The organism is Streptomyces sp. NPDC050423, assembly GCF_040655445.1.
Taxonomy (GTDB): domain Bacteria; phylum Actinomycetota; class Actinomycetes; order Streptomycetales; family Streptomycetaceae; genus Streptomyces.
In genome coordinates, this window is sequence record NZ_JBFAJY010000013.1 from 114,396 (window position 1) to 162,366 (window position 47,971).

Genomic DNA, 47,971 nt, shown 5'->3' on the forward strand with positions numbered 1-47,971 from the left:
CGAGGCCCTGGCACTCGGCTCGGACCCGGAGACCGGCGCCACACCGACGTGACCCTTGACCGGCTGTGCGTGCGGGGCAAGGACGAGATCTCCACCTTCTTCGCACCCGGCCCTTCCGAACGTGCGGGTCAAGGAGGACCAGAACAGCGGCACCCGCCACGCCATGCCCGAGTTCCCCGGCTGCGGCGGCCCCGCCAACCCCGCCCTTCCCCTCATCGAGGTCAAGGCGGTCACGCAACCGGTACTGCCGATGAACAGCGATCAGTTACGCCGGCCGCTGCTGCATAGTCAACGGTGTCCAGGCTTCGGGAGACCCGAAGCAGCGAATCTGTTCGTTCTCGGCTGTTCTCCTCCCGCTACGAGCGGTGCCGGTCCAGCCGTGTGTATCCCGTCGGGGTCGACGTTGCCCAGGCGCGCTGTCACGCCGCCGACGCTCGTCCTCGGAGCGGTGCCCGCGGAGCGTTCCGCAGCGGTCAACATGCCGAACCCGGCCGGCTCCGGCCGCGCCCGCCCGGTGAGTGTGAGCCGGCGTAGGCCGTCGCCGCTGGGGTGCCTCACTCCCGGTCGGGGTCTGCCTCTGGATCGCCTGGGTTGATGTCGGCGGTGAGGGCGATGATGATCTCGTTGATGCGTACCGTGCTACGCACGGCGGGGTCTGCGGTGGTGGGGTCGTCGGTCGGAAGGATGGCTGTCGGATCATGGGTGTCGACGGGTGGCTGGCCGGTGATGGCTTGGGTGAGGGCGTGCAGGTTGGCGTCGGTGAGCTCGGCCAGTTTGTCCAGGGGCGCCGCGGTAGGTGGCGAGGTGCGGGGCTTGGCGAGGTGTCGGGTGTAGTACGCGAGTGCGGACGCGACGGTGAGTTGGCGTTCGATGCCGTCGCGGTGCAGAGCGCCAGCGGCGCGGCGGAGTGGTGCGGCGGTCCGGTAGAGGCGGCGCAGGTTCCGGTCCATGTCGTCTGTTTGGCGGCGGAGGGCGTGCTGGTCGGGTTTTTCGGTGAGCGCGGTCTGGCTGATGTCGCCGATGTTGTGCAGCAGGGCAAGCAGGTCGCTGGTGAGTTTTTCCCGGGTTCGGGTGGGTAGCAGGAATGTCGCCGCTGCCAGCCCGATGGCGGCTCCCAGGATGGTTTCGATGACTCGCAGTTCGATTGCCTGGGTGTTGAGTGTGCCGAGGAATTCGTACAGCAGCGCGATGAGCATGGTCATCCAGAAGACCATCTGGGTGTAGGAGATGGGCGAGGTGTATATGGCGGCGAACACGCACACTGCGATCAGAGGCAGTACCACGGCCGGGGCCGCGCCGGTGAGCAGGGCGACGGAGAACCCGACGATCGCGCCGAGCAGGGTTCCGGCGATGCGTTGCAGGCCCTTGACGATGGCGTGCCCGGAGGTATCGGTGCCGCCGAAGACGACGAACGCGGCGATGGCTGCCCAGTATTGGCGGGCGGGGGAGACGGCCGTGCCGGCCAGCAGGGCCAGGCCGGTGGCCACAGCAGCCTGGATGGCCTGTCGCGTGGTGAAACTCAACCGGGGGTGACGGACCGCGGTGGAGGGCGGCGGCTCGGGATCGGTGGGGGCGGAGTCGGTGGTGACCTCCTCACGGGTCGCGGTGCGGTCGGCCAGCACGGTGGTCTGCAGGTCCCTGGCTCGGGTGACGGCCGCGAGCAGTTCCTCGACGGCGTCGTGCAGGCGGCGGTCGCTGTCCGTCGGCAGGCCCGGTCGGGCGGGTGCTGGTGTGGCAGCGGCGTCGGGGGTACGGGCTCCGGACGCGGGCGGGGTCACACGTTGGTGGTGTGCGGTCTTGTGCAGGTGGTGTTGTGCTTCGGTGAGTAGGCCGGCCATCCGGGCCCGGATCACGATGGGCACCACGGTGCCGGTCCGGGCGATGCGGCTGGTTTGCTGGGCGAGGTGTCCGGCGGCGAGTTCGATGTCGAACAGCCGCAGCCGCAGGGCGCCGGGCTGCTGCGCGGCGTCGACGGTCTCGGCGACGCGCAGCTGGCCCTCCAGGAATCTCCCGCACTGGTGCAGCCGGCGAAGGCTGGTGCGCACTTGGCGGGTGATGTCGGGGTCCCAACGGGCGGCCGACACCGCGTCGATGAGCGGGTCGAACACATCGAGCAGCCGGATCGAGAAGGCGACCAGCCCGTGGTCCAGCACCCGTGCGGGACGTTCGGGGATCAGTACGAATCGGGCGAGGTAGGCCCAGATCGTGCCGACCGTGGCCGACACGGCCAGCCACGGCATCAGCGACAGGGACAGTCCCAGCAGCAGCGCGAAGTAGCACGCCATGAACCCCAGCTGCCCGAGCGCGGAGTATCGGTTACCGAACCGGCGGACCCACACCCCGCAGAACACGACGCCGACCAGCGCAACAGCCGCAGCGGCGGGCACGGGATCCGTGGCCGCGCCGATCGCGACGCCTGCCACCGCAGGCAGGATCATCAGGCCGGTGGTCAAGCGGCGGCCGTCGACGGTGGCGTCCCGCGCCATGGTCGCGGCTTGCATCGCGACCATCCCGCCGAACATCGCGACCGGGAGCGCGTTGGCGCCGAGTCCGATGCCGGCAAACAGGCCGTACAGGGAGGCGATGGCGGTGACCACGGCGAGCAGGGTACGGACGCCGCCGGCCAGCCGGCTCAGTCCGGGATCGGGCACCGCCAACCGCAGATACGTGGCTGTGCGCAGCCGGTGCCGGATCGGCTGGGCCGCGTCGGTGCGGCCGGTCGGCAGCGGTGGTTCGTCGCGCCGGGCCGGCAGAAAGGGCTGGTAGTCCAGGTCGTAGCCAACCGCTGCGGCCGTCTGCTGTGCTCGGAACGCGAACGGCAGCCACTGCTGGTAGCGCTGGTAGGCGCGGTGCGCGTCCTCGGCACCGTCCAGGGCGGCAAGTTCGGCCATGGCACGGTCGACCCGCAGGAAGCGGCTCACCCAGCGGTCCGTCGGCTTGCCGTGGGGGTAGGCGGCCGCGAATACGTCGAATGCCACGACCTCGGGCACATCTGTGCTCTGCCAGCGCAGCTGCTGGTGCAGGTAGTCCGCGAATCGGGTGAAGTGCAGGGTCAGCGGGGTGAGAATCGGTTGCTGCGCGGCCGGATGGTCGGCGGGCAGTCCCCAGCGCAGTGCGGCGATGATCCCGCCGAGTCTGTCCAGCGCGTAGGGCAGCGAGAAGTGGTCGCGTCCGCTCTGGAAGTAGTAGACGACGTGATGCAGGCGCAGCCCATCGGTGTAGGAGGCGAAGCTCTCGTGGAGGCTCTGCAGGTAGGTGTCGAGTCCGGTGACCTGACCTTGCGGAAAGTACGGGGCGAGGTTCTCGGCCCCGTCTTCTGCGCCGGCCACGTTGAACAGCTTCGACGACAAGGCCGACAGGTCACGCACCACCTGGTAGACGCCCAGCAGGAAGGTCAGTGCCAGGGTGACCAGGATCAGCCCGCTCAGCGTCTCCAGGATGGTCAGCATGCGCAGCGCGTCGGTCTCCGGCGTGATTTGGGAGGTACCCACGGTGGCCAGCTGTGCGGCGGAGAGGTAGAGGGCGCTGAACATGCCCGCTCCCAGCCCCTGCCCGTCGTAACTGAAGCCGTTGCCCGGAGTCAGGCCGTAGTAGATGAACCCGAACCCGAGCACGACGCACACCAGCCAGGTCAGCAGGCTCATCGCGATCTGCAGCCCGATGGCCTGCCGCAGCGCGGCGGGCCGCCACCGGCGCGGCATCCGGCGGGTGGCCCGGCGCATTACCCGCCACTGCAAGGCGCACAGCGGGGTCGCCAGAAACCCGGCCTCGTCGTAGTTCAACGACGTCAGGAACAGGTCGACCAGCCCCACCCCGAGCGCTACGATGCCCAGCGCGATCCAGAACACGGCCATTGCGCGACTTCCTTCGGGTCAGTCTCGGCAGGCTGAGGCCAGGCGACATGCCGGGCGTTGGCTGACAGCGCGCGCACGGTGCAGCCGGCTCGGACAGAGCACGCACGTGCTTCCCTCTCGTGCGGTCATCGTGTTCCGGCGTTGCGAGGGGTCAGGCTTTCCCAGCGGCGCGAGATCGACCGCAGGTTGATCTCAGGGGTCGTGGCGTCTTCCGGATGCACCGCGTGCAGCCGCGTGAACGAGCTGGCGGCGAACAGGCACAGCCAGGTGGTGACGACGAAGGGTGCCGTGAGCACGGGCAGCCCCACCGGGGCCAGCACGGTGCCGAACATGCTGTCGACGACCACGCTCAGCGCGGCGGCCACCGCGGCGAACAACGCCGAGCGGTAACTGAGCAGGTAGTACAAGCCCGCGAGGGCGATCGCCGTCAGCACCGCGTTGTAGCCGGCCAGGCCGCCGCGCAGCGTCGTCTCCGACGCGCCGAACCCCCAGGCCACGCCGAACCCGATCAGGCTGCCGGCTGCGGCCGCGGTGGCGGAGACCCGCGAATTGACCAGGATCCCGACCAGCAGCGCCACCCCGGTCCAGACGCTGGTCTGCAGCATCACCTCGGAGAATCCCCGGAAGAACCCGAACAGCAGATCGCTCGGCGTCAGTGCCTGCCCACCGGAAAGCGACTCACTGGGCAGGCGCGGGGCGGGCAGCGCTGCGGCGCCGCTCAAGCCGCTGAACTGGCGCAGTCCCGCGAGGAACACCCAGGTGGTCGCCACGAAGGCGGCGGTCAACGTCGGGACGTGCTCGGAATTGACCAGGTTGTAGATGGCCGCAGCGACAATCGTGACGGCCACGCAGGCGAACACCACATAGCCCACCAGGATGGGCCCTTGGGTGACGTAGGTGGCCAGACCGATCGCGGTCAGGGTGCCGTTGAACCCGTACAGCCCTTGTTTCACCGATCCCCCCGGCACTCCCACCAGCAGTGCCGTGCCGGTGGCCACCACCGTTCCCAGCAGCGCGTACAGCCCGACCGTCCAGCTGCCCAAGAAGATTCCGACCAGGAAGATCGCCCCGGACAGCGGATTGTTCTGCAACAACACCTGCCCGACACCACGCAGCACTGTGTCGACGAAGCCCCCGCCCGGAGAATTCCAAAGCGCCGTCACCGACCGCATAGTCACGCCCTAACCGATTGGCCCCGCACACCATGGCACGAGGCAACCGGTGAATCCACTGACCCGGCCGACCGGGCAAACCGGTAAAGATGGGAATTCGAAAGTTCGCCGAAACCTGCGACTGGCTGACCATCTGCTACCTGCCGCCCTACGCACCCGACCTCAGCCCCGTCGAAGGCATCTGGTCACTCCTACGGCGCGGATCGCTCTCGAACGTCGCCTTCAGCACCCCCGAACACCTCGTCCAGACCGTCCAGACCGTCCGACGCGGCCTGCGGCACATTCAGTAACGCAGTCACCTCATAGACGGCTGACACCGATACCGGCCTGACCACCCGACCCGCCTGATCAGCAGCACGGCATCCCGAGTTCAACCTCAATAGCACCAGAATCCGGCCGGAGCAAAACGGAAGGATGCCGAATCTTGGTCAGTCAAACGAGCGGTGTAAATGGGATTGAGGACCTTCGCGATCTCGTCCCGGTCCTGGCGGGCGGCATAGCGGTAGGAATTCCGCGGGTGGACCACGCAAGTCTGCACAATCGTCTGGGGCCAGACGGTCTCGACCGCGTCGGACAAGGACACCTCGGCGGCCATAGAACTCGGACAGGTGCGCCTGGACCTCACAGGTCGTCAGGCCCTTCGCAGCAAGCGAGATGACCATCTCGTCCACGCCGGAAAGGCGCTTCTACCGCTTCTTGACGATCTTCAAGCTCGAAGAAACCTTCGCGGTCGCGGGGCACGGCTGTCTCGACCGGGCCGACATCGGTGAGCAGCGTCTTGCCACGGGTTCCGTTACGGCTGTTGCCACCGTTCTTCCCGGCGGGATCGTGCTTGTCATAGCCGAGGTGGCCGGTGATCTCCCCCTCGGCGCGGACTCCAGGAGCCGCCCGGTCAACTGCTGGAGCAGCCCGCCCTCACCGGTCGGCTAAAGGCAGGTGGTCGTCCACAGACTTCGACGGCACGGCCCGGGACGGCTCGACGGTCTCAACCTCGGTCACTTTGTCGCTGATCGTCGATGCATCTTCCATGATCGGGAGTTACACCGAACGTTTTACAGTCCCGCTCGTCACGAGCAGGCATTAGAGTGCGATGCGAGGTATGTGCGCGTCTATCCCATGCCGCGCACCGGAAGGGAACGAAGCCGTGCATGGAGAATACAAGGTGCCCGGCGGCAAGCTTGTCGTCGTGGACCTGGACGTCGACGAAGGCGTGCTGCGCAACGTGCGCGTCGCCGGGGACTTCTTCCTGGAGCCCGACGAGGCAATCCTCTCGATGGACAGGGCCCTGGAGGGTGCCCTGTCCTCAACAGACGCCGCAGGCCTCGCGGCCCGGATCACGGCGGGGCTGCCGGAGTCGACCGTCATGCTCGGGCTGACCGCGGAGGGCGTCGGCATCGCTGTTCGGCGAGCGCTGGCCCATGCAACCGAGTGGAGCGACTACGACTGGCAGTTGGTGCACACGGAAGCGCAGGCCCCGGCCCTGCACATGGCACTGGACGAGGTCCTCACCACCGAGGTGGCCGCCGGGCGGCGCGCTCCCACGCTGCGGGTCTGGGAATGGGCCTCGCCTGCTGTGGTCATCGGCAGCTTCCAGTCACTGCGCAATGAGGTGGACCTCGATGGGGCGGCCAAGCACGGAATGACCGTGGTACGCCGCATTTCTGGTGGTGGGGCCATGTTCGTCGAGCCCATGAGTACCATCACGTACTCCCTGTCCGTGCCGGAGTCGCTGGTCTCCGGCCTCTCCTTCGCCGACAGCTACGCCTACCTCGACGACTGGGTGCTGGGCGCCCTCGGCGACATGGGCATCAAGGCCTGGTACCAGCCGCTCAACGACATCGCGACCGATGCCGGAAAGATCGCCGGCGCCGCTCAGAAGCGGATCGTCGGCTCTGATGGTGGCCCTGGAGCCGTCCTGCATCACGTGACGATGTCGTACGACATCGACGCGGACAAGATGCTGGAGGTACTACGGATCGGCAAGGAGAAGCTCTCCGACAAGGGCACCAAGAGCGCCAAGAAGCGCGTCGACCCGCTCCGCCGCCAGACCGGCCTCGCCCGGGAACAGGTGATCGAGAACATGATCGCCTCCTTCCGTAACCGCTACGGACTGACTACCGGCGACGTCACAGCGGAAGAGATGGCCCAGGCAGAGGAGCTGGTGCGGACGAAGTTCGCCACCGAGGAGTGGACCGCCCGGGTGCCGTAAGCACGCTGCCGGATACCGTGTGCATCCGACGCGATCAAGCACCTACCCATGATCACGCAGGCTCGTAGCGTCTTGGCCGTCCGACCTTCGTGGAGCCGGGCAACACCATCACGTACTCCCTCTCCGTCCCCGACTCCTCGTCTCCGGGCTCGCCTTCGCCGACAGCTACGCCTGCCTGGACGACCGGGTGCTCGAAGCCCTCGGCGACATGGGCATCAAGACCTGGCACCAGCCGCCCAACGACATCGCCACCGATGCCGGGAAGATCGCCGGGGCGGCGCAGAAGCGCGTCGCGGGCCACGACGGCGGACCGGTGCCGCGCTTGCGGGCGAGGTGAACGGCGACTCCCGCCTGGAGCTTGACGATCGAGATGGAGTGGGTGAGCGAGTCGCGCAGTTCGCGGGCGACCCGCAGCCGCTCCTCCCCGCCCGGCGCAGCGCGGTCTCGTCCCTGCTCCGTTCGGCGTCCAGCGCCCGCTGCTCGGTCTGGCGCAGATAGGCCTGCCAGTTCTTGTCGATGAGCCCGGTGACCCCGGCGCAGAGGAACCGGCCGAGCAGCAGCAGGGTGCGTTCGACGGTGTCCTCGGCGGCGGGTGCGGCGGCCATCATGACGGCGAAGTACCCGGTGAGGAAGAGGGCGCCCGCCGCGACGCCCCAGAGTCGGTGTCCGTTGCGGGCTGCGGCGTGCACCGCGGCCGGCACGGGGAACGCCGCCCAACTGCCCGGCTGCGCATGGAGCACGTATCCAAACATGGCGAGCGTGGTGAGGACGAGCACCGCAGGTCGAGGGCGTCAGGCGACGACCGCGGGGTCACCCCCGCTTCCGCCGCATGGATCGGTGCTGCCTGACCGGACGGAGCGGCCGGCCGGCCGACGCGCAGACCTGCCCGTTCGAGCCCGGCGGCTACGACGTGGCGATCAGCCGGGGCGGGGTGATGTTCTTCGCCGACGCCATCGCCGCGTTCACGAACATCGCCGCCGCGCTGCGGCCGGGTGGCCGGCTTCGGGGACATCGAGGTGAGCAGCGTCCGCGCGGACTCCTTCTGGGGGGGAAGGACGCGGCGGACGCGGTGGACTTCTTCGTCTCGCGCGCCCCCGGCCGCAGCGTCTCCGGCGCGACGCGCGCGGCGACGGCCCGCGCGCTGCTGCCGCACGAGACCCCGCGCGGGGTGCTGCTGCGCGCGGGGGTGTGGGTGGTCGGCGCCCGCCGCCCGGAGTGAGGGGTACGGTGCGGCCGGCCCGACAGCCTCGGACGTTACGGCACGGCCGGCGGGCGGTGTTCGTACCAGCGCAGGGCGGCCTCCAGCTGGGCGGCCAGCGAGATCAGCCGTTCCTCGCTGCGGGAGGGGCCGAGCAGCTGGGCGCCCACGGGGAGGCCGTCGGAGGTGAACCCGGCGGGGACGTTGATCCCCGGCCAGCCCAGTACGTTCCAGGGCCAGGCGTACGGGCAGGCCTCGGCGATCGCCACGTCGGTGCGCCAGGCGCTCAGCCCGTCGAAGCTGCCGATCCGGGGCGGCGGAAGGGCCGTGGTCGGGGTGAGCAGCACATCGAATCCCGAGCCGGCCCGGCCGCGGGAGGGGTGGAACAGCGCGCCGATCCGGCGGTGCTGGCGCACCTCGCGTTCCCTGGCCACCCGCACCACCCGGCCGCCGAGCCGGGTGCCGGTGCGCAGGGCGCTGCGGGTGCGCGCGTCCAGGAGCGCGGGCTGGGGGTGCAGCGCGGCGAGTTCGGCGATGCCCGCGGTGGCGCGGGGCACGAAGCCGAGGCCGATCAGTCCGTAGCGGGGCCGGGCCTCCTCGACGTGGTGGCCCAGTGCGGCCAGGGCCTCCGCGAGCGCGGTGACGGCGCGTCGTACCTCCGGGTGGGGCGCGGTCCGCGTGAGGGTGAGCGGGGGCCGCCAGGCGACGGCGATGCGCAGCCGGCCCGGCTCGCGGCGGGCGGCGGCGCGGGCCTCGACCGGCGGCGGGCGGTGCGGGTCGTCGGGGTGCGCGCCCGCGACGGCGTCCAGGAGCAGGGCGGCGTCGCCGACGGTCCTGGCCAGCGGTCCGTTGACGGTGAGGCCCTGGAAGGCGTCGCTGTGGGGGTGGACGGAGATCCGGCCGCGCTGCGGTTTGATACCGACGAGGTGCGTCCAGGCCGCCGGGATGCGGACGGACCCGGCGCCGTCGGAGCCGAGCGCGGCGGGCACCAGCCCGGCGGCGACGGCGGCCGCCGAACCGCCGGACGACCCGCCGGGCGTGTGGTCGGTGTTCCATGGATTGCGGGTGGCACCGAAGGCCGGGCCCTCGGTGAACGGCCACTGGCCCAGTTCGCAGGAGTTAGTCTTCCCGACGATCACGGCGCCGGCGGCACGCAGTCTGCGTACGGCCTCGCTGTCCGCGGTGGCGGCGGGCAGCTCCCCCGCGCAGCCGAAGTAGGTGGGCATCCCCGTGACATCGGTGTCGTCCTTGACCGCGACGGGCACCCCCAGCAGCGGCAGCCGCTCCCCCGCGGCCAGCCGGCGATCGGCCTCGGCCGCCTCCGTGAGTGCGGCCTCGGCCCGCAGGTGCCGGAAGGCGTTGAGGGTGCCCTGACTCGCCTCGATCCGGGCGAGGGCGGCGGAGACCAGCTGGGTGGCGGTGCTGCGGCCGTCCGCCAGGGCCCGTGCGCTGTCGGCCAGTCCGGCCGGATCCGCCACGTCCGTTCCGATGGATTCCGCTGAGGACATGTGCTGCCCGCCTCCCTCGTACCGTCAGGTGCACGCACCTGTCCGCCCGAACGAACTTACTGGAGGGTAACGAGTTGGGGTGCTCCGCTCAACCGTCCGGCGGGGAGTGTCGGGTACCGCTCGCGGGAACGCGCGGGAGCGCTCGCGCACCTCCCGCGGCCCCACTGCTCCACAAGCCCGGGGAGCCCTTCGGGCTCTACGGCTGGACCGTGATCTCGCCGATTCCGGTGCCGAGGCCCGCGCAGTGCGCGGTCGACTGGCCGGACTGGCCCGGGTTGAGCGTGACGTGCTCACCGTCGACGTCCGGGGACCAGCCGCAGACCAGGTGCACCCAGAAGGTCTGCGTCGCACCACCGTTGTTCCGGCACAGTGCGTAGCCGGTGTGGTCGTCGACGGCGTGCTTGCCCGTGTCGCAGGACAGGCCCGGCGGCGTCGCCGTCGGGGCGGCGGCCGAGGCGGCCGTGGCCAGGCCGGCGCAGACCGCGAAAGCCGCGGTCAGGCCCGCGACAGCGGCGCCTCGCAGCGCGGTCACGGACAGACTCCGCGTGGTGTTCCTCATGTTTCCCTCTCGGCCGTGACGAACCGGGTGCCGTGGCAACCGGCCCTCGGCCCCTCTTGACCGAGAACACCACGGAACGTCACGCTGTGCGCCCGTCCGGTGGCCGTCCTCCCGCCGGGCGGGCGCCCCTGCCCCGGCGTACGCTCGAAAGATCGGAGACCCGGACAGCCCCGCCATGACCCTTCGAGGAGGCGACGTGACCGGTCCACACCTCGGTACACGCCCGGCCGCATGGACCGCGGCGATCGTGCTCTCCGTCACCGGCAGCGGCCTCGTCGGCGGCGGCGTGGCGCAGGCGGACGACATCGGCGATCTCACCGCACAGCAGATCGCCGACCGCGCCCGCGACGCCCTGCTCGACGCGCACTCCCTGCACCTCAGCACACGCGGGGACCTCGGCAGGGACAGTACGCCGATGTCCCTGGACCTCACCCTGGACCGCAGCGGCAACTGCGACGGATCGGTGGACCTCGGCAACAGCCAGGGCTCGGTGCAGCTCGTCAAGCGCGGCAACGACGTCTGGGTCAAACCGGACGCGGACTTCTGGAAGAACCAGGTCCCCGACGGCGGCCAGGCCTTCGCCGCGATCCTGAACGGCCGCTACATGAGGGCCTCGGCCACCGATCCCCGGCTGCTCACGCTGACGAAGGCCTGCGATCTCGACACCTTCCAGAAGCTGGTCAGCGACAACGCGGACAACGACGCCGGCACGCTCAACAAGGCCGCGCCGACCACCCTCGGCACGGCCTCCGTCATACCGCTGACCAGGATGCGGGAGAACATGACGCTGGTCCTGTACGTGGCGGCCACCGGCAAGCCGTACCCCCTGCGGCTCACCCTTCAGGGCGACGGGGCGGACGCGACCGTGGACTTCTCCGCGTTCGACAAGCCGGTGCCCACGTCCACGCCGCCGCCGGACGAGTCGTTCGACATCAACGCCCTGCTGGGCCGTTCGACGGGGACGGCGTGACGTCCGGCCGGCCGGTGAGCACCACGTACAGCACCAGCGACGAGGCCAGCCCCACCGCCCAGCCGTAGTCGGCGAGGGGTTTCAGGAACGGGATCAGCCCACCGGCCGGGAACGGTCCCTTCCCGGGCTCGGAGTGCGAGCCGCCGATCGCCAGGACGCCGCCGACGGCGAAGGCGGTGACGGCCCGCCAGTTCCAGCCGTTGGTGTACCAGTAGCGGCCGCCCGGCCGGTAGAGGTCGGCGAGGTCGAGCACGGTGCGCCGGACGATCCAGTAGTCGGCGATCAGGATGCCGGCGACCGTACCCAGCAGCCCGCCGACGAGACCGAGCCAGGTGAAGATGTACAGCTCGGGCGTCTCGGTGAGCTTCCACGGCATGATCAGCACGCCGACGATGCCCGTGACGAGCGCGCCGGTACGGAAGTTGATGAACTTCGGCGCGAGGTTCGCCAGGTCGTACGCGGGTGACACCACGTTCGCCGCGATGTTCACGGAGATGGTCGCGATGAGCACGGTCACCAGGGCGTAGAGCAGTCCGAAGACGTTGTCGGTGCGGGCGACCAGCTGGACCGGGTCCCAGATCGCCTCGCCGTACACGGCCTGCGAGCCGGAAGTCACCAGCACCGAGAGCAGCGCGAAGAGCGTCATCGTGGTGGGCAGACCGAACGACTGGCCCCGGATCTGGGCGCGTTGGCCCGCGCCGAAGCGGGTGAAGTCGGGGATGTTCAGCGAGAGCGTCGCCCAGAAGGCGATCATGCCCATCAGGGAGGGGAAGAAGACCGGCCAGAAGTCCTTGCCCCAGCCGAGCTTCGAGGGCTGGTCCAGCAGGGGGCCGAAGCCGCCCGCCTTGACGGCGACCCAGACCAGCAGCACCACCGCGCCGACGATGACGAAGGGCGCCGCCCAGTTCTCGAACCGGCGCAGGGCGTCCATCCCCCGGTAGATGATGGCGAGTTCGACGGCCCAGAACACCGCGAAACAGAGCCAGAGCGTCCACGGCTGCCCGCCGATCTCGGACGCCTTCGCCCAGCCGCCGAAGATCTTCCCGAGCAGGGTGAAGATGCCGACGCCGCCGATCCAGGTCTGGATGCCGAACCAGGCGCACGCCACCGCGGCCCGGATCAGGGCCGGCAGATTGGCGCCGCGCAGCCCGAACGAGGCACGGGCCAGCACCGGGAACGGGATGCCGTACTTGGGTCCGGCGTGCCCGGTGAGCAGCATCGGGCCGAGCACGATCAGGTTGGCGAGCGCGATGGTGAAGACGGCCTGTTTCCAGTCCATGCCGAGGGCGACGAGACCGGAGGCGAGCAGCCAGGACGGGATGTTGTGGGCCATGCCGACCCAGAGAGCGGCGAAGTTGTACGTCGTCCAGTCGCGCCGCTCCAACGGGACGGGCAGCAGGTCGTCGTTGACGAACCGGTTGTCGGTGGGGACGGCGCCCGGGGCGAGTCCGATGCGGCCCGGGGCCTGGGATATCCGGTCCTGCGGTGGTGGCGGTGGGACGGTCGATGTCATGACGGCTGGACCCTTCGCTCGGAATCGGTGCCGTGCGGGGCGGGGCGCGGGACGGGTACGACCTGGGGGAGGCGGTCAGTCGGAGAGGGCGGGGATGATCTCGGCGCCATAGGCGTCGATGGTGGCCTCGCGGGCGTCGTGCATGTTGTAGACGGCGAACTGGTCGACGCCCAGGTCGCGCAGGGCCCGGAGCTTCTCGATGTGCGCGGCCGGCGGTCCCAGCAGGCAGAACCGGTCGACGATCTCGTCCGGTACGAAGGTCGTGTCGGGGTTCCCGGCCCGGCCGTGGTGGCTGTAGTCGTAGCCCGAGCGTCCGGCGATGTACGCGGTCAGCGCCTCGGGGACGAGACCGGAGTGCTCGCCGTACCGGGTGACCAGGTCGGCCACGTGGTTGCCGACCATGCCGCCGAACCAACGGCACTGCTCGCGGGCGTGGTCGAGGTCGTCGCCGACGTAGGCGGGGGCCGCGACGCAGATGGTGACGGAGTCCGGGTCGCGGCCCGCATCGGCCGCCGCGTCCCGTACCGCTTTGATCATCCATTCGGTGAGGAAGGGGTCGGCGAGCTGGAGGATGAAGCCGTCGGCCTTCTGCCCTGCGAGTGCCAGGGCCTTGGGACCGTAGGCGCCCATCCAGACGGGCAGCCTGCCGTCCTTGATCCAGGGGATCTGCACCGGCTGTCCGTCGATGACCGCCTCGCGCCCCTCCGCGAGGTCGCGGATGGCGTCCATCGCCTCACCGAGCCTGGCCAGGGTGTTGGGGCGGCGGCCGGCCACCCGCATCGCCGAGTCGCCGCGTCCGATGCCGCAGACCGTCCGGTTGCCGTACATGTCGTTGAGGGTGGCGAACGTGGAGGCGGTGACCTCCCAGGTACGGGTGGACGGGTTGGTGACCATGGGCCCGACCACGAGGCGTTCGGTGTGTTCGAGGATGCGGCTGTAGATGACGAAGGGCTCCTGCCAGAGCACCGCCGAGTCAAAGGTCCAGCCGTAGCGGAAGCCGTTGCGCTCGGCGCGGCGCATCAGGCCGACGACGGCCGAGGCGGGCGGGTCGGTCTGCAGAACGAGTCCGAAGTCCATGCCAGGTACTCCTAGTCCAGGTACTGACAGGTGGCGCGCGGGGTGTACGTGCCGTGACCGGCGCGGCCGGTAGGACCGGTGTGCCGGCGTAGTCGCCCGGTGCGCGTGCCGCCCTCTCCCGAACACCGGTCCTCAGGTACTCAAGCGCACGCCGTCAACGGCTCCGGGGCGCTGCCCCTGAGTGGCGTGCTGCGGCAGATCCTTCCACATGAGTGCGCGGCGGGCCTTGTACAACGCGGCCCCGAAAGCGAGCCGCGGGGGACGATTCTGGACTGCTTTTCGGGCTTTGGGAAGAGGTCCTCTACGCGCGTCCACTGATCATCCGTGAGCGCCGGTGGCACCAGGTGCCACCGGCTCCTCATACCAGCTCTCGAAGCCCGCGATCACCTTCCCGCGGCCGACGCCGGGACCACGGGAGAGAAACGGCCGAAAGTGATCGAAATCCAACAGCACAAGTTACCGACCAGTACTCATTGACTCGGCCATCTGGCGGTTCCTATTGTTCCGTTCAATCGAACGGCGTACCTGTGAACGGAACGGTCCCGGTCGCCACCCCCCGTTCGGGAGGGAGTAATAGTGACAAGATCTGACGTCAGTACCCTTCTGTCCCCCTTCGAGCTCGGTCAAGTCCACTTGCGCAACCGGGTGTTCGTTCCCGGGCACACGACGAATTTCGGCCACGACAATCACCCCACCGAGCGTCTTGCCGCGTACCACGGCGAACGGGCTCGCGGGGGTGTCGGGCTCATCATCACCGAGGGCATCCGGGTCCACCCGACCAGCGCCGGCCGCCACATCAGCCTCGGCAGCTTCGACGACTCCTCCATTCCGCACTACGTGGGCATCGCCGAGTCCGTACAGGTCCACGGCACGCGGCTGTTCGCCCAGCTGCTCCACACGGGCCGCCAGGCCGCCGGGGACGCCACCCGCACCGCCGCCTGGTCGCCGGGGACCACCCCCTGGACGGCCGGGAGCCATATACCGCACGCCATGGGCCGCGACGACATCTCCACCGTCGTGAACGCCTTCGGCGCCGCCGCCCGGCGGATGTGGCAGGCCGGGTACGACGGCGTCGAGATCCACCTCGGGCACGGCCATCTGATCGAACAGTTCCTCTCCCCCTTCACCAACACCCGCACCGACGGTTACGGAGGCGGCCCGGACGGGCGGCTCCGGTTCACCCGCGAGGTGCTCACCGAGGTGCTCGCCTCCGCGCCGGGCCTGCCGATGGGCATCCGCATCAGCGCGGACGAGTTCCTCCCCGGCGGGCTCACACCCCCCGACATGGTCGAGATCGTCGGCCGGCTGCGGCAGGAGTTCCCGCTGCTGTACGTCCACGTGAGCCACGCCGCCTATCACGGCAGCTACTCGCTGGGCACGCAAATGGCGGACATGAGCTTCCGGCACGCTCAGTTCCGCCACCACGCGGCGCTGTTCAAGGCGGAGTTCCCCGATCTCCCGGTGCTGGCGGTCTGCCGTCTGGACAGCCTTCCGGAGGCGGCCGATCTCGTCGCGGCGGGAGAGGCGGACCTCGTCGGGCTGGCCCGCCCGCACATCGCCGACCCGAATCTGGTCCGCCGGGCCGAGGAGGGCCGTCCGGACGACGTCCGCTCCTGCGTCGCCTGCAACCAGGGCTGCGTCGGCCGACTGGAGGCGAGCCTGCCGATCGCCTGCGTCGTCAATCCGGAGGTCGGCGCCGAACGCGAGTGGGCGCGGGTACGGACGGCCCTGCCCGCACCGCCCGGCCACGCGCCCGCCCGGCGCGTGCTGGTCGTCGGCGGGGGGCCGGCCGGGATGGAGGCCGCTCTGGCCGCGGACCGCGCCGGGTACGAGGTCACCCTCGCGGAGGCCGGCCCTGCGCTGGGCGGCCGCGTCTCCGTCGCGGCCACGGTGCCCGGACGGGAGCGGCTCGGCCTGATGGTCACCGACCTCGTCCGTGAACTCACCGCTTCCGCCGTCGATGTACGACTGACCGAGCGGGTGACCGTTGACGACCTGCTGCCCGGCGGGCGGCTGGACGGCTTCGACGACGTCGTGGTGGCGGCCGGCGCCCGTCCCGGGAAGCGTGAACTGCCTGACGGACCGCCCGTGTTCGACATCCTGGAGGCGGTCTCCGGACTCGGGGACCCGGACTCACCGCTGCGCGGTACGGTCCTCGTCCGCGACGACCAGGGCACCTGGGCGGCGGCCTCCGTCGCCGAGAGCCTCGCCCGCGAGGGGGCCCGGGTGCACATGATGTCGCCCACCGCGTCCTTCGCCTCGAAGATCACCACGTACTCCCGGCTGGCCCTGACCAGCCGGATGGGCGAACTGGGAATCCGGTCGCACCTCATGCGGGACGTGGTGGCGGCACACACCGGCACGGTCGTCCTGCGTGACACGCTCTGCGGCCACACCGAAGAACTCACCGGCGTCACGGCCGTCGTGGACGTGGGACTGCCGGTGGCCGACGACGGGCTGTACCGGGCGCTCGACGCCCGGGACGGCGCACCACGAGTCCACGTCGTCGGCGACGCCAACGCCCCGCGCACCGCGCTGGAGGCCGTGTACGAAGGCCGGCTCGCCGGAACCTTCCTGACCGACGCCGTCACTGGCGCCGGACTCCTCGCCCAGACCCACTGACCCGAAGAGACCCAAAGAGAAACGTTTCTTCACGCCACACCGCACCACACCGCACCCCCGTCCCCCGTTCCGCCATCACCACGGACACCGCACCCCCGTCCCCCGTTCCGCCATCACCACGGACACCCCGTCCCCGGCCGGCCTCCGCGCAGGCCACCCTCTCCACACCGCGATCCTCGGCATACCCCGTCGTATCAGGACCGCTTCCGCCGCCCGGCACGCCCGCACACCACGCGGGCGCGGACCGCGAGTCCCCGGCCGGCCCCTCCCGGTCGCACCCGTATCGCCGTCACGTTCCCGGACGGCCACCGTGCATCCCCGCCGCCGCGGCTCCCCTCGCCGCTGCCCGGACCGCACGGCCCGCCGTCCCCGCCCGAACAGGAGAGATACATGATCGACATCGAGGATCAGCTCACCCTCGACGAACGCTCGTCCATCGACTTCATCCTGACGCTGCGCAAGCGCTGGTCCGACACGGTCTATCCGGCCCTCGCCGAGGAGTACGCGGCGACCGGTCCGGCCGCCGGCACCGTGGAAGCCGCCACCGGGCGGCTGCGCGAGCTCAGCCTGTACCCCTGGTACAGCCACCTCGAGCGCGTCCAGCAGAAGATGCTGTGGAAGACCGTCGGCGAGGCCGTCGTCAACCGGGCCGAGGAGCTGCGCGGGCAGCTGGACGACATCCAGGGCGCCCCCAGGGGCCGCCTCGAACTCGACCCCGGCGTCGAACTGCCCGGCTGGTACACGGACTACGACATCCACATCCAGCCCGGCGGCTTCGACTCCGACGACCTCAGCGCCTACGTCTACGAGCTCGGCGCGCGGATCGTGATGCTGCGCGACAACGACGGATACAAGTTCCACCGGCTGTTCACCGAGACGGCGCTGCCCGAGGTGCCCGGCGCCACCCGCGTCCTGGACATCGGCTGCGGCTTCGGCAAGAGCACCCGCCCGCTGACCGCCCGGTACCCCGGTGCCGAGGTGATCGGCATCGACTTCGCCGCCCCCGGCCTGCGCCTCGCGCACGCCGAGGCGGAGGCCGACGGAGCCGCCATCACCTACCGCCAGGGCGACGGCCGGGCCACCGGTGTCGAGGACGCCTCCTGCGACATCGTCACCGGCACCATGGTGCTGCACGAGATGCCCGCGGAGGCGGTCCGGGAGACCGTCGTCGAGGCGGCCAGGCTCCTCAAGCCCGGCGGCACCATGAGCTTCCTGGAGTTCAACCCCACCGGCGACCCGTTCCGCGACGCGACGATCCACGAGCACGCCGAGCGCAACAACGAGCCGTTCTTCCGGGACCTGTTCGCCACCGACCTCGTCGGCATCTGCGCGCGGGCCGGCCTCACGGGGGCCCACTGGACGCCGTTCGACGAACGCCGTGCCGGCAGGAGCCCCGAGGGCTGGGGGGAGCGCCGTGAGTGGCACTTCCCCTGGGCCGTCCTGACCGCGACCAAACCGGAGAACTGAGGCCGCCATGACCGAGGAATTCGAGTACTTCCGCGACCGCAACACCGGAAAGCTGTTCGACCTGGTGCTCCAGCTCGGCACCGAGCTGCACGTCACCGACCAGCGTCTGCACGCCATGGAGGCCCTGCTGGTCAGGCACGGGGTGCTCGGCGCCGGCGAACTCGACGCGCTGCGGCCCGCCGAGGACGAGCAACGCCTGCTCGACACCCGGCGCGAGGCGGCCGTCGCACGGCTGATGCGGATCATCACCGAGTCCGGTCCCGCCGAGCACCCGCTGCGCGACCAGTGGGAAGCGGCCCTGGAGAGGCGGGCGGGCTCATGACCACCGGCGCGCTCGCCCCCGCACAGACCATCGACCGCTATCTCCAGTTCTGCGAGGACCGTGAACTGGAGGCGGCGGGAAGGCTGCTCACCCAGGAACCGCGCCTGGTCTTCCCCGGAGGCGCGGTGTACGGATCCCTGCCGGAGATGGTCGCCGACCAGCGCGGCCGCTACCGGTGGGTGCGCAAGCACCGCGGCCCGTACTTCGAGGGAAGGACCCCGGACGGTCTGGTGACCGTCACCTCGCTCGGCACGCTCTACGGCGAGGACATGGACGGCAAGCCCTTCGAGGGCGTGCGGTACACCGACGTGTTCGTCCTGCGCGACGGGCTGATCGCCGAACAGCACGTCTACAACGACCTCAGCGAGACCGGGACCAGCACCCCGGTACACGGCTGACAGCCCCCTTCTCCCCGAACAGAAGTGGTAACGACCATGAAGCACTCCCAGAGGATCGGCGCGGCCGCCGTGACGCTCTCCGCCATGACCGTCCTCGCCGCCTGCGGCGGCGCAACCTCCTCGGACTCTTCCGCCGGCTCCGGCTCGGGGAAGAAGACCTCGACCATCCAGCTCGCCATCGCCTCCGCCGTCATCGGGCCGAAGGAGGAGGTCGCCACCTACTCGGTCGCCGAGAAGCAGGGCTTCCTGGCCGAGGAGAACCTCAACGTCAAGACGATCAACACGGACGGCTCGGTGGCCGCTGTCCAGGCGGTCGCCTCCGGCAGCGCCGACATCACACCCGCCGACGCGAGCGCCATCCTGGCCGCCCGGGAGAAGGGTGTCCCCGTCGTCGCGATCGGCGGACTCGTACAGAACTGGCCGTGGCGCATCGCGACCCTCCCGGACAGCAAGATCAAGAGCGCGCAGGACCTCAAGGGCAAGAAGATCGGCGTCATCAGCCTTGCGTCCGGCTCAGCGCCGTACGCCCGTGCCTTCGCCGAGGACGCCGGCCTGAACGCCGAGAAGGACGTCGACCTGCTCCCCGTCGGTGTCGGGAGCCAGGCGCTCTCCGCACTGGAGAGCGGCAAGGTGGACGCGCTGGCCCTGTACACGCAGGCGTACACCACGCTGGAACTGAGCGGCAAGCAGTTCAACTACCTGGAGAACGGCGAACGGTTCGACGGAATCCGCTCGCTGACCTACGCGGTGCGCGAGGACACCCTGAAGAACAAGAAGGACGAACTCACCCGCTTCCTGCGGGCCTCGTACAAGGGGATGCTCTTCTCCGCCGCCAACCCCGAGGCCGCGATGCGGGACGGCTACAGCGTCTTCCCCGCGATCCTCTCGGGAAAGAAGGCCGACGACCGGATCGGGAACGACACCCGGATCCTCGAAGCCTGGGTGAAGACCGCCGTGCCGGCCGAGGGGCAGCCGGAGTCCTTCAAGAACTGGGGCGCGATCAGCGACGAGGCCTGGACCAAGACGGCCGACTACATGAAGGCCTCCGGGACCATCACCAAGGACCCCGACATCAAGGCCCTGTGGGACAGCAGCCTCCTCAAGGGCGCCAATGACTTCGACGGCGCAGCCGTGATCAGCAAGGCCAAGAGCGCCACCAAGTAGCCGGCGGCGACGCCAGGAGCAGGAAAGCAAGGAGGCCACCATGGCCGTGAAGACCCTCGGGCGCCGCCGGAACCCGGCAGCCGTCGCGGAAGCGGACGAGAGCAGCTGGATCGAACTGGGCGGTCTGAACAAGATCTACCGCCCCCGCAAGTCCGAACCCACCCACGCACTGTCCGACATCGACCTCAAGGTCAGGCGCGGTGAGTTCATCTCCGTGGTCGGCCCCTCGGGCTGCGGCAAGACGACCCTGCTGAAGATCCTCGCCGGGCTCATCCCCAGGACCGGGGGCACCGTCCGGGTGGCCGGACGCGATGTCGACGGACCGCTGCCCGAGGTCGGCATGGTCTTCCAGGCGGCCACCCTCCTGCCCTGGCGCACCATCCTGCAGAACGTGATGGTCCCGGTCGAGATCCAGCGTCTCGACCGGGCCGCCTACCGCGAACGGGCCGGACAACTGCTGGAGATGGTCGGGCTCAGCGGATTCGAGGACAAGTACCCGGACGAACTCAGCGGCGGCATGCAGCAGCGGGCCGGCATCTGCCGCGCCCTGGTCCACGATCCGGCGGTCCTGCTGATGGACGAGCCGTTCGGCGCGCTCGACGCCATGACCCGCGAGTACATGAACGTCGAACTCCTGCGGATCTGGCGGGAGAGCGGCAAGACGGTCGTGCTCGTCACCCACTCCATTCCCGAGGCGGTGTTCCTCTCCGACCGGGTGGTGGTCCTCAGCCCCCGGCCCGGCCGGATCGCGGAGGTCATCGACATCGACATCGAACGCCCGCGCGACCTCGGCGTCATGGCCTCCGACCGGGCCGGCGTCTACGTCGAGCGGATCCGCCACTACTTCAACGCCCAAGGCGTGATCGACTGATGAGGCCGCTCATGACGAAGACCCAGGAAGGCCCGGACAACGGCGACGCCGGGACGGAACCCGCCGGCCAGAACGGCCCGGCGGCCGTCCCCGAGACGCCCGGCAAACCCCGGCGTCGGCGCGACCTGCGGGACCATCCCGAGTGGATCCTGGTCCCCGGAGTCTTCGTGGCCGTCGTGCTCCTGTGGGAGTACCTGATCCCGGCTCTCGGGGTCGACGAGTACGTGCTGCCCCGGCCCAGCCAGATCGCCGAGGCACTGGTCACCCAGTTGTCCGACGCGATGTTCTGGACGCATGTGAAGGTCACCATGATGGAGTCGCTGTTCGGCTTCGTGCTGGGAGTCTGTGCCGCGCTCGTGCTCGGCACGGCCATCTCCCAGGTCAGGCTGGTCGAGAAGACCCTGATGCCGTACATCGTGGCCTTCCAGACCGTGCCGAAGGTGGCCCTCGCGCCGCTGTTCGTGGTCTGGTTCGGCTTCGACATGACCAGCAAGGTCGTGATGGCCGCGGTCATCTCGTTCTTCCCCGTGCTGGTCAACGTGGTCGAGGGGCTGCGCTCGGCGGACGCCGACCGGGTGCAGATGATGACCGTCTTCGGGGCGAGCAAGTTCGACGTGTTCCGGAAGGTCCGGCTGCCCAGCGCCCTGCCGTTCATCTTCGCCGGCCTCGACATCGGCATCGTGTTCGCGATCCTCGGGGCGGTCGTCGGAGAGTTCATCGGAGCCAAGGAGGGCCTGGGGTACCTGCTGCTCCAGACCAACTACAACTTCGACATCGCCGGGATGTTCGCGGTCCTGGTCGTCCTGTCGGTGCTCGGTCTGATCGCGCACTTCATCATCCGGCTCGCCCAGAAGAGGTTCGCGTTCTGGGCCGAGGACAACACGGTGATCGGCGCATGAGCGCCCCGGAGAACGACCCCGTGCGCTTCGACGGCAGGGTGGCCCTGGTGACCGGGGCCGCCCGCGGGATCGGCGCCGCCATCGCCGCCCGCCTGGCCGCGCTCGGCGCCACGGTCGCGGCCGCCGACATCGTCCCCCCCGAGGAGTGGGAGGAGGCCCTGCCCGCCGGTGACGGGCACACCCGCCATCATCTCGACATCACCTCCGTGCGGTCCTGCCGGAACACGGTCGAGGAGGCCGTCGCGGCCCACGGCCGTCTGGACCATCTCGTCAACAACGCCGGGATCGTCAGCAGGGGACCGGCCGCCACCATGCGGGAAGAGGATTTCGTCCGGGTCATCGACGTCAACCTCACCGGCACCTTCCGGATGTCACAGGCCGCCTACCCCGCACTGCGCGCCGCCGGTGCGGCCAGCATCGTCAACATCGGCTCCACCAACGGCCACATCGCGGTGCTCGACACCCTCGGATACTGCGTCAGCAAGGCCGGCGTCATGCACATGGCCCGGGTCCTGGCCCTGGAGTGGGCCCGCGACAACATCCGGGTGAACGCCGTCGGCCCCACCATCGTCCCGACCGCCATGACCCAGGACGTACGGGCGAACGGCGACTACATGGCGGAAAAGCTGGCGAGTATCCCGCTCGGCCGGATGGCCGGACCGCTCGACGTCGCCCTCACCGTCACCCATCTCCTCAGTCCCGCAGCCGCCATGACAACCGGTCAGACGATCTTCGTGGACGGCGGAGTCGTCATGCGCTGACCCAACGGTCCGCACCCCGCCGACCCGCAATCCCCGGCAGCCCCGCGTCCCCGCCGGCCGCCCGCATCCCCGGAATTGGAGCATCGCCCATGCCCGAGATCGACCTCGACGCCGCCCTCAGAGCCGTCGACGAGCACTTCGACACCTTCGTCACCGAACTCCAAGAGCTCAGCCGTCTGCGCAGCAGGCGCCAGGAGCCCGAACAGATGGCCGCCACGGCGGAGTTCCTCAAGGAATCCGTGGAACGCTGGGGAGGCACCGCCGAGGTCGTCCCGTGGGAGAAGTCGCATCCCTACGTCATCGCCGAGATCGGCGGGGGCGAGCAGCGCCTCCTCCACTTCAACCACTACGACGTCGAGGTGGAGCCCACCGGCGACGAATCCGAGTGGATCAGTCCGCCGTACGCGGCCGAGATTCACGACGGCCGGCTCTACGCCCGGGGTGTCGCCGACGACAAGGGCGCCCTCATGTCACGGGTGCACGCCGCGGCCGCCTGGCGGCTCTCCGGCCAGGAGCCCCCGGTCACCAGCCGGTACATCATGGAGGGGAAGCAGTGGCTGCACAGTCCCGGCCTCGGCTCCTTCGTCGGGGCGTACGCGGACCGGCTCGCCGCCGACGCCGCGCTGTGGGAGAACTCCTGGTGCGACGGTGAGGGCAGGCCGCTGCTGAAGCTCGGCGAGAAGGGCGTCCTCTACCTGCGGCTCACCTCCACCACCCTCAGCCGTGAGCTGACCAGCCAGAACACCGCGCTGCTGCCGTCCGCCACCGCTCGGCTCGTCGGCGCGCTGGCCGCACTCGTCAACCCCGACGGCACCCCCGCCGTCAAGGGCTTCGCGGACGGTGCCCGAGTGCCCACCGACGCCGAGCTCGCCCTGCTGGGGACGATGCCGTTCGACGGCGCGTTCCTGAAGGGCCGGGCCGGGGTCGACGCCTTCCGGGGCGGCCTGAGCGACTCCGAGGCCGCCGTCGCCATCCGTACCGTCCCGACGTTCACCATCGCCGGCATCGAGGGCGGCAACAACGCCGACGACGTCACACTCGGCATTCCCGCCACCGCCACCGCCAAGGTCGAGATCCGGCTCGTCCCCGGCCAGGACCCCGAGCGGGTCCTGGAAGCCGTCCGCGCCCACCTCACCGCGGCGGGTTTCGAGGACGTGGTCCTCGATGTGATGGCCTCCAGCTCCCCGCACCGCACCGACCACACCGATCCGTTCGTGGGCCTCGTCGCCGAGACCGCCCGCGCCGTCTACGACGCCGAGCCCCTGATCGAGCCGTACACCCAGTGGATCGGCAACCAGGGCGTCCTGGCCCACCTGCCCATCGTCGGCGTGGGCGTCTCCAGGGCCGACGCCGGTATCGACGGCCCCAACGAGCACATCCGCCTGGAGGACTACCGCATGGGCATCAAGCACGTGGTCGCGATCATGGCCGCGATGGCGGTGACGGAATGAGCGCCCACGCCACCCATCTGAGGGGCACCGCCCACCGGGGATACCTCGAACTGCCGTGGGGTCAGGTCCACTACCGCCGCTCCGGCGACACCACCGGACCCGCCCTGGTCGTCGTCCACCAGTCACCGCTCTCCTCGGCCACCTACGAACCGGCCATGGCCGCGCTCGGCGCGCACGGCCTCAACACCGTCGCCATCGACATCCCCGGCTTCGGGATGTCGGACGCCGCACCGGCCCCGTGGTCCATTCCCGAGTACGCCGCGGCCCTGTGGCAGATCACCGACGCCCTCGGGCTCGACAGGATCCACCTCCTCGGCCAGCACACCGGCGCGATCATCTGCGCCGAGGCCACGCGCCTGCGGCGCGACCGGGTACTGAGCCTGGTCTTCCAGGGCATCCCGCTCTACAGCGACGAGGAGCGGGCCGAGAAGGCCGCCGGCTACGCGCCCGGCTACCTCCCCGCCCTCGACGGCAGCCACCTCCAGGTCGCCTGGAACCGGGTCCGGTGGCTCTATCCGACCATCTCCGCCGAGTCGTGCAGCCGCCAGATCGCCGAATACCTCAGCGTCGGCCCGGACTACGGCGTCGCCTACCGCGCCGTCTTCGCCCACCGGACCGACACCGACGCCCTCAAGGGCGTGCCGACCCTGCTGCTGCACGGAAGCGAGGATGTCCTCGACCGGATGAACGACGTCGTCACGGCGGCGTTCCCGGACGCCCCGCTGGTCCGTGTCGAGGGCGGCACCGACTTCGTCGCCGAGGAACGGCCGCAGGAGTTCGCGGACGCCGTGGCCGCCCACGTACTGGCCCACGCGGCCACCGCCGAGCCGTCGTTCAAGCCGGTCTTCACCGCCGTCGTGGACGTGTCCGGGGGCCGCGCGGGACGCGCACGCTCCCGTACCGGTTCGCTGGACCTGGCCCTGACCCGGCCTGCCGAGCGCGCCGGGGGCGACACCGGCACCGACCCGGAGGAACTGTTCGCCGCGGGGTACGCGGCCTGCTTCGGCGGCGCGTTGGGCGTGGCCGAGCGCCGTCGGCGCGTCACCGCAGGACCGGTCACCGTCACCGCGTCCGTCACCCTCGGCACCGTCCCGGGCGGGGCGTACGCGATCGCGGTCCGGCTGACCGTCACGGCGCCCGAATGCCCGCAGGAGACGTTGGAGGAGCTGGTGGCCCTGACCCACACCATCTGCCCCTACTCCAACGCCGTTAGAGGCAATATCGAGGTCATCACGGAGGTCGCCGGCGGTTCCTGACACCGCCGGGCTCTCCACCCGCCGTGACCACCCACGCCGGCCCCGCGGACGGGGCGGCCGACCGACCGAGGATCCCATGACCGTCATCGATGACACCGAAGAGCACACCAGCCGCAGCCGTTCCGGGATCGCCCGAGCGCTCGCGGTGATCGACGCCGTGGCACGTGCCCCGCACGCGCAGGGTGTCTCGGTGATCGCACGGGAGACAGAGCTGCCGAAGGCAGTGGCCCACCGCATCCTGCGCGAACTCGTGGCCGGGAACTTCCTCGCCTTCGAGGAGGACACCAAGGCCTACCGGATGGGCCCCGGCGCCCTCACCATCGGGCTCGCCGCGATGCGCGAACTCGACATCCCCACCATCGCCCACCGCCATCTGATCGCCCTGTCCGAGCGCACCGGCCAGACCACGACCCTCTCGCTGCGCCAGGGCTGGTCCCGGGTGTACGTCGACCAGATCCTCTCCCGCCAGGAGATCCGGATGTCGGTGGCGCTCGGCACCAGCCACCCGCTGCACGCCGGTTCCTCCTCGAAGGCCATCCTCGCCGCGCTCCCCGACTCCGAGGTGGAGGACTACATCGACCACCACCGTCTGGACGGTGTCACCGTCGCCACCATCACCTCCGCCGCGACGCTGCGCGAGGAGATCGCCGTCATCCGCGCCACCGGCTACGCGGTCAGCGTGGGGGAACGGCAGGTGGAGGCCGCCAGCGTCGCCGCCGCCCTGCACGGGCCGATCGGCCAGGTCGTGGGGTCGGTCTCGGTGTGCGGGACGAAGGCCATGTTCAGCGAGGCCAGCAGCCGTCAGCTCGGCGAATGGGTCACCTCGGCCGCCGACAACATCTCCGCCGACCTCGGCTCCGTACGGGAGACCGCCGAGGAACGAAAGGACGCACCATGACGACTTCGGCACAGGCCGGCCCGGCGCGGGAGGCCCCGGACTCCGGACAGGGCCCCCTGCGGGGCATCCGCGTCATCGACGCCTCCACCATCCTGGCCGGGCCGCTGTGCGCCCAGCTGCTCGGCGACTTCGGCGCCGACGTGATCAAGATCGAGCACCCGGTCGCCGGGGACGGGATGCGCGGCCACGGCGAGTCCAAGGACGGCATACCGCTGTGGTGGAAGGAGATATCGCGCAACAAGCGCACCGTCGGCCTCAGCCTCTCCGATCCGGACGGGGCCGCCCTCTTCCGCCGCCTGGTGGCGGACGCCGATGTCGTCGTGGAGAACTTCCGCCCCGGCACCCTGGAGCGATGGGGCCTCGGCCCCGAGGTCCTGCACGGGATCAACCCGGGCCTGGTGCTCGTCCGCGTCACGGGCTTCGGACAGACCGGCCCCTACGCCTCCCGAGCCGGATTCGGCACCCTCGCCGAGGCGATGAGCGGCTTCGCCCATCTGACCGGCGAACCCGACGGCCCGCCCACGCTCCCGGCGTTCGGCCTCGCCGACACCATCTGCGGGATCGCCGCCTCGTCCGCCGTCACCATGGCCCTCTACCACCGGGAACGGGACCCGGACCACCGCGGCCAGGTCATCGACATGAACCTGATCGAACCCATCATGGCCGCCGTCGGGCCGTCCCCGACGGTCTACGACCAGCTCGGCGCCGTGGCGCAACGGCACGGCAACCGCTCCACCAACAACTCCCCGCGCAACACCTACCGCACCCACGACGGCCACTGGGTGGCCGTCTCCACCAGCGCCCAGCGGATCGCCGAACGCGTCCTGGAACTCGTCGGCCATCCAGAGGTCGTCCAGGAGGAGTGGTTCGCCACCGGGGGCGGCCGGGCCGCCCACGCCGATCTGCTCGACGGCCTCGTCGGCGGCTGGATCGCCGAACGCACCCGCGAGAAGGTCATCGCCGAGTTCACCGAGGCCGGCGCCGCTGTGGCACCCGTCTACGACGCGCGGGACCTCGTCGAGGACCCCCACATCCGGGCCACCGAGATGCTCACCACCGTGGAGGACGAGGACTTCGGCCCGCTCCTCATGCACAACGTCATGTGGCGGATGTCCGGCACACCGGGAGCGATCCGCTTCACCGGACGCGCGCTCGGCGCCGACACCGAACACGTACTCACCGGCGAACTGGGCGTCGGCCCCGAGGAACTGGCGGCCCTGCGGGAGCGCAAGGTCGTCTCCTGACCGAGGCGGTGGCCACGGCCCCGCCGCGCCGGCAGCAGCACACAGCACCACAGAGACAGAGACGGGACGCACCATGAACAAGACTGCATCGATCATCCAGCCGGCGCCCACCGGAAGGCGGGATCCGCTCCTGGCAGCGGTACGCGAGGGAGTACGCGTCCTCGACCTCGGCCGCCGGCTCCACATCGGTATGCCCCAGTCACCCAACCACCCCGCCTACTGGCACACCCTGCCGCGCCGCCACGGCGACCGGGTACGCGCGGACGGCGGTTCGGCCGCCAACGACATGCTCGTCATGGGCACCCATGTCGGCACCCACATCGACGCCCTCGCCCATGTCTCCCACAACGGGAAGCTGTACGGCGGAGCCGACGCCCGGACCGCCGGGATCGGCGGCGTCTACCCCGACCACGGGGTGCACACCATCGCCCCGATGGTGCGCCGGGGTGTCCTGCTCGATGTGCCCGCAGCGCTCGGCACCGAGGTCTGCGAGCCGGGCCAGGAGATCACGGTCGCCGATCTGGAGGCCGCCGAACGCCTTCAGGGCACCCCCGTGGAGCGCGGTGACGTCGTGCTCGTCCGCAGCGGCTGGGGGCGCCGGTTCGACGGCCCGGACCGCGAGGACTTCATCGGCAACGACTCCGGCGTCCCCGGCGTCGGCGAGGCCGGGGCACAGTGGCTCGCCGCACGCGGGGTGCACGCGGCGGGCGCCGACTCCATCGCCTTCGAACGGCTGGCGCCGGGAGCCGGTCACGCCAGCCTGCCCGCGCACCGCGTCCTCCTGGTGGAGTCCGGCATCTACATCATCGAGACCCTCGACCTGGAGGAGATCGCGGCCCGGCAGGTCCACGAGTTCACCTTCGTGCTGTCGCCGCTGCCGCTGTTCGGTGCCACCGGGTCCCCCGTGCGCCCGCTGGCCGTGGTGAGCGACCCGTCGGCGGGTGACGGCCGTGGCTGAGCCCACCCTCGCCCGGCACCTCGCCGAGTTCGCCGCCGAGACCTCGTACGAGGCCCTTCCGCGCGAGGTCGACGACAGCGTCCGCAAACGGGTCGTCGACGTCCTCGGTCTCTGTGTGGCCGCCCACCGGCTGCCCACCTCCGCCGCGATCGTCGAGCACGTCCTCGAACAGGGCGGACGGCCGACGGCGACGGTCGTGGGCGGCGGCGGCACACGGGTGCCGGCCCCGCTCGCCGCTCTCGCCAACGGCGTGCTCGCGCATTCCCTCGACTACGACGACACCCATCTGCCGTCCGTCCTGCACCCCAGCGCCTCCGTCGTCCCCGCCGCGCTCGCCGCCGCCGAGGCCACCGGCGCGGACGGCCGCCACACCATCCGGGCCATCGCGGTGGGCCTGGAGGTGTGCGTACGGCTCGGCATGGCCGGCTACGACCGCGACTCCGGGAACTCCACCTTCTTCGAGCACGGGCAGCACGCCACCTCGATCTGCGGTGCGCTCGGCGGCGCCGTCGCCGCCGGGCTGCTCCTCGGCCTCACCACGGACGGCCTCGTGGACGTCCTCGGCATCACGGCCTCCATGGCGGGCGGCATCATCGAGGCGAACCGCACCGGTGGCACCGTGAAGCGGCTGCACTGCGGTCTGGCCGCGCAGTCCGCCGTCACCGCCGCCCAGCTGGTGCGCCGCGGCTTCACCGGACCGCCCACCGTCCTGGAGGGGCGCTTCGGGTTCTTCGAGGCGTTCCTGCACGGCGTCTACGACCCCACGGCCATCACCGACGGCCTCGGCACCGAGTGGGCCGTGCCCGGCATCTTCTTCAAGCCGTACCCGGCCAACCACTTCACCCACACTGCGGCCGACGCCGCCATGGCGCTGCGCGAGCAGGGCCTGGACCCGGCTCGCGTGGAGCGTCTCGTGCTCGGCGTGCCGGCGCCGGTGGTCCGCACGATCGGCCAGCCGATCGACCGCAAGCGCGCCCCCGAGACGGGCTATCAGGCCCAGTTCTCCGGCCCCTACATGGTGGCCGCCGGGCTTCTCGGCGGGGGGCGCGGACTCGGCCTCGGGCTGGACGACTTCTCCGACGAACTCGCCCGCGACCCCGCCCGCCGGGAACTGATGGCCAAGGTCGAGGTCGTCGCCGACGACTTGGCCACCGGTATCTTCCCCGAGCAGTTCCCCGCGGTGCTCACCGCCCATGACACCGACGGCCGCGTCTGGCGGCAGGAGGTGCTCAGCAACCGGGGCGGCCCCGACCGCCCGCTTTCGGACGCCGAACTCGCCCTGAAGTTCCGCGACAACACCGCCGGCCGGCTGTCCGGCTCCGCCATCACTCTCGTGATGGACCGGGGCCTGAACCTCGCCGGACTCGACCGTATCCAAGATCTGCTCAGCCCCCTGGCCGAGCTGAAGACAGTGGCAGGAGGCCAATCATGACCGAGTACGACCTCGTAGTGAGGAACGTCCGGGTCGTCACCGACGAACAGGACGAGCCGCGGGTGGCGGACATCGCCGTCCTGAACGGGAAGATCGTCGAAGTCGCCCCCGGAATCGACGTCACCGGCGCCGCCGAGGTGGTCGACGGCGGGGGGAAGCTGGCCTTCCCCGGTGTCGTCGACGCCCACCAGCACTGGGGCATCTACAACCCGCTCGACCAGGACGCCGCGAGCGAGAGCCGCGCCTGTGCGCAGGGCGGTGTCACCTCGGCGCTGAGCTACATGCGCACCGGGCAGTACTACCTCAACAAGGGCGGCACATACGCCGACTTCTTCCCCGAGGTGCTGGAACTGTCCGAGGGCCGCGCCCATGTGGACTACGCCTACCACCTCGCCCCGATGTCCAAGGGCCACATCGCCGAGATCCCGGCCCTGGTCCGTGACCACGGTGTCACCTCGTTCAAGGTGTTCATGTTCTACGGCAGCCACGGACTGCACGGCCGCTCGGCCGACCAGAGCTCCTTCCTCATGACACCCGAGGGCGAGCGTTACGACTACGCCCACTTCGAGTTCGTGATGCGCGGTATCCAGGCCGCCCGTGAGCAGTTCCCCGACATCGCCGACCAGATCTCGCTGTCCCTGCACTGCGAGACCGCCGAGATCATGACGGCGTACACCAAGCTGGTGGAGGAGGCCGGCGAGCTGACCGGTCTGGCCGCCTACAGCGCCTCCCGCCCGCAGCACTCCGAGGGGCTGGCCGTCTCCATCGCGTCCTACCTCGCCCACGAGACCGGCCTGCCCACCATCAACCTGCTGCACCTGTCCTCCCGCAAGGCGGTCGACGCGGCGGTACGCATGGGCAGGGCGTTCCCCCACATCGACTTCCGCCGCGAGGTCACCGTCGGCCACCTGCTGGCCGACATCGACACCGCACACGGCCTCGGCGGCAAGGTGAACCCGCCGCTGCGTCCCCGCGAGGACGTCGAGGCCCTGTGGGAGTACGTCCTGGACGGCACGGTGGACTGGGTCGTCTCCGACCACGCCTGCTGCCGCGAGGAGCTGAAGTTCGGCGAGCCCGCGGACGACATCTTCCTTGCCAAGTCCGGCTTCGGCGGCGCCGAGTACCTACTGCCCGGCATGATCACCGAGGGCACCCGGCGCGGCCTGCCACTGGGCCGGATCGCCGCTCTCACGGCATGGAACCCGGCCCAGCGCTACGGCCTTCCCACCAAGGGCCGGATCGCCGTCGGCCTCGACGCCGATATCGCGCTGGTCGACCCGGACGGCAGCTGGACCGTCCGTGCGGCCGACTCGGAATCCACCCAGGAGTACACCCCCTTCGAGGGCTTCGAGCTGACGGCCCGGGTCACCGACACCTTCCTGCGCGGAAACCGGATCATGGCCGACGGCAAGGTCGGTGACAAGGCGGTCGGCTCCTATCTGCACCGGCCGACCGGCAGCTGAGCGACGCGGCACGGCAGCCAGCGCATCGCGGTGGGGGTGGGGGCGGGCCCCCACCCCCACCCCCACCGCGTGCCACTCCGGTCGGGCTCAGCGGCCGGTTCCATTCGAGCGGGACAGAGAGGCAGACGGCGCATGAGATCCGCCCTGTACGTACCGGGCGACCGCCCGGACATGCTGGCGAAGGCCCTCGACAGGGGGGCCGACGCGGTGATCGTGGACCTGGAGGACGGCGTCGCCCCCGGCTCCAAGGAGTACGCGCGGGCCACGGCCTCGGCATGGCTGGAGGGCATCGCACCGGCCGTCCGGCGCGCGGGCCCGGAGATCTGGGTGCGGGTCAACCCCGGCCGGGAGGCGGTCGCCGACGCCCGCGGGGTGGCCCTGCCGGCCGTCAACGGTCTGATGGTGGCCAAGACCGAACGGGTCGGTGATCTCGTCGCCGTGGCCGACGCGCTGTCCGCGGCCCCGTGGATCGCGCTGTGCCCGCTCCTGGAGAGCGCGGCCGCCCTGCTGTCCGCCCCGCTGATCGCGCACGGGCCGCGGGTGACCCGCATGCAGCTGGGCGAGGCCGATCTGTGCGCCGACACCGGGATCGAACCCGGGCCGGACCAGAGGGAGTTGCTGTGGCCCAGGACACAGCTCGTGCTGGCCTGCGCGGCCGCCCGGCTGGCCCCGCCGCTCGGCCCGGTCAGCACCGACTTCCGCGACCTCGACGCCCTGCGCCGGTCCACCACCGCGCTCAAACGCCTGGGATTCGGCGGCCGCAGCTGCATCCATCCCGGTCAGGTCCCGGTCGTCAACGACGTCTTCACCCCGGCCGCCGCCGAACTGGAGCGGGCCCACGCGCTGATCGAACGGTTCGAGGGGGCGGGCTCGGGGGTGGCCGTGGACGACTCGGGCCGCATGATCGACGAGGCGGTGGTACGCGGCGCCCGCCGCGTCCTGGCCGCGGGCCCGGACGGCAGGTAACCGTCGGCCCCGGACCCAACGTGCGCCGACCCCTATCACTTCTTCACTTGCGCAATCTATAGAGTATTGGAGACCGAAGCGAGAAGCCGACGGCGCACAGGGCACCGGGGCGGTGAGGGTCGAGGAGTGGCACCGTGTTCTCTGATGTGGGCCCGCTGGAAGTCGTCACACTGGCCGTCCTCGCGGTACTCCTCTTCGGACCGGACAAGCTGCCGGGGCTCATTCAGAACGTGTCGGCGTTCATCCGGAAGTACCGGGAGTTCTCCGAGAACGCGCAACAGGAGATCCGGTCCGAACTCGGCCCGGAGTTCAAGGACTTCGACTTCGAGGACCTGAATCCCAGGACGTTCGTGCGCAAACACGTCCTGGACGGCGACGGCCTGGGGCTCGACGAGATCCGCGATGCCCTCGACCCGAGGCAGGAGCTGACGGAGGTCGCGAACGCGGTACGCGGCGCGGCCGACGACGCGGCGGAGCCCGCCGCACACCGGACGGCGAGCCCCGTTTCCCTCGGGAAGGACGCCCCGGCGTCTGCGGAGCGGCCCTCGTTCGATCACGACGCCACCTGATCTTGGCGTTTGACTCCGCGGGTCACTCGGCCTGCTGGTCTTCCGCCGTTGTGTATGCCCGAGTCAGTACAGCCAGGGAGACCGGTGAGCCGAGGATCCGTTCGGCCGCGCGGTGCCCTGACTGCAGCGCCCCGTCGACGCAGGCCGGGGCGGCTCCCCAGGTTGCTTCTCCCGCGAAGTGGACAACGCCGTCAACCGGGCCCGCCAGCGCTTCGTGATCCTCGTGGGAGGAGCCGACGGCGATGTAGGAGTACGAGCCGAGGGCGAGCGGGTCCATGCCCCAGCGCGTGATCCAGTGGGCGGCGGGCTCGGGAACGCGGTCGCCGTAGATGTTGCGCAGGGGCCTGAGCACCGACGCGACCACCTCTTCGTCGGTCATCTGCTCGATTTCCCGGCCCCAAGCACCGCCGGCGAAGGTGAGCAGCATCGGCTTGCCGCTCACCGCGGAGATGTCGTACCAGGAGTGCCAGGGGACGCCGGCCTGGCCGTGCTGCCGGATCACGGAGACGCCGTCTTGCCAGAACCGGTCCGGAAACTGCAGGAAGACCTTGTTGAACACGCCCATTCCCAGCCGGTCGATCGGTCCCGCGACGGCCTCGGGCAGGGCGGGCGTGAACCGGATCGCCCCGGCTTTGAGCACGCCCAACGGCACCGTGACAATCACCTGGGCGGCCTGGAAGGACTCCTCGCGCGTGTCGACCCGCACTCCCGCAGCCGACCTGGTGATGGCGGTCACGGCGGTTCCGAGGCGCACGTCGAGCCCTTCGCTCAGCCTCCGGGGGATCTCGTCGTAGCCACCGGGGAAGACCACTTCGTCACCGTCGATGGTGTCCTCGTCGAGTCCGTGAGCGGCGACCTGCTCGACCTCCGCACCGCACTGCTCCTCGGTGCGATGGCGATAGAACGCGCGGACCCGCTCGACTCGCCCGGGTTCCCAGCCGGTCGTGGCAAGGGCCCGCTCGGCCGCGGCGGCGTAACTCTCGTCGTGGCCCATCGACGCGGCAGCCAGTTGCACAAGGCCGTCCGCCGCGTCGACGTCGACGGTCCACTCTCGGGCCTCGTCATCGCCCAGCAGGCACGAAGACTCGTCATAGTTGGCGATCGGCCGACCACCGGCCTGAAAACTCCCCACCGTGAACTCGTAGGTGTCGATCCCGAGCGCGGAAACGAGTTCGGCGAGCGGGTTGTTGGTGACACCGTGAATCCACGAGGCGCCACGATCGACGCAGAACCCCGCCGTCCGGTCCGTCCACATCCGCCCACCAACGCGGTCTCGCGCCTCGATCACGACGACACGCTGCCCTGCAGCGCGAAGCAGGCGTGCCGCGGTGAGGCCGGCGATTCCCGCGCCGACGACGATCGTGTCCATCATCTTCGCTGTTCTCCATGGTATTGACGGCGTGTGCAGCGGATTCTCCGCAATCGTCATGATCCAACCGGCTGGACACCATTAGGTCAATGCTGTTGGCATAAGCAGTGGATCGACAGCGGAGTCGGGATCACGTCAGCGAGTTGGTCGGTGCGTGTTCATCGAACCGGGCGGGCATCCTGGCCCAGGCCTGTACGGTCTCGGTGCGGGTGCCGGGCAGGCTGCTGTCACGCGGATGTTGCGAAGCCCCCGGCGGACGCGGGCGGGGGTGAGGCGCCGGGGTTCGGCCACCTGTCGTTCCCAGGGACGGCGCAGGTCCTCGGCGAGAGGCCGGGCGAGGCTGAGCTGGGTGTGGGCGGCGATGACGAGCCAGGTCCACAGGTAGGCGGCGTCGGCACGGCGAACCTTGGGGGCCGTCCAGCCGAGGGTCTGCTTCATCAGCCTGAAAGTGTGCTCGAGATCGAATCTGCGGAGGAACGACTGCCACCAGCGGTCCACGTCCGCGGGTGTGGCGTCCGTAGACGTGGCAGAACAGCCGGTCCTCACTGGTGGGGGCATCGGGGCGGAGCCAGTTGCTCACGTCCACGGCCAAGACGATCCGTCCATCTGCCGCCCTGGGCAGCGGCAGTGAGGCCAGTGCGCGGCGCCACCGTGTCGGCTCCAGCCAGACCCGGTCCAGCGCCGAGTGCAGGGCACCGTGCCCGCGCCGGTGCTCGACCGCCAGTGACAGCTCGACCAGGGTCTTCACCGGCCCGTCCGAGCACAGCACCGCGTCCGTGAGCTCGAAGAGCGCATCCGGGCGAGTGTAGAGACTTTCGCAGAGCTGGACCCGAAAGCGGGACAACACGTCCAACGCCGCGCCTGCAGACGCGGCGACCGGGAGACTCATGGGCGGCGGCCGTTCCCTCGTACTTCGTGACTCGACATCTCGAAGCATGGAGAACGGCCGCCTCCGCTGTCCCGGGAAGAACCGCAGATCAGCAGGTCGAGCGACCTGCGCACTCAAACGCCGAGCTGAGTCCACGGCCGCGGCAGGTGCCGCCGCGTCCCCCCGGGTGCCGGCGGGCTACTCGGCCCCGGAGGAGCCGGGTCCGGCGAAGTCCGGGCTGCTGAAGTCCGGGCTCGCGTAGCCGGGGGCGGTGAAGCCCCGGTCCGACGAGCTGGGCGGGCGGTCACGCGCGGTGTCGGCCGCCCCGGGCAACGCGGGGCGTGCGGGCGGTCGACTGCCTTCCCCTGCCAGCGATTCGCGTACCCCGCGGTGCAGAAACGGCACCATCCCCCGCTCCAGCAGGGCTCGTTGCCATCGCTCGCGCTCCCGCTCCACCTCGGGGCGCTCGTCACCGGAGTGGGCGTCGTAGGAGGTGGAACGGTTGCGCGAAGCCGCCACGATCATCGCGATGATGCCGGCCAGCGCGGCCGCCGCCGCCACGAGCGCGGCCGTCCACCCGGCGGTCACCAGCCCGTCCGCGAGATGGGGCTGCGCGCCGCTCAGGCGCAGGCCGTACCCGAGCAGCAGGAAGAGGGCGGAGGCCACGGCCACCACGCTGGGCATGAGCACCACCAGCGCGGTCATCAGCCCGCCCCGGAAATCCGACGAGCTCCCGGGGCTCGGCCGGACGCCGCCGGAGGTGTCCGTCCGGCCGAGCCCCCGCAAGAGGCCGCGGTACTCGGCGTCCGCGACGGCTGCGATCTCGGCGCTCGCCGCCAGCGCGCGGGTACGCAGCTGTTCGGCGTTCACGGCCCCGTCCGCGCGGCTCAGCGCCTCTCGGACCGACGGGGAGTTCAGTGCCTGATCCAGCACGCGCTCGAAGTGGATCCGGTCGCTCGGCCGCACCTGGCCAGGCCCGTTCATGCGTGTCCCCCGGTGAGATCGATACCCAGGACTGTCGTCAGCCTTGCCGCGCAAGGGAGTCAGCCGATGTTCACGCCGTAGTCGGTGGCGATCCCGGCCAGGCCCGACGCGTACCCCTGGCCGATGGCACGGAACTTCCACTCACCGCCCCTTCGGTAGAGGGCGCCGAAGACCATGGCGGTCTCCCCGGCAGCGTCGTAGGAGAGTTCGTAGCGGCACATCTCGCGGCCGGTCAGGTTGTCCACGACCCGGATGAACGCCTCGCTGACCTGGCCGAAGTTCTGGCCGCGCGTCTCCGCGTCGTGAATGGACACGGCGAAGACGATCTGCACGGTCTTCTCGTCGAGGCCGTCGAGGTCGACGAGGATCTGCTCGTCGTCGCCGTCCCCGTCGCCGGTGAGGTTGTCCCCCGTGTGCCGCACCGCGCCGTCGGGGCTGGTGAGGTTGTTGTAGAAGACGAAGTGCTCGTCGGAGACGACCTTCAGGTCCGGCCCGCAGACGATCGCCGACGCGTCGAGGTCGAAGTCCGTGCCACCGACCGGCCGGGCGTCCCAGCCCAGGCCGATGGAGACATCCGCGAGCGGGGTGCCGTCCTGGTTGAGGACGACGTTCTGACCCTTGGCGAGGCTGACGCCCATGTGTGCTGCTTCTCCTGGGTGAGGTGAGGTGGGCCGGGCCTGCCGTGGGCCGCTCCGGCGTGACGCGCTCATTGTAGTTCAGAGCTTGCGCAACTATTGAAGCGTTGTCATGGACTCGCATGGCGCGACGGACCCCGCGCCCGCGGCGCCCCGCACACCGGCCACCGTATCCGCCGGGTACAGGGCGAGCGCCACCGGAGGCCCCCGCACCGGCCTCCGGACGGAGACTCAGCGGGGAGCCGCGTCGCCCTCCGGGACCGGGCGTGCCGAGGCGGCGTCACCGGGGGCGGCCCGGATCGTCCGCGCCTGCGCCTCTTCGGCCGGGGCGGACTCCGGGGCGGCCGCCGGCGGCGGGGAGTCCTCCTTCATCGCCTTCGCCTCGCTCTTGAGGATGCGCATCGACTTCCCCAGCCCGCGGGCGGCGTCCGGCAGCTTCTTCGACCCGAACAGCACGATGAGCACGATCGCCGCGATCAGCAGATGCCAGGGTTCCAGTCCGTTGCGGAGCATGCGTCAACTCACCCATTCCCTCGCTCGTTCCGGTGCGCGCCTCGGTGACCGCACCCGTCTCTAAGATTGCTAGATTGCGCAACTGTACAACCTTGGGGCGGGGTCAGTCGTCTCCTCTGGATGAACCGGATGAATGAGAGCGCACACATGACAGGCAGCCACAAGACGGCACCGGTGCGCCGCGACGGCGCTCGGGCGGCCGCCCGCGGCCGACGGCGCAAGCGCGGCCGGGTACGGCTCGTGCTCGGGATATCCCTGTCGCTGCTCGTGCTCGTGACCGCGGGGGCCGGCTGGGCCTATTTCAAGCTCAGCGGCAACATCGACACCTTCGGTGCCGACGGGATCTCCGACGACCGGCCCGCGGCCACCTCGAAGGGCCAGAACGTCCTGGTCATCGGTTCGGACGCGCGGACCGACGGCAACAGCGAACTGGGCGGCGGGGACAAGGGCGACATCGGCCGCTCCGACACGGCGTTCGTGCTGCACGTGTACGCAGACGGCAAGCACGCCGTCGGCGTGTCCATTCCCCGCGACACCCTCGTCGACATCCCCCGCTGCAAACTGCCCGACGGCAGTTGGAGCCGGCCCGAGTCCCATGTCATGTTCAACTCGGCCTACTCCGTCGGCCAGACCGCCAAGGGCAATCCCGCCTGCACCCAGAACACCGTGGAGGCGCTCACCGGTCTGCGCGTCGACCACACCGTCGTCGTCGACTTCAAGGGCTTCTCCGAGCTGACGGAGGTGGTCGACGGCGTCCAGGTGTGCCTGCCGCAGGACGTGTACGAGAAGGACATCAACCCCAACCGGGCCACCCGCGGCAAACGGATCCTCGCCAAGGGGGAACAGACCGTCTCCGGCCGGGCGGCCCTGGACTACGTACGTCTGCGGCACGGGATCGGGGACGGGTCCGACATAGGCCGCATCAAACGCCAGCAGGCCTTCGTCGCCAGCCTGCTGAACAAGGTGAAGAGTGACGGGCTGACCCCGACCAAGCTGCTTCCGCTCGCGAACGCCGCCACCAAGTCCATGACCGTGGACCCCGGCCTCGGGTCGGCCGAGAAACTGATCTCCTTCGTCATGGCCCTGAAGAACATCGACCTGCACAACACCAAGTTCATCACCATCCCCTGGCGGTACGAGGGAGCGCGCGTCGCGATCGTCGAGCCGGACGCCGACGCCCTGTGGGCCGCGCTGAAGGCCGACCGCACCCTCGACGGCCAGGACGCCAGCGGCGAGAAGCCCTCCGGCTCGTCCTCCCCGTCGCCCGGCGCCGACGAGCCGCCTTCCGGCGCGGGCATCGCGGTCGCCGTCTACAACGGCACCACCCACACCGGTCTGGCCTCCCGGGCGGCGGCGGGACTGAAGGCGGCGGACTTCACCGTGACCGGCACCGCGACGGCGAGCAGCCAGGACTACCGCACCACCGTCATCGAGTACGGGCCGGGTCAGAAGGAAGGGGCCAGGACCGTCGCCCGGCTCTTCGCCGCCGCGGAGCTCCGCTCCACCACCGCCGCGGGCATCAACGTGATCCTCGGGCAGTCGTACGCGGACAACCCCACCGCCACCGCCTCCGCCGCACCGACCGCAGTGCCCTCCAAGGTCGCACACGACGCCCGCTCCGCCGACGACGACCTCTGCTCCAAGCTCTCGTACGGCTGATCCCACCGCCCCGCCCCCCTCGCCCCCTCAGGAGAACCCCCGTGCGCGTCATCACCGGAGCCCGGCCGGGGCTCTGAGGAAGACCCGCCGGACGCGGGGTGTGGCGGGGCATCAGGCGTGGAGGGGTGGCCGCCACGCGCGACGCCCCAGACCGCCGGGGCGGCCACCGGTACCGCCAGCCAGCGCCAACGCGGCCCGGAATCCGTCATGTTCAGGCCCTCCCAGGGCAGGACGAGCTCCTCGTCCCCCGGTGGACGGCCGGCGTCCGGGACGGACCCGACGGCCACCGCCGACGACGGCCGTGAGCACCGGCGGCCTCAGGCGAACAGGTCACGGAGCCGACGGGACGGTGCCTGCGCCGCGCGGTCGGCCAACTGTCCGACCATCAGCCGCACCACCGTCACCACGTCGGTGTCGTCGACGAAGTAGACCTGCCGCCGGCCCTCCCGCCGGGAGCGCACGAGACCGGCCAGCTTCAGCTTCGTCAAATGCTGGCTCACCGCGGGCAGTGCGCCGCCCACGCGCTCCGCCAGCCCCGTCACATCGCTCTCGCCCTGCGCGAGCGTCCAGACGATGTGCAACCGCGCGGGTGACGCCAGCATTCCGAACGCGGCGGCCGCTTCCGCCAGTACCTCGGCAGGCGGGTCCCCGAGGTCGCCCGCACCTGCCGTCATCCCCGCTCTCCCGTCTGTGTCACGCTCCCCAACCCGAGCGGTCCAAGTGTATCGAGCCCCCTCGGCACCGGCGATGGCAGACTAATCGGCGTACTGGCCCATACCCCGTGGCAAGTACGCTCCGTGCCCCGCCTCCCCCACATAGGCGCGGTCGTCGATCACCGGAACCCCGCGGGACAACACCGTCTCGACCCTCCCCGTGACGCGCTTGCCCTCGTAGGCCGAGTAGTCGACGTTCATATGATGCGTCTCAGCGGACAGAACCTGCTCGGCCGCCGGATCGTAGATGACGATGTCGGCGTCCGAACCCGGTGCGATCGTGCCCTTCCTCGGATACAGGCCGAACATGCGAGCCGGCGCGGCGCAGGCGATCTCGATCCAGCGGCGGCGGCTGATGTTCCCGTCGACAACACCTTGGTGCAGCAGGTCCATGCGGTTCTCGACGCCCGGCATGCCGTTCGGGATCTTCGAGAAGTCCCCCCGCCCCATCTCCTTCTGCCCCTTGAAACAGAACGGGCAATGATCCGTGGACACCACCTGCAGATCGTTCGTCCGCAACCCACGCCACAGAGCCTCCTGGTGCTCCCTCGGACGCAGAGGCGTGGAACAGACGTACTTGGCACCTTCGAAATCAGGCTCGGCGAGGTTGTCGGTCGACAGGAAGAGGTACTGCGGGCACGTCTCGCCGAACACGGGGAGTCCCTCGTCCCGTGCTCGCGCCAGTTCGGCGACAGCCTCCTGGGCCGAGACATGCACCACGTAGAGAGGAGCGCCCGCCACTTGGCTCAGCTTGATCATTCGATGCGTGGCCTCGGCTTCGAGCAGCGCCTTGCGGACCTCACCGTGGTAGCGCGGGTCCCTCTCCCCGCGGGCCAGCGCCTGCTCCACGAGCACGTCGATCGCGAGGCCGTTCTCCGCGTGCGTCATCACCAGGCCGCCGTTGGAGCCGGCGCGTTGCATGGCTCGCAGGATCTGGCCGTCGTCGGAGAGGAAGACTCCCGGGTAGGCGGTGAAGAGCTTGAACGATGTGACGCCGGCCGAGACTAGGCCGTCCATCTCCCTGAGCGAGGACTCGTTCACATCGGACATGATCATGTGGAACGCGTAGTCGATCGCGCACTTCCCATTGGCCTTTTCATGCCACGCGTCGAGCCCTTCACCCAGGGACCCGCCCTTGGACTGAATCGCGAAGTCGATGATCGTTGTCGTGCCGCCCCACGCCGCGGCCCGGGTGCCGGTCTCGAACGTATCGGAGGCAAACGTGCCGCCGAACGGCATCTCCATATGGGTGTGCCCGTCGACGCCACCCGGAATCACGTACTTCCCGGCAGCGTCGATGACATGGTCCGCCGTCCACCCATGGCTGTCATGAGTGGCCATGGCCACGACCCGACCGCCGTCGATGAGCACATCAACGTGCAACTCGTCGGAGGCCGTGATCACCAGTCCGCCAGTAATGAGAGTGCGTGCCATGGCTTCTGCTCCATTCGCGTCGGATCAACGGCGTTCGCTCATGAACCGTTCCTGCTCGCCCCATGCGCCCCGATGAGGCACATCGGCATGGATCTCGTCGGATGCGGTGATGACGGGGCCGCCGTGGACGACGGTGCGGCTCATGTGCCCCTCCTCACTGCGGCGGAATGGGTCTACGCACGTAGACCGGTGCGTGGTGAAGAACGTAGAAGTGGGTTGCCCACTGTGGCAATACCGCTGCGGCCAACCGCCGAGGACGTTTCCGTTTCACCCGTCCGGCACTCCACCGGCCCAGCCCGGCCCACGGCGGTCCACGGTGCTGCCGCGCGGGTGCGGACCCGGGCCGGGTCGTGCGCTCCGCCCCGGACGGGCGAGTGCCGCGAGTCCGTGCGGGGGAACCCTCCGGACGGCGAGCGGCAGTCCTCCCCGGACCCGAGGGCGGCCGCCTAGCTTCGCTCCATGATCAGAAACGCAGTCATCGCCTCGGTCGTCCTGTGCGCGTCGTTCGCCACCTCTCCCCCGGCCACCGGGACCGCCGGCCCGTCCGACGGCTGGCAGCGGGTCGGCTCCGGCACCCTGGGCGGGGTGAGCGGCATGGCGCCGGCCGAGGGGGCGCCCGTGGGCTCCGGCCTGGCCGATGCCGTCGTCGTACGGGACAACACGGGGCCCCGCGAGTCCAGGGTGGCGACGGTATGTCTGCGGCCCGGCCAGGACCCGGTGGTCAGGGAACTCCCGTGGTTCGGCGTGCTCCCCGCCGGCCTGGAGGCGCTCGACGCGGTGCCCGGCCGCCCCGGGCACTACATCGCCGTGGCCGGCAGGGGCGATGCCTTCCACATCGTCGTGGCGAACGGCCGGGCAACGGCCGAGGGCGGCCCCGTAGCGCTGCCGGGCCGGAGCGACGGCGACGAATACGCGAGCTTCGCACTTCACCGCGACGGCTCGGGCCGGACCTTCGCGGTGTGGGCGACGCGGGGCGGCGGCGACCGGCCGGCCGTCGTGCGCGCCTCCTCGGTGCGCATCGGCGCGTACGGCCCGGACTTCGGCACCGTCAGTGCGCGGCAGGAGTTCGCCGTGCCGTTCCCGGAGCAGGACGGGGTGCGGCACATCAGCGACCTGAAGGTCCTCCGGGACGGCACGGTCATGGTCTCGTCGGCCTCGGACCCCGGCGTGGCCGACGGGCCGTTCACCTCCGCCGTCTACGACGCCGGCCGGCTCACCGTCAACGTGGCCCATGACGCGGTACTGCGCCTGAAGCCGAAGCCCGGCCTCGTCCCGCTCACCCTCTTCACCGAGCGGGACAACCGGAAGATCGAGGCCATCGCCTTCCTGCCCGGCCGGCACGCGATCTGGGGCACCGACGACGAGAACAACGGGGGCTCCGTGAAGTTCGACCGCCTCGGACGGTAGCCCGACGGGCCCGATCGGCCCTGTCCGGCCACGGCGGGAGTGCCGCACCGGCGGCGCCCCCTCGCCGGAACCGGGAGCGCCGCACACCCGCGGGCTCACCCCGCCGCTTGCAGCGCGTCGGCGAGGATCGCCGCCCCCTCCTCCGCCTCCGGGATGGAGAGCGAGAGGGGCGGGGCGATGCGCAGGACGCTGGTGTTGTGGCCGCCGCCCTTGCCCAGGAGGAGGCCGCCCTCGCGGGCCGCCTCCAGGACGGCCGAGGCCGCCTCGGGGTTCGCCTCGTCCGTGCCGGGCTTGACCAGCTCGATCCCGATCATCAGGCCCCGGCCGCGCACCTCCCGGACGCACTCCGAGCCGGCGGCGACCGCCCGCAGCCGCTCGATGAGCAGCCCGCCGACTCTGCGGGCATTGCCCTGGAGATCGTGTTCGAGGAGGTACGAGAGGTTGGCGAGGCCGGCCGCCATGGTGACCGGGGAGCCGCCGAACGTCGAGATGGAGTTGGCGTCCAGGCAGTTCATGACGTCGGCGCGGGCGATGACACCCCCGATCGACATGCCGTTGCCGATCCCCTTGGCGAAGGTGACGATGTCCGGCGGACCGCTGCCCCCGTGCGCCTGCCAGCCCCAGAAGTGCTCGCCGGTACGCCCCCAGCCGGTCTGCACCTCGTCGGAGATCCACAGGATGCCGTGCCGGTCCAGGACTTCGCGGAACGCCGCGTACAGCCCGTCGGGCGGTGAGGTGAACCCGCCCACGCCCTGGATGGGTTCGGCGATGAGTGCGGCGGCATCCCTGGTGTGGCCGAGCAGATCCTCCAGGTCCGCCACGCAGGCCGCGATGAACTCCCCGTCGCTCAGGTGCGCGTACGGTCCGCGGCTGCGGACGCCCCCGTGCACGTACAGCGTCTGGAGCGGTGAGAGGCCGGTGGGCGACCACGCGTGGTTGCCGGTGACGGAGACCGCGGAGAAGGACCTGCCGTGGTAGCTGTTGCGCATCGCGAGGATCTGGTTCGACCTGCGGTACGCGGTGGCGAGCAGCAGCGCCGTGTCGTTCGCCTCGGTGCCGGAGGTGGTGAAGAAGACCCGGGCGTCCGGGATGCCGGAGAGGGTGACGAGGCGCTCGGCGAGTTCGACCATCGGCCGGTTCAGATAGAGCGTGGAGGAGTGGATGATCCGCCCGGCCTGCTCGGTGACGGCCTTGGTGACCTCGGGCAGCGCGTGGGCGGTCATGGTGGTGAGGATGCCGCCGAAGAAGTCGAGGTAGCGGTTGCCGTCCGCGTCCCAGACGTGGCGGCCCTCGCCGTGGGTGATCTCCAGCGGGTGCCGGTAGTAGAGCGCCATCCAGTCGGGGCTGACGGCGAGGTGGCGATGGTGCAGGCTGCTCACGGCTCCACCAGTCCCTCGTACGCGTCGGGGCGGCGGTCCCGGTAGAACGCCCACTGCTGGCGGACCTCGTCGATGAGGCCGAAGTCGAGGTCGCGGACGAGGAGTTCCTCTTCCTTGTCGCTGGCCACGTCCCCGACGAACTGACCGCGCGGGTCGACGAAGTAGCTGGTGCCGTAGAAGTCGTTGTCGCCGTACTCCTCCTGGCCGACCCGGTTGATCGCGGCGATGAAGTACTCGTTGGCGACGGCGGACGCCGGCTGTTCCAGCTGCCAGAGGTAGCCGGAGAGTCCACGCGAGGTCGCCGACGGGTTGTACACCAACTGGGCTCCGTTGAGTCCGAGTTGACGCCACCCCTCGGGGAAGTGCCGGTCGTAGCAGATGTAGACGCCGACCTTGCCCACCGCCGTGTCGAAGACCGGCCAGCCGGCGTTTCCGGGCTTGAAGTAGTACTTCTCCCAGAATCCCTTGACCTGCGGGATGTGGTGCTTGCGGTACTTGCCGAGGTACGAGCCGTCGGCATCGATCACGGCGGCGGTGTTGTAGTAGAAGCCGGACTGCTCGACCTCGAAGACCGGGACGACGATCACCATGCCGGTCTCCCGGGCCAGCTCCCGCATCCGCTGCACGGTCGGGCCCTCGGGCACGGCCTCGGCCCAGCGGTAGTGCTCGGGGTCCTGCACCTGGCAGAAGTAGGGGGCGTTGAACACCTCCTGGAAGCCGATGATCGCCGCCCCCTGCCGGGCGGCCTCGCGCGCATGCTCCTCATGCTTGGCGATCATGGATTCGGTGTCGCCGGTCCAGGTCGCCTGGACGAGTGCGGCGCGTACGACGTGGGACATGAGCTGCTCCTTCGACGCGGCGTCAGAGAGCCTCTTGGCAGTTTCTACGCCCGTAGACACGTGCGTAGAGGAGAACGTAAGCCCCGTCACACAGCGGGGCAAGACCATCGCCGTGAACCAGCGGAGTCGATCATGTTTCACACCCGTGCGGTCGAGCCCGGGGAGCCGGGGCGGTGGGGCAGGTTCCGGTGCTGTCCGATTCCCGCCACGCGTAGCGCGTGCACCACGTCCCGCTCCCGCGCCTCGGACACCCCACAGGCCGCCGCCAGCAGTTGCGGTACGAGACGGCGCGGATCGACCGCCGCGATCCTGGCCGCGTCCTGCGGGCTCCGTACCCGGACGAAGGCGCCGAGCAGCGCTTGCGCCTCGGGGCCCCGGCCGGCCCGGTCCAGCGCGACCACGGCATCGGCGATCTCGGCGGCGGGCCGCGCCACCCCCTGGCGAAGCAGCCGGCCGCAGTCCTCCGGCCGACCCGCCCCGGCCAGTGCGGCGGCCGCTGCCGCGAGTGCGGCCGGGGACAGCGAGGAGACCTCCCACAACAGGGTGGCCCAGTCCGCGTCGAGCCCCGCCCGCCGGAGTTCCGCCGCCAGCACCGGCAACCGGTCCGCGGGCAGCCCTGCCGCCTCGCAGAGCACCCCGTGCGCCTCCCCGCTGCGGCCCTCCGTCCGCAGCCGGATCAGGGCCGCGACGGTGTCCCGGGCCGACTTCAGCGCCACGGGGTCCGGAGCGGCGGCGGTACGCGCGGCCGGGTCCTCGTCCACGCCCGGCGCGCCGCCGAACCGGGCGCCGCGCGGCGCGGCGGCCGTCACCGGCGGCACGGGCAGGCCGGGCGCGACGGACACCGGGCTCTCGTCGTCCACGTCCAGCCCGGCGAACCGGGCACCCCGCGGTCTTCCGCGCACGGGCGGGGAGGCGGCGGGGTCTGGGGCGGGCGTGGAGAGAACGGACGCGGCACGGGCGGGCTCAGCCGGTTCCGCCGCGGCCTCGGGGGCGGCATCCCGCCCCGCACCCGAATCGTTGCCGGGTGCTCCGGCCACCGGATCCGTCTCGTCGCGGAACCAGCCAGCGGGCACCGCCACCGCCGCCAGCCGTCGGCGCAGCTCCGCGCAGCGGGCCGAGGCGCGTTCGTGGTCGTCGCGGGCCCAGGCGGCCGACTCGGCGTCCACCGCGCCCGCCTCGCCGCCCGCGTGGGCCGTACGCAGCCGCTGGGCTGCGTACGCCTGCTCCCGCAGCATCAGCTCCAGGCGCTCCACGAGCTGCTGCCGTCCGCCGTGGCGGCGGTCATGGGCCGCGGCCGAGGCGGCGTAGAGGTCGGCCGCGCGTACCGACTCCAGCTCGGCGAACACGGCGCCGCGCACCGTCGCGAGATCCGAGAGGAGCGACTCCATCACGTCCCAGGGCGGGATCTCGGCGCCCTCCAGACAGGCTCGCATCCCTTCCGGATCGCGTCTGTGGAAGACCCCGTACCAGCCCCGCGCGGGATCGAGCAGCTGCGTCAGGTACCGCAGGTAGCGTGCGAACTCGCTCATGGACACCGCATGTTGATGCACCGTCACCGTCGCCCTCGGCCGCCGTCGGCTGGAACCTTCCAGTCCGCAGGCATTCGACCGCAGGTGTGTTACGGGACGGCTACACGCTCTTTTCGGCCCTGGTGCGAGCGGCGCACGGCCTCGGCGGCGAGCGCCCCACCGACGCGGGCGTCCGGGGCTCAGAAGGTGACGGCGATCCCGGTGTGCGGCCGCTTGCCGAGCCGGACGATCATCGCCGGGTAGTCCAGCAGCCAGCACTTCCAGGTGTACTTGCGGCTGATGGCCCGGCGCACGGCGCTGGTGCCCTCGGCATCGAGCAGCCGGCCGGTCCCCTCGGCGCTCGGGGCGCCCTGCGCGATCCGGCCGCGGGCATCACAGACGGTGACGAGGACGCGGCTGTCGTTGCGCAGCCGCTTGACCTTCCACGAATCGGCCTTGGTCCAGATGAGCAGCTCGTCCCCCTCGACGGCCGCCCAGACCGGCGTGGCGACGGGCGTGCCGTTCTTCCGGTACGTGGTGAGGCTGACGTACTCGCTTCGGGCGAACTCCTGAAGGCTCATGGCGCAACCCTACGCACCGGCGCGGGTGCGGTGCGCGGCGCCGCCGGGACCCCCCGGCACGGCCCGCTCCCACCCCACTCCCGCTACCCGGCCAACGGGACGGCATCCGGCTCCCGGGCGCAGCGCAGGAGCAGTTCGTCCATCGAGAGGCCGAGCGCGCCGGCCAGTGCCGCGACGGTGAAGAACGCGGGGGTGGGGGCGCGGCCGGTCTCGATCTTGCGGAGCGTCTCGGCCGAGATTCCGGCGCTGCGGGCGATGTCGACCATGCTGCGGCGGCCGCGCGCCTCGCGGAGCAGGCGGCCGAGCCGCTCGCCTCGCAGGTGCTCTTCGGGGGTCAGGGGCGTTCGTACCATGCCGTCATTCTAATACCGCCTGAACCGGTATAGTAATTGGCATGGTGCAACTCAAGACAGACACATCCATCGAGGCCATGCGCGAGGCCGGCCGGGTCGTGGCGCAGATTCTGGCGGCCACCCGGGACGCGGCGGCGATCGGCGTCTCACTGCGGGAACTCGACGAGGTGGCCCGCGGCGTCCTGCGCGAGGCGGGCGCCGGGTCACCGTTCCTCAACTACCGGCCGGACTTCGCCCCGGTCCCGTTCCCCGGCGTGATCTGCACGTCGGTCAACGACGCGGTCGTGCACGGAATCCCGACGGACCTGCGGCTGCGCGACGGCGATCTGGTGAGCATCGACGCGGGTGCGAAGCTCGGCGGCTGGGTCGGGGACTCGGCGATCAGCTTCACCGTCGGCCGCGCCCGGCCCGCGGACACCCGGCTGGTCGAGACGGCGTTCGCGGCGCTGGACGCGGGCATCGCGGCGGCCGTCGTCGGCAACCGGATCGGTGACATCGCGCACGCGATCGGCCGGGTCTGCCGCACGGCCGGCTACGGCATCCTGGAGGGGTTCGGCGGCCACGGCGTGGGCCGGTCCATGCACGAGGACCCGGGCGTCCCGAACGAGGGACGACCGGGCCGCGGGATGCCGTTGCGGCACGGAATGGTGCTGGCCATCGAACCGATGCTGCTCGGCGGCGGCCTGGACGCGTTCCACACCGACCCGGACGGCTGGACGCTGCGCACGTCCGACGGCAGCAGGGCCTCCCACGCCGAGCACACGGTGGCGATCACGGACGACGGCCCCAGGATCCTGACCGCGCTGTGACAGCCACCGCGGACACGGCCTAGTTGTACTGACCCGTGAGGTTGGGGACGCGGCTGGCGGGTGGTTGGCCTTTGAGCGCGGTGTGTCCGCGGTGGTGATTGTAGGTGTGGAGCCATTGC

General features: G+C 70.6%; 40 protein-coding genes and 6 pseudogenes (1 of these 46 running past the window's edge). 26 read left to right on the plus strand and 20 right to left on the minus strand.

Annotation, left to right across the window (positions count from 1 at the left end; all coding sequences use genetic code 11):
- Positions 1-52 carry the end of a UbiD family decarboxylase domain-containing protein gene (locus AB0I52_RS12675; protein WP_363071699.1) on the plus strand. 278 nt of this gene lie to the left of the window's left edge, so 52 of the gene's 330 nt are visible here — the last part of the coding sequence; its start codon lies off the left edge, out of view; the stop codon is at positions 50-52.
- 502 nt (positions 53-554) lie between these two features.
- Here the strand turns inward: AB0I52_RS12675 and AB0I52_RS12680 are convergent.
- Entirely contained in the window at positions 555-3,854 is a 3,300-nt protein-coding gene (locus AB0I52_RS12680) for an FUSC family protein (RefSeq protein ID WP_363071701.1), read from the minus strand.
- A gap of 125 nt (positions 3,855-3,979) precedes the next feature.
- Positions 3,980-5,017 carry an urea transporter gene (locus AB0I52_RS12685; RefSeq protein ID WP_363071703.1) on the minus strand — a complete coding sequence of 346 codons (1,038 nt, stop codon included), beginning with the start codon at positions 5,015-5,017 and terminating at the stop codon, positions 3,980-3,982.
- A 104-nt stretch (positions 5,018-5,121) separates the two neighbouring features.
- On the opposite strand from AB0I52_RS12685, the pseudogene AB0I52_RS12690 reads away from it, so the two are divergent.
- Positions 5,122-5,316 (plus strand): annotated as a pseudogene (locus AB0I52_RS12690) (transposase); the annotation flags it as partial.
- A gap of 113 nt (positions 5,317-5,429) precedes the next feature.
- On the opposite strand, the pseudogene AB0I52_RS12695 reads toward AB0I52_RS12690, so the two are convergent.
- Positions 5,430-6,055 (minus strand): annotated as a pseudogene (locus tag AB0I52_RS12695) (transposase); the annotation flags it as partial.
- Positions 6,056-6,170: 115 nt separating this feature from the next.
- Here AB0I52_RS12695 and AB0I52_RS12700 point away from each other — a divergent pair.
- Entirely contained in the window at positions 6,171-7,235 is a 1,065-nt protein-coding gene (locus AB0I52_RS12700) for a biotin/lipoate A/B protein ligase family protein (protein WP_363071705.1), read from the plus strand.
- 86 nt (positions 7,236-7,321) lie between these two features.
- Positions 7,322-7,548, plus strand: a pseudogene (locus tag AB0I52_RS12705) (lipoate--protein ligase family protein); the annotation flags it as partial.
- Between the two features lie 2 nt (positions 7,549-7,550).
- Here AB0I52_RS12705 and AB0I52_RS12710 read toward each other — a convergent pair.
- Positions 7,551-8,011: pseudogene (locus AB0I52_RS12710) on the minus strand (histidine kinase); the annotation flags it as partial.
- A 95-nt stretch (positions 8,012-8,106) separates the two neighbouring features.
- Between AB0I52_RS12710 and AB0I52_RS12715 the strand changes: the two are divergent.
- Positions 8,107-8,454 (plus strand): annotated as a pseudogene (locus tag AB0I52_RS12715) (class I SAM-dependent methyltransferase); the annotation flags it as partial.
- 35 nt (positions 8,455-8,489) lie between these two features.
- Here AB0I52_RS12715 and AB0I52_RS12720 read toward each other — a convergent pair.
- Together AB0I52_RS12720 and AB0I52_RS12725 are read right to left on the minus strand one after the other, a co-directional pair.
- Entirely contained in the window at positions 8,490-9,941 is a 1,452-nt protein-coding gene (locus AB0I52_RS12720; protein WP_363071707.1) for an amidase, read from the minus strand.
- Between the two features lie 196 nt (positions 9,942-10,137).
- Entirely contained in the window at positions 10,138-10,500 is a 363-nt protein-coding gene (locus AB0I52_RS12725; protein ID WP_363071709.1) for a hypothetical protein, read from the minus strand.
- A gap of 196 nt (positions 10,501-10,696) precedes the next feature.
- Here AB0I52_RS12725 and AB0I52_RS12730 point away from each other — a divergent pair, with 196 nt between their 5' ends.
- Positions 10,697-11,470, plus strand: coding sequence for a hypothetical protein (locus tag AB0I52_RS12730; RefSeq protein ID WP_363071711.1), 774 nt, complete (start codon positions 10,697-10,699; stop codon positions 11,468-11,470).
- On the opposite strand, the gene AB0I52_RS12735 is transcribed toward AB0I52_RS12730, so the two are convergent.
- Positions 11,433-12,983, minus strand: coding sequence for an NCS1 family nucleobase:cation symporter-1 (locus tag AB0I52_RS12735; protein ID WP_363071713.1), 1,551 nt, complete (start codon positions 12,981-12,983; stop codon positions 11,433-11,435). The two genes, AB0I52_RS12730 and AB0I52_RS12735, sit on opposite strands and share 38 nt — an antisense overlap.
- Before the next feature lie 75 nt (positions 12,984-13,058).
- Positions 13,059-14,060 carry a TIGR03842 family LLM class F420-dependent oxidoreductase gene (locus AB0I52_RS12740; RefSeq protein WP_363071715.1) on the minus strand — a complete coding sequence of 334 codons (1,002 nt, stop codon included), beginning with the start codon at positions 14,058-14,060 and terminating at the stop codon, positions 13,059-13,061.
- 576 nt (positions 14,061-14,636) lie between these two features.
- Between AB0I52_RS12740 and AB0I52_RS12745 the strand changes: the two genes are divergently transcribed.
- The 17 genes from AB0I52_RS12745 (at position 14,637) to AB0I52_RS12825 (ending at position 32,801) form a co-directional block, all read left to right on the plus strand.
- A complete protein-coding gene (locus AB0I52_RS12745) occupies positions 14,637-16,682 on the plus strand; it encodes an FAD-dependent oxidoreductase (protein WP_363071717.1) in 2,046 nt (681 codons plus the stop codon).
- 390 nt (positions 16,683-17,072) lie between these two features.
- Positions 17,073-18,149, plus strand: a complete 1,077-nt coding sequence (locus AB0I52_RS12750; protein ID WP_363071719.1) for a class I SAM-dependent methyltransferase — start codon at positions 17,073-17,075, stop codon at positions 18,147-18,149.
- 7 nt (positions 18,150-18,156) lie between these two features.
- Complete coding sequence (locus AB0I52_RS12755; RefSeq protein ID WP_363071721.1) at positions 18,157-18,471, plus strand: hypothetical protein; 315 nt, start codon at positions 18,157-18,159, stop codon at positions 18,469-18,471.
- Positions 18,468-18,869: a hypothetical protein gene (locus AB0I52_RS12760; protein ID WP_363071723.1), complete on the plus strand. Its 402-nt coding sequence runs from the start codon at positions 18,468-18,470 to the stop codon at positions 18,867-18,869. Before AB0I52_RS12755 ends, AB0I52_RS12760 begins: the two co-directional genes overlap by 4 nt.
- Before the next feature lie 36 nt (positions 18,870-18,905).
- A complete protein-coding gene (locus AB0I52_RS12765) occupies positions 18,906-20,033 on the plus strand; it encodes an ABC transporter substrate-binding protein (protein ID WP_363071725.1) in 1,128 nt (375 codons plus the stop codon).
- A 40-nt stretch (positions 20,034-20,073) separates the two neighbouring features.
- Positions 20,074-20,904, plus strand: coding sequence for an ABC transporter ATP-binding protein (locus tag AB0I52_RS12770; protein ID WP_363071727.1), 831 nt, complete (start codon positions 20,074-20,076; stop codon positions 20,902-20,904).
- Positions 20,905-20,915: 11 nt separating this feature from the next.
- Positions 20,916-21,803: an ABC transporter permease gene (locus tag AB0I52_RS12775; RefSeq protein ID WP_363071729.1), complete on the plus strand. Its 888-nt coding sequence runs from the start codon at positions 20,916-20,918 to the stop codon at positions 21,801-21,803.
- Positions 21,800-22,564 (plus strand): SDR family oxidoreductase, encoded by a 765-nt coding sequence (locus AB0I52_RS12780; protein WP_363071731.1) that lies wholly within the window; start codon positions 21,800-21,802, stop codon positions 22,562-22,564. Before AB0I52_RS12775 ends, AB0I52_RS12780 begins: the two co-directional genes overlap by 4 nt.
- An 89-nt stretch (positions 22,565-22,653) precedes the next feature.
- Positions 22,654-24,015 carry a M20/M25/M40 family metallo-hydrolase gene (locus tag AB0I52_RS12785; RefSeq protein WP_363071733.1) on the plus strand — a complete coding sequence of 454 codons (1,362 nt, stop codon included), beginning with the start codon at positions 22,654-22,656 and terminating at the stop codon, positions 24,013-24,015.
- Complete coding sequence (locus tag AB0I52_RS12790; RefSeq protein WP_363071735.1) at positions 24,012-25,271, plus strand: Ohr family peroxiredoxin; 1,260 nt, start codon at positions 24,012-24,014, stop codon at positions 25,269-25,271. The genes AB0I52_RS12785 and AB0I52_RS12790 overlap by 4 nt, the downstream gene beginning before the upstream one ends.
- Positions 25,272-25,347: 76 nt before the next feature.
- Positions 25,348-26,169, plus strand: coding sequence for an IclR family transcriptional regulator (locus AB0I52_RS12795; RefSeq protein ID WP_363071737.1), 822 nt, complete (start codon positions 25,348-25,350; stop codon positions 26,167-26,169).
- Positions 26,166-27,413, plus strand: coding sequence for a CoA transferase (locus AB0I52_RS12800; protein ID WP_363071739.1), 1,248 nt, complete (start codon positions 26,166-26,168; stop codon positions 27,411-27,413). The genes AB0I52_RS12795 and AB0I52_RS12800 overlap by 4 nt, the downstream gene beginning before the upstream one ends.
- 73 nt (positions 27,414-27,486) lie before the next feature.
- Positions 27,487-28,371, plus strand: a complete 885-nt coding sequence (locus AB0I52_RS12805; protein ID WP_363071741.1) for a cyclase family protein — start codon at positions 27,487-27,489, stop codon at positions 28,369-28,371.
- Entirely contained in the window at positions 28,364-29,803 is a 1,440-nt protein-coding gene (locus AB0I52_RS12810; protein ID WP_363071743.1) for an MmgE/PrpD family protein, read from the plus strand. The genes AB0I52_RS12805 and AB0I52_RS12810 overlap by 8 nt, the downstream gene beginning before the upstream one ends.
- A complete protein-coding gene (locus tag AB0I52_RS12815) occupies positions 29,800-31,266 on the plus strand; it encodes a dihydroorotase family protein (protein ID WP_363071745.1) in 1,467 nt (488 codons plus the stop codon). Before AB0I52_RS12810 ends, AB0I52_RS12815 begins: the two co-directional genes overlap by 4 nt.
- A gap of 132 nt (positions 31,267-31,398) precedes the next feature.
- Positions 31,399-32,232 (plus strand): CoA ester lyase, encoded by an 834-nt coding sequence (locus AB0I52_RS12820; RefSeq protein WP_363071747.1) that lies wholly within the window; start codon positions 31,399-31,401, stop codon positions 32,230-32,232.
- Between the two features lie 134 nt (positions 32,233-32,366).
- The gene (locus AB0I52_RS12825; RefSeq protein ID WP_363071749.1) at positions 32,367-32,801 is read left to right on the plus strand and encodes a sec-independent translocase; all 435 of its coding nucleotides are present in this window, start codon (positions 32,367-32,369) and stop codon (positions 32,799-32,801) included.
- 22 nt (positions 32,802-32,823) lie between these two features.
- On the opposite strand, the gene AB0I52_RS12830 is transcribed toward AB0I52_RS12825, so the two are convergent.
- From AB0I52_RS12830 to tatA, 5 genes and pseudogenes are all read right to left on the minus strand, one after another.
- Positions 32,824-34,173, minus strand: coding sequence for an NAD(P)/FAD-dependent oxidoreductase (locus AB0I52_RS12830; RefSeq protein WP_363071750.1), 1,350 nt, complete (start codon positions 34,171-34,173; stop codon positions 32,824-32,826).
- A 144-nt stretch (positions 34,174-34,317) separates the two neighbouring features.
- Positions 34,318-35,059: pseudogene (locus AB0I52_RS12835) on the minus strand (transposase); the annotation flags it as partial.
- A gap of 177 nt (positions 35,060-35,236) precedes the next feature.
- Positions 35,237-36,022, minus strand: coding sequence for a hypothetical protein (locus AB0I52_RS12840; RefSeq protein ID WP_363071752.1), 786 nt, complete (start codon positions 36,020-36,022; stop codon positions 35,237-35,239).
- Positions 36,023-36,081: 59 nt separating this feature from the next.
- Positions 36,082-36,660: a TerD family protein gene (locus AB0I52_RS12845; protein ID WP_363071754.1), complete on the minus strand. Its 579-nt coding sequence runs from the start codon at positions 36,658-36,660 to the stop codon at positions 36,082-36,084.
- 228 nt (positions 36,661-36,888) lie between these two features.
- A complete protein-coding gene (gene tatA / locus AB0I52_RS12850; protein WP_363071756.1) occupies positions 36,889-37,170 on the minus strand; it encodes a Sec-independent protein translocase subunit TatA in 282 nt (93 codons plus the stop codon).
- A 147-nt stretch (positions 37,171-37,317) separates the two neighbouring features.
- On the opposite strand from tatA, the gene AB0I52_RS12855 reads away from it, so the two are divergent.
- Positions 37,318-38,829, plus strand: coding sequence for an LCP family protein (locus AB0I52_RS12855; protein WP_363071758.1), 1,512 nt, complete (start codon positions 37,318-37,320; stop codon positions 38,827-38,829).
- A 317-nt stretch (positions 38,830-39,146) separates the two neighbouring features.
- Here the strand turns inward: AB0I52_RS12855 and AB0I52_RS12860 are convergent, their stop codons facing one another.
- On the minus strand, positions 39,147-39,503 hold the full coding sequence (locus AB0I52_RS12860; protein ID WP_363071760.1) for a metalloregulator ArsR/SmtB family transcription factor: 357 nt from the start codon (positions 39,501-39,503) through the stop codon (positions 39,147-39,149).
- A gap of 81 nt (positions 39,504-39,584) precedes the next feature.
- Positions 39,585-40,976: a dihydropyrimidinase gene (hydA, locus tag AB0I52_RS12865; protein WP_363071762.1), complete on the minus strand. Its 1,392-nt coding sequence runs from the start codon at positions 40,974-40,976 to the stop codon at positions 39,585-39,587.
- Between the two features lie 459 nt (positions 40,977-41,435).
- Between hydA and AB0I52_RS12870 the strand changes: the two genes are divergently transcribed.
- Positions 41,436-42,383 (plus strand): hypothetical protein, encoded by a 948-nt coding sequence (locus AB0I52_RS12870; RefSeq protein WP_363071764.1) that lies wholly within the window; start codon positions 41,436-41,438, stop codon positions 42,381-42,383.
- Between the two features lie 95 nt (positions 42,384-42,478).
- Here the strand turns inward: AB0I52_RS12870 and AB0I52_RS12875 are convergent, their stop codons facing one another.
- The 5 genes from AB0I52_RS12875 to AB0I52_RS12895 all read right to left on the minus strand — a co-directional run bounded on the left by AB0I52_RS12875 (position 42,479) and on the right by AB0I52_RS12895 (position 47,043).
- The gene (locus tag AB0I52_RS12875; protein WP_363071766.1) at positions 42,479-43,762 is read right to left on the minus strand and encodes an aspartate aminotransferase family protein; all 1,284 of its coding nucleotides are present in this window, start codon (positions 43,760-43,762) and stop codon (positions 42,479-42,481) included.
- Positions 43,759-44,601: a nitrilase-related carbon-nitrogen hydrolase gene (locus tag AB0I52_RS12880; protein WP_363071768.1), complete on the minus strand. Its 843-nt coding sequence runs from the start codon at positions 44,599-44,601 to the stop codon at positions 43,759-43,761. The genes AB0I52_RS12875 and AB0I52_RS12880 overlap by 4 nt, the downstream gene beginning before the upstream one ends.
- 137 nt (positions 44,602-44,738) lie before the next feature.
- Positions 44,739-46,130: a hypothetical protein gene (locus tag AB0I52_RS12885; RefSeq protein ID WP_363071770.1), complete on the minus strand. Its 1,392-nt coding sequence runs from the start codon at positions 46,128-46,130 to the stop codon at positions 44,739-44,741.
- 179 nt (positions 46,131-46,309) lie between these two features.
- A complete protein-coding gene (locus tag AB0I52_RS12890; protein ID WP_363071772.1) occupies positions 46,310-46,690 on the minus strand; it encodes a PPOX class F420-dependent oxidoreductase in 381 nt (126 codons plus the stop codon).
- Positions 46,691-46,773: 83 nt separating this feature from the next.
- Positions 46,774-47,043, minus strand: coding sequence for a helix-turn-helix transcriptional regulator (locus tag AB0I52_RS12895; RefSeq protein ID WP_363071774.1), 270 nt, complete (start codon positions 47,041-47,043; stop codon positions 46,774-46,776).
- Between the two features lie 41 nt (positions 47,044-47,084).
- Here AB0I52_RS12895 and map point away from each other — a divergent pair, with 41 nt between their 5' ends.
- Positions 47,085-47,852, plus strand: a complete 768-nt coding sequence (map, locus tag AB0I52_RS12900; protein WP_363071776.1) for a type I methionyl aminopeptidase — start codon at positions 47,085-47,087, stop codon at positions 47,850-47,852.
- Positions 47,853-47,971: the final 119 nt, after the last annotated feature.

Bases quoted from the DNA above. Each gene is read 5' to 3' on its own strand.
- AB0I52_RS12870 (WP_363071764.1), top strand. From the start codon at position 41,436: ATGATCAGAAACGCAGTCATCGCCTCGGTCGTCCTGTGCGCGTCGTTC.
- AB0I52_RS12775 (WP_363071729.1), top strand. From the start codon at position 20,916: ATGACGAAGACCCAGGAAGGCCCGGACAACGGCGACGCCGGGACGGAA.
- AB0I52_RS12725 (WP_363071709.1), bottom strand. From the start codon at position 10,500: ATGAGGAACACCACGCGGAGTCTGTCCGTGACCGCGCTGCGAGGCGCC.
- AB0I52_RS12830 (WP_363071750.1), bottom strand. From the start codon at position 34,173: ATGATGGACACGATCGTCGTCGGCGCGGGAATCGCCGGCCTCACCGCG.
- AB0I52_RS12805 (WP_363071741.1), top strand. From the start codon at position 27,487: ATGAACAAGACTGCATCGATCATCCAGCCGGCGCCCACCGGAAGGCGG.
- AB0I52_RS12735 (WP_363071713.1), bottom strand. From the start codon at position 12,983: ATGACATCGACCGTCCCACCGCCACCACCGCAGGACCGGATATCCCAG.
- AB0I52_RS12815 (WP_363071745.1), top strand. From the start codon at position 29,800: ATGACCGAGTACGACCTCGTAGTGAGGAACGTCCGGGTCGTCACCGAC.
- AB0I52_RS12890 (WP_363071772.1), bottom strand. From the start codon at position 46,690: ATGAGCCTTCAGGAGTTCGCCCGAAGCGAGTACGTCAGCCTCACCACG.
- AB0I52_RS12755 (WP_363071721.1), top strand. From the start codon at position 18,157: ATGACCGAGGAATTCGAGTACTTCCGCGACCGCAACACCGGAAAGCTG.
- AB0I52_RS12885 (WP_363071770.1), bottom strand. From the start codon at position 46,130: ATGAGCGAGTTCGCACGCTACCTGCGGTACCTGACGCAGCTGCTCGAT.
- AB0I52_RS12765 (WP_363071725.1), top strand. From the start codon at position 18,906: ATGAAGCACTCCCAGAGGATCGGCGCGGCCGCCGTGACGCTCTCCGCC.
- AB0I52_RS12800 (WP_363071739.1), top strand. From the start codon at position 26,166: ATGACGACTTCGGCACAGGCCGGCCCGGCGCGGGAGGCCCCGGACTCC.
- map (WP_363071776.1), top strand. From the start codon at position 47,085: ATGGTGCAACTCAAGACAGACACATCCATCGAGGCCATGCGCGAGGCC.
- AB0I52_RS12880 (WP_363071768.1), bottom strand. From the start codon at position 44,601: ATGTCCCACGTCGTACGCGCCGCACTCGTCCAGGCGACCTGGACCGGC.
- AB0I52_RS12720 (WP_363071707.1), bottom strand. From the start codon at position 9,941: ATGTCCTCAGCGGAATCCATCGGAACGGACGTGGCGGATCCGGCCGGA.
- AB0I52_RS12780 (WP_363071731.1), top strand. From the start codon at position 21,800: ATGAGCGCCCCGGAGAACGACCCCGTGCGCTTCGACGGCAGGGTGGCC.
- AB0I52_RS12680 (WP_363071701.1), bottom strand. From the start codon at position 3,854: ATGGCCGTGTTCTGGATCGCGCTGGGCATCGTAGCGCTCGGGGTGGGG.
- AB0I52_RS12770 (WP_363071727.1), top strand. From the start codon at position 20,074: ATGGCCGTGAAGACCCTCGGGCGCCGCCGGAACCCGGCAGCCGTCGCG.
- AB0I52_RS12790 (WP_363071735.1), top strand. From the start codon at position 24,012: ATGAGCGCCCACGCCACCCATCTGAGGGGCACCGCCCACCGGGGATAC.
- tatA (WP_363071756.1), bottom strand. From the start codon at position 37,170: ATGCTCCGCAACGGACTGGAACCCTGGCATCTGCTGATCGCGGCGATC.
- AB0I52_RS12845 (WP_363071754.1), bottom strand. From the start codon at position 36,660: ATGGGCGTCAGCCTCGCCAAGGGTCAGAACGTCGTCCTCAACCAGGAC.
- AB0I52_RS12820 (WP_363071747.1), top strand. From the start codon at position 31,399: ATGAGATCCGCCCTGTACGTACCGGGCGACCGCCCGGACATGCTGGCG.
- hydA (WP_363071762.1), bottom strand. From the start codon at position 40,976: ATGGCACGCACTCTCATTACTGGCGGACTGGTGATCACGGCCTCCGAC.
- AB0I52_RS12860 (WP_363071760.1), bottom strand. From the start codon at position 39,503: ATGACGGCAGGTGCGGGCGACCTCGGGGACCCGCCTGCCGAGGTACTG.
- AB0I52_RS12895 (WP_363071774.1), bottom strand. From the start codon at position 47,043: ATGGTACGAACGCCCCTGACCCCCGAAGAGCACCTGCGAGGCGAGCGG.
- AB0I52_RS12840 (WP_363071752.1), bottom strand. From the start codon at position 36,022: ATGAACGGGCCTGGCCAGGTGCGGCCGAGCGACCGGATCCACTTCGAG.
- AB0I52_RS12795 (WP_363071737.1), top strand. From the start codon at position 25,348: ATGACCGTCATCGATGACACCGAAGAGCACACCAGCCGCAGCCGTTCC.
- AB0I52_RS12760 (WP_363071723.1), top strand. From the start codon at position 18,468: ATGACCACCGGCGCGCTCGCCCCCGCACAGACCATCGACCGCTATCTC.
- AB0I52_RS12750 (WP_363071719.1), top strand. From the start codon at position 17,073: ATGATCGACATCGAGGATCAGCTCACCCTCGACGAACGCTCGTCCATC.
- AB0I52_RS12785 (WP_363071733.1), top strand. From the start codon at position 22,654: ATGCCCGAGATCGACCTCGACGCCGCCCTCAGAGCCGTCGACGAGCAC.
- AB0I52_RS12855 (WP_363071758.1), top strand. From the start codon at position 37,318: ATGACAGGCAGCCACAAGACGGCACCGGTGCGCCGCGACGGCGCTCGG.
- AB0I52_RS12740 (WP_363071715.1), bottom strand. From the start codon at position 14,060: ATGGACTTCGGACTCGTTCTGCAGACCGACCCGCCCGCCTCGGCCGTC.